Consider the following 57671-nt stretch of genomic DNA (forward strand, 5'->3'; position numbering starts at 1 on the left):
CAGTAGTGAGAACCCGGCGTGCGGCCTGGTGCGACGATACAGCGCAAGCCGGTGCCCGTAAAAACCCCAGGCCTGCTGCGCATGCGCATGAAACGCGTCGGGCGAGGCGATGTCCTGGAAGGCGATGCCGCTCTTCGCGAGCGCCGGGTAGGCTTTCCAGAATCCTTCGGTGCCACGGAAGTCGGGCAGGCCGGAGTCGACGCCGAAGCCGGCGCCAGCAGCAATGACGAGGGCGTCGGCGTCGTTGATCAGTGCGGCAGCCCGCGCGATGCTGTTTTCAGTGGATGGGGATGACATCGAATCCTCCTGGTTTCAGAGCTGCGGCGTAACGCCATGGATGCGGGCGCTGCGTGCGCCAGCGCCGTCGACGAAGAGGCTCCATTCGCCATGCTGTTCGAGGCACTGCGCCAGCGCACAGGCACGCCCGTAGCCGAGCCGGAATTCGCGCTGCAAGCGCGAGACCGGACCGGCCAGCACATGGATCTGCTGCTGCCTGAGCCGGGCGATCCATGCGCTCGCCTGCTCCAGATCGGAGGCGAGCGTGGGACTCTCGCCTTGAACTTCCGGATCGTTCGTTTCGCCTGTGACGCGCAGCGACAGCGCCGAGCCGTACACCAGAACGACAACGCCGCCGAGGGTGGCAAGAAATTGCCTTCGTGTTTGCATCTCGAGATCCATCTGCTTCATCCTTCCCTGTCAAATATCGCCTGTGAGCGCGGCCCGGCCGGACGGGAGAAAGCCACGCCGGCGGCACATTAGCTTACTCAAGACTGGCGACAGCGCTTGTCGCCAGTGGTGTGCCGTGCCCATACCAGCGCGGGAAATGACGGGAATGCTTCAGGCGGCGGAAGGAATGGCAGAGCTGTACTGTGCCGCCATGGCCAGGGCAGTAGCGCGCATCCTGTCGCGCAGCGCGGGCGGGGACAGTACCGTGACCTGGTCGCCGAAGCCGAGCAGCCACCAATGCAGTTCCTTCGTGTCGAGCACCGTGGCGCAGACACGCACCGCGTCGCCATCCGCGGGGACAATTCGCTGGTCATTGGACAATGGGCATTCGCTCAGGTGCGCGGCAGCGCTGCGCGTGAACAGGGCTTCGAGGGCAATCCTTTCTCCGCTTTCCGGGTACCCGAATGCCCCGGCGGCAATATAGGCGTCCAGGCTGAAACCTTCAGGGCGGCAGCTCCTTTCCTCCAGAATCGTCGCCGACTGCATCCGGTGCAGCGCAAGCTGGCGCACGTCGCTGAAGTGCCACATCGTGCATACCAGGTAAATCACGCTGTCCCGGACTACGACGCCGAGCGGATGAACAAGATATTCCTTCGGCTCCGTCGCCTGGCGCTGCAGGTAGCGGACCATGACCTGCCGCTCGTCAAGCAACGCATCGTACAGGGCAGCATGGACCTCCGGATCGACGCGCGGCGATTGCAGACGCAGTCCGCGCGGCAGCACGCGTACCTTGTCCGGCCATTGCGTCATGCCGCCATCGTTCTCCGCGAGCACGGCGTTGGCGGTGCGGAACCAGGGATCGAGGTAATTCAGCGTCGATTCCGGCAGCAGCGCATGCAGATAGCGCTGCACCAGGTGGAAAGTCAGCGCGGCTTGCGGCTCGAGAAAGGGCAGATGGAACTGTTCCGCCTCGGCCTGCCATGACCAGCCTTGCGGTTTCGCGCTGTCGGAAACCAGGGGCAGGATCGCCGATAGTTCATTCAGGTCGCGCTGGATCGAGCGCAAGGAAATCCGGTAGCCTGCGCCCTCCAGGCGCTGCAGCAGACTCGCGGTGTCGATCTTGCGCGGATGGCGCGGGATATGGCGCAGCATCGCCATCATGCGGGGCAGTGTGTTCGACATCGAATTCGGCAGTGGTCACGGATGTATGCGACGGGGCTTGTCGTATTGCTGTGATAAGCCCAATCCACAAAAAAGTTTTCGTAAAACGGATGATGGTCGCATCCCGCTTCGCCACGGGATGCTGAATACAGGGAGAATGGGAAGCACGCCGGCTTATGCGCGCGACGCCGCCTCACTCCTGTTCAACGACCTCGTTGAAGGCTTCTTCGATTGGAAAGCCGCGCATGAGCAGCTTGATCATGGCCTCTTTGCCTTCGAGGTCGACTTTGCCGTCATAGCTGGCGCGGTCTGCCTTGTAGGCTTCCCAATACAGGTCGCGTGCCTCTGACTCGGGGAGCTTCCGGCGTCTTTCTGTTCGGGCGCGTTTTCTGGCAGCCGCTGTCTCCAGTTCGAATGCATGGTGAACATCCGCACTGGCCGCATCCCAGTCAAAGGCCAGTATCGCAGCCTTATCCGCTTCCCAATCGCCCGTGTATCCCTCCCCCGGACGACCCTGGCCATTCACAGCAAGGCAGGCGAGGTTGGGCAGGCTCAGCCGTTGGCAAATCATTTCCACCACCAGCAGACGCTTGCCGATATTGACCGGGATGGCAGCCTCGATATACGGCGCATCCGGATATTTTTCCTTGGTCCTTCTGACGAGCTCGCCATACCTGATCGTGATGTCGCGATCTGCCTCCGCCTTGCCAAGCTCAGTCCGCACATGCTCGAGGAGCACTGCGAAATAGAGCTTTGCAAGGCATACGCTGATTTCCGTAATTTTTGTGACCGCCATCTTGCCCCCTTGATGCTTGAGATTCCGCGGGCCGGATGCCCCGACCCCCGGCTTCCACGCTGAATACGCATGCAGACACTTCGTCCGATAACCTGCAGCAGCGGGAAATCATACTCGAATTTGTTTCTACCAGGAAATTATACCGGGCAATGCAAACGATCCGGACCCGCATGCTGATCATTCGCCAACCCCGGACCTAAACCTCTTCCGCCCATCTTTCCCAGAATCCTGGCGCGTCATGGTGTGCGTTTTTCATCGCTTCATCGAACGGGTAATAGCAGAACCTGGCGCCGTCGATGGCCATGGTGCCGTCAGGGTGTTCCAGGTAGTCGCGCACGCGCCGGTAGTCCGGATGGGTTTCATCGAAGGGCACGTCGATGTAGATCTGGCCGCGATAGCTGCACATGAATGACGCGCTTGCGACATGGCCGCAAGGCGTCCAGCCGATCGCCTGCGCGTCGAGCCATGCGATGATCCGCCGGCGCGCCGGCCAGGCTTCCCAATCGAAGGCGCGGGACAGGCTGGTATGGAAGATCACGTGCAGCACGTCGCGCCCTTTTCTGCGCGCAATGGCGTCGATATGTTCAATGACTGCGGGCATGGTGTCTCTCCGTTTGATTACTGGTAGCTGGCTGGCGTCATCGCCGCATTCTTCAAACGAAACCAATCGCCCTGCCTTGCGCATCATCGGGTTTCGCTTCCCATTCCTGCCGCAGTTCAATCAGCCAGGCGTCGAGCTCTGCCTGCAGCCCGAGCAGCGCAAAGCGCTTTTTGACATTGGCAAAGTCGCCGGGCGTGAGACCTTCGAGCGACTCCAACTCCCGCATCGCTGAGCGCGGCAGCTCCTGCTGAACGGGCCAGTCGATCAGTTCTCTGAGCATTTGCTCCCGCTGCGCGCAGGACAATGGCTTGAATTCGAGCCGGAACACGAAGCGGCGCATCAGCGCGCTGTCGATCGACCTGCCATGGTTCGTCGCGCACAAAAACACCCCGTCGAAAGATTCGAGCTGGCGCAGAAATTCCGCAGTGACCGCTTCCGATGCGCGGTGCATCGCGCTGGCGCGGTCGCTCAGCAGGGTTTCCGCCTCGTCCAGAAAAACCATCTGCCGCTCCGGATCGCACGAGGTAAACATTTCCGCAACCTGCTGTTCCGATTCACCGAACCATTTGCTGTTCACGTCCGATGCCGAGTAATAGAGCAGTTCACGTTCCAGGCGCTCGGCGATCCTGCTCGCCAGCTGGGTCTTGCCGGTGCCCGGCGGGCCGCTCATCAACGCTGTCCCCCGGCCATGGCGCGCGATGGCGTCAATAATCTGCTCCGGGGTAAACCGTCCGCCAATCTGCAGATAGGCAGTATCGAAGCGCGTGACGATGTGCGGCGTCCTGCGCATTGCCCGGGCACGCATCATCTCGCCCTGGCTATCGAGGTAGCACAGCGCGACTTCCTCATGCGTCCCGGCCTTTCCGGCGGCCAGATGCGCCACTTTGGCGCTGGACGCGATCAGCGCCGGCGACAGGCCGCTTCGCCGCGCAATACGGTCGATCGTGGCCTCGCTGACCCCGAGCGGTTGCAGATGTCGTTGCGCGATCTGGCGTCGCACGGCCAGCTCCGGCACATCAAAGCGGATGCAGAACGTGAAGCGGCGGCGATATGCCTGGTCAATCTCGGCAATGCTGTTCGTGATCCAGATCACCGGATGCGGGTTCGTTTCCAGGAGCCGGTTCATCCACGCCTTGCTGCCGATCCGCGGCGCCGCTGCGCCGGATTGGCCCTGGTCCAGGAACACATCTTCCGCCTCGTCCAGAACCAGCAGCGCGGATTGTGCATTGCCCAGCAGGGACTGCGCCGTACGCAGACTGCACAGCCTTTGTCCACGCGACGCTTCAGCGCCGTCGCGGCACGCGACTTCATAGGCGCGGCAGCCGATGGAAAGCGCCAGCTGCTTGGCGAACTCGGTTTTCCCCGTGCCAGGGGGGCCATACAGCAGGATATTGACGCCAGCCTCCGCATGCGCCAGAGCGGTCTCAAGAACAGCTTGCACCGTACGCTGCTGTGCAGCCAGCGCCGGCCATTGCAGCGCTTGCGCATCAGCCGGGGCCGGCAACGGCTCCAGCAGCGCATCGAACAAGTCGGCGCGCCTGGCATGCGGCAGCGTGAAGACGCGCTGGCCAAACCGAGACAGCTCGAGCAGATCGCGCAGTGCAGTCGTGCCATCCGCCAGGTTCTCGAACAGTCCGCTCTGCATCAGCGCGCCACTTTCCTTCAATGCGGCAATGACCGGCTCCAACGGCATATCGATAGCTGCCGCGATGGCACGGTGGACCTTGCTCACCGGGCGCTCAAGACGAAGGTAGCGGAAGGCGAACACGGAGTGGTCGAGACAGGCTGCAAGGAGCAGGATGCGCGTCTCCGCCTCGGTCAGCGCAAAGCTTTCCTGAAGGTGGCGCACGTTGGACTGCATCGGAAACGGGTCTCGCGCTTCGAAGAACAGGAGCTCGGCATACATCCTTTCGTACAGCGGCGCCGTCTGCGGCTCAGGCCATGACAGGTTTCTGCCCAGCCACTCGTAATAGGCAGTTCCACCGACGGCGCTGGCTGCATCGAGTCGAACCGCCCACTCGGGCCTGGCTGCTTCGTCTCCCTCCAGACGCTGCCGCACCAGCACGGCGAGCGGATGAATCACGAAGCCGATGTCGTCGAGATGATGCTCATAGAGGCTGCCCGGCTGGTCGCGGCACAACCGGTAAATGGCGAGCAGTGTGCGGATGGTCGCCGGGTCGCACAAGGCAGGGGAAAGCGCAAGAGAGTTGGTAGTCATGGGGTCAGCATCGTTGAACATGCCGCCATCTTGCATCCGCCTGGCGACAGAACTTGTCGTTGCCTGATTTGCCGTCCGGGCCGGCCGCAGCCTATGCGACAGGATCTGTCGCGCGACAGCCTATAGTTGACGAGGCGGCGACATCGGCGCCGCGATCCGGCAAGCGCGATGGCTTGCACAACAAACTCGGGGAGACAGCTTTGCACAGGCAGACATTGAAGGATGAGCATTTCAGGGTGATCGGCTATATCGATACCGCCAGCGATGGAAAGCAGACCGGCAAGGATGCCCGCTTCCATACGGTCGGCTACTACGATCCCAGGACGAATGTCACAAAGGATGCGCATTTCCATAGGGTAGGGTATGGCAATCAGCTGGCATCGCTGATCGCCTGCCGCTGATGGCATGCGATCAGCGAAAGCCTCGAATGACTTGCCTCGGGAGACATGCATGGCAGCACCACTGATTCACTTTGTGCACGGCAAGGAAAGCGGTCCCTGGGGCGGCAAGATCAAGGCGCTGGCCGAGGTGGGCCGCCGCCTCGGCTGTCAGGTCGAGAGCCTGGATTATTCCTTCACGCAGGATCCCGAAGAGCGCCTGGCACGGCTCCTCGGTGCCTGCGTCTCCCGGACAGGCGAGCTGTTGCTGGTCGGCTCGAGCATGGGGGGCTGGGTGGCAGCCGAGGCGTGCACGCGCCTCGACGCCAAGGGACTCTTCCTTCTGGCGCCAGCACTGCACATGCCGGGCTATCCGACTCAGGATCCGGCCGTAAGCGGCAGGCATGTCGAGATCGTCCATGGCTGGAACGACGCAGTCATCCCGTATGAGAATTCGATCCGGTTCGCGCGCGAGCACCAATGCACGCTGCATCTGGTAGAGAGCGACCACCGGCTGAACGACTGCATACCGTTGCTCTGCGGCTGGTTCGAATCATTCCTGCAGCGCCTGCTGCAGGCGCATTGACGCGCTCGCCGGCGGCAGCTCAGGCGTTTGCGGCCGCGGCGTTCTTCACGCCGTAGGGAACATGCGCGGCCTGTACATAGCCGGCTGCCGCGTCGCAGTTACGCTGCTGGTCATCGAAAAAGATATCGGCGCCAAAGCTTTTCAGGAACGGTCCCTTGTCCATGCCGCCCAGGAACAGGGCTTCGTCAATGCGGATGTCCCAGAAGCGCAGCGTGCGCACCACGCGCTCATGCGCCGGCGCGCAACGTGCTGTCACCAGAGCGGTGCGGATCGGGCAGGCGTGGGCACTGTATTGCGCCTGGATCCGGTGCAGGCGCGCGAGGAAAGGCTGAAACGGTCCGCCGGGCAGCGGAATATGCCGCGCGGCGATTTCGCTGCGGGTGAACGCGTCCAGCCCCGACTCGGCAAACACCCGCTCGGCTTCATCGGAGAACAGCACGGCATCGCCATCGAAAGCGATGCGCACGATCTCGTCTGCGGACAGGCCAAGCAGGGGGCCGAGCACCGTCGCGGCCGCAATGCCTGCGTGGAGCGCCATCCGGACATCACCGGGATCGGTCGATAGAAACAGATGGGCGCCGAAGGCTGCCGCATAGCGGTAAGGAGGCGCGCCCCGCGTGAAGGCGGCGCGGCTAATCCCGAGCGCATGGTGCCTGAGCGAATGGAAAATCCGCAGGCTCGTGTCGGCGCTGTTGCGCGACAGCAGAATGACTTCGACTTGAGCGGGGCGTGCATCATTCAATGCCAGCAACTTGCGCACCAGATGGAAAGCCGGCCCGGGCGCGAAGGCTTCCGCTTCGTGCGCGCGCTGGTGGCGCGCATAGGCATCTTCTCCTTCTGTCTCAAATACCCGGTGGCTTTCGCGCAGATCGAACAGCGCGCTGGACGCGACCGCGATCACCAGTTTTTCGCAGGATTCCATCTCTTTCATACCGCCTTCCCTGTTGTGAAGGACTGAGCCGCGCGACGACGACGGGGGCTCATCCGTGGCTGTGCATTGTCCGGAAGCTGGCGACAGCTTTTGTCGTGTTGCTCGAGAAGCGGCTCGCGCTTGCCATGCGACACGGCGCGTCGCCTGCTCGCCCCAGGATGATGGTCCCAGCTTCCGGCGCATCGGACCGGATGGGGAAGCAGGAGAAAACGGATGGATAAGGACACCGCTGCATTCGGGCGCTTTCTGAAAAAAGTCATCGCACCTCGGCATCGTTCCGGCCAGGCGGCTACCGACAAGGACGACCCGCGCCTTGAAGAACTGGCGCAACGCGTTCGTGCAAAAAAACGCAGTCTGCGGAAAACGGCGAAAGCAGCGAAAGGCTCGACGACGGAAAGTATTTCATCAGAGCAATTTATATTGCATAATGGAAAACGATATGATTCCTAGAATGTTTCCCGCGCTTGCCAACCGTGCGCCGTGAGGCGGTGCTACGTGCATCCTGCCCTGTGCGTTACCAAAGTCTCAAGCCTGCCCGCCATGCTGACCATTCATCTCTCCAACCGTTTCGAGTGCTGCTTGAGCAACTGATCGAACATACAGTCAAAGAGCCAGGTCGGAAAATTCTGCTTCGGTTTCTCATCCCCTCCATCGTCAAGGGATGGTGCTGCTTCGGCATCCGGAGTCGCTTGGCTGAACGCTCATGTGGGAAGAAAGGCTTGCGCCCTTTCGTCAACGCGAAAATGTCATAACTTTTAGAACAAAATAGTTGCGATCCTGCAATAAAACATTTACGCTTTGCCATATTGCTTTTCTGCATCGAGATATCTCGATATCAATGGAATTCCGTGAAAATTCTCCCGTTCTTATTCGGTTGGCTGCTTTGCATGACAGCCCATGCAGCGAGCTTTGATTGTGCGAAGGCATCGACCTCGGTGGAACAGATCATCTGTAGCGATCTGGAGCTCTCGAGTCTGGATGAACAGCTACACGCTACTTATCAGCAGGCGCTCGCGGATTCTGCGGACCCGGCTGCGCTTCGATCCGCACAGCGCCGGTGGAACGCAGATGTAAAAGGAGGATGCCAGGACAAGGAATGCCTCTTGGCCGTATATACGCGGCGCATAGCGCAGATTTCAGGGAGCGCCTCAAGTGCTGGAAGGGCACCAGGTAACGCAGATGCGATGGCTGAACGCTCAGACCGGCCTGACGCTTCGATCGAGAACCTGGCTGCTGTGCCTATGGATATGTCAGCTTCCGCTGCAGGAGAAGCTGAGAATCAGCCGTCAGGAAAGGACCAGCAATCTCCCTTGTCTGCTGCACCAACCCAATCCGGCTCCTTGGATGAACAAGCTGGCTCAGAAACGTCGAATCAGGTGCAAAGCTCCCCGGCGGCGGCTGATGATGGTGCCCCAGGCGATGACGCGGCGCTGTCTTCGCCGAACGGATTATCTACGCTGACCCTGAAGGTGGCAGGCGCAGGTTTGCTTCTGATCGCTGCGCTGTCGATGTACCTGCACGCGCAGGGAAAATTGACGATCTATTCGGATTACACGGACGCCTCCGTGACAGCGCTAACCCCTCTCATTGCATTCGCGGTCTACGGCGGAGCGAAATTCTTCGAGATGCAGGACAAATCCGCCCTCGTGGCGGCAATGGCTGTTCTGGTATTCGCGGCAGGGTTGATCTTTGTCCATACCTTCCGCCACAACGGCGTATCGATCTACTTCCCTATGGCGCTGATTACCAAGCTTACGATTATCAGCCTCTACTACGTACTGATGGCGATCCTCCTTTTTCCCTCCGGTACGACCAGAAGGAAGGGTGAGAGAGTCGCGAGTTTTGAAGCCAGGGAAAGACGTGAGGCGCGCGAACGTGCCGCACTGGTAGCCGCAGCCACGGGATCCTTTATTGCTCTTTCAGGGTGGATGTGCCGACGTGGCGAGTTCACCTCCTTCAAACGCTATCTCACCTTCAGGTAAGCAATCGTAAGACTTACTGGAGAAAAGGTCCTGGCGTTCCATGCATAGCTCGCTTCATCCGCATTCGGACCAGTGTTCGCCGCATCGGTCGATTTACTCATTTCAAAAGGATATTCATGGCACGCACACTACTCGGCACGCCGACGCAGCAATCAGTGGTGCCGGCTTTGTCAGCACGATCGAATGCGCGAACAGCAACGCTGTCGACGCAAGAGATTGATGCACGATTGCGGCAGAGACGGTCCGCTTCCTACATCGATGCCATCACAAAACTGGATGCCGGTGGACATGTGCATGACAGACAGGCGCTTGAAGCGCTGCTCGCGGCCATACAGCAGGAGTTGCCTGAGATTGCGATCGAGCACCAGCCGCTGGGCATCGTGGCCCGATGCTATCTTGGCGCGCCGTATGAGGTCCATACCCTCGATTGCAGCGGACAGATTGTGCGTCATTACAAAGGCACGGAAAGTCTTCCGCCACTGCTGGAGCGGGCTCGGGCGCTTGCCCTGCATCCCGGATATGCCTTTATCGAAGTCTATTCAACCAAACTCATTGCCGTTGGGGTGGCTGGCGATACCTCTCTGGTACAAGGATAAAAATGAGCACTGAACGCATCATTCACCTGGCTGATCTCACATTCATCCATAACAGCCTGCGCGGGTTGCATAGCGATATTTCGACTGTTTCCGACCAGGTCGAAGGGGTGGGCCAGCAGGTATCTACGACCAGGTCGGAATTGCAGCAGCTTGAGCAGCTTGTCAGGGACTTCATTGCCGCTGACATGAAAGCGAAAGAGCTGCAGCTTGCCGAAACAAGACAAGTAAAGATCCGCCAGGAGCTCGAAACGAAGTTCGGCTATTACGCGGAGGTGCGGCGCCAAGCGACCGGTATCCTGCAGGCGGCTGACGTCAGCATCGTCAGGAAGGAGACGATCACATCGGCAACTGAAGAGCTGATGCTGTCCACGCCGCGATACTGGCTCGCTCCTGCGCTCGTCGCTCTCGCGGCCTGGCTCAACGACAATCAAGGCCTCGCCACCAAGGCGCTTTCCGAGGCCCTCCGGCGTGACGATGAAAAGACCTCCCTGTTCTTTTCCCTGGTCACCCGCCGTGCAGCGCGCGGTTCGGCATGCGCAACATGGCTGGACCGATATTTCGGAATGCAGGATCCCACGCAGCTTGACAGGCAGACAGTCGTGCTCGTGGATGCGCTTGCAAGCGGCGTATTCGGCCCTGAAGTACGAAGCCGGTGCGCAGAGCGGATCGAAGCCTGGATCGAGGAGCTATCGCAGCGCGCTGGCTTCGTCGATGAACAACGTACGCAGTGGAATACCGCACTACGCTCGAAAATACCGAGCGCTGACAATGACCGGTATGGATATCTGAGCAAATACAGTCCAACCTGGCCAATGCTCAACGACGTCCTGAACGGCGCCGCAATGCATGCGATTGTGCACAGCTACTTCTCTCAGGTATTCAAGGGCGCGATTCCCCCTTCGCCGAACATTCAGGCCGCCGTCGACGACTTGCTCGACAAACTGGTAAAGAATTTTGACGACGAAGAACTGCCTCTGCGTCGCGATGAAAGACTGTGTCAGCTGATCATTGATGAAGGTGGAAATCGTACTGCCGCAGCGAACCGTTACGCTCTTGAAAGCAAGGCCCTGGATGAACAGGTGAGCTTCACACAGTTGCTGACGAACGCGGCCATGCATCCGGAGGCGTCCAAAGCATCAAAAGCGACGCAGCGTTTTGCGATCGCTCTGTCGAAGAACTGGATTCGTGATGCGCACTTGGACCTCACCGCCAGCATACGCGCTGCAGTCCCAGTCGACGTGGACCTGGAGATTGAAGGGTGGAAGGGCCAGACTCGAGATGGCGACAACGAAAGTGCGCTGATACCCGACCTGGAGAACCACATCGAGCAGAAGAAGGAAGAGACCATTGCCAGTATGAAGTTGGACATCAAACACTGGGCCGGACTGACTATCGGCGCCTTGTTGATAGTCCTGGGCCTGCCCTCAATGAACTGGCTGATGATCCTGTTAGGCGCAGGCGCAGTGATATGGTTTTTTTCCGCCAAGTCGGGAATCGCAAAGGCTCGCCAGAAAGTGGCCGAGGATTTTGCCAAGCTCAAGGAGCAGTCAGTACAAATACTGCGAGCCGCATTGGCGGAAGTCGTCGAACTGCGCCGTGATTTCCTCAAGCGCGACGCACTGTCCCACGAAGTCACCAAACTGCTGGATGGCATCACGCCGCAGCAATACGTCTTGTCGTCGCATGACAATGTGCGCCAGGTGATGGCACAGCCTACTGCATGACATCGAAAGGAAAGCACTATGACTCGCGAGATATTAAGTGGCAACGCATCAGAACTTCATCAGCCAGGCCTGCCTGAACAGGCGCGTCTGGAAGTTCCCATCAAGCCTTCTGCGACCAAAGACGTCGCCCACCCTGCGGATGCACTTGCCGCAGCTTTTCCGGAATGGGATCTGCTGCCAGGAACCCAATTCATTCGGCGTGTGAAATGACTGGCATTGGACTCCCGCCGGAAACCTACGCGCAATGGAGCAAATGCCTTGATCTTCTTGAAGAGGGGCTGGACGACGCAGGCGTGGTGAGTGCAATGGAACACGGAAGGCTGGGATGGACCAGTGGTGTTGCGAATCTGTTTTCGGATCGGATCAGCGCTGTCTTCAACGTTCGCTTGCAGCGCTGCAATGATCAGATGACCAGAGAACTTCGTGCTGGAGGCGGCGAGACAACACTTGTTCGCGCACTTCTCAACAGCAGGAGAACGCTGGCGCTGTTACACCGGGTGGCGACGCTTCCCGCATTCCCCGCATTGTTACGAGACCATCTGTGCCAGGAATTAAAAAGCTATGCCACGCGGTCTCAGCAGGCATTGGAAGACAGCGCCGCGCTTGACCGTAGCGGCCGTACGGCAAGCCTGATCCGGAACAACAGCATTTTGCGATATGACGCCTCGGATGCCGTGACCGGGCAAGCTGCATCCACTTCCACCTCTACGACAACCCCGCATCCCGGATCGAACGGAGTTCCGGGACGCCGCCGCAATATTCTTATCTGACATGAGCGACACCATTGAGTTTAAAAACACGCTGATCCGATATCTCAAGGCAAGGATCCCGTTCATCTCTGTTCGTAGCGCCGAGCGGTCGCGTGTACTGGATATCTTTCGCGATGTGGCGAACAGCCTGAATGCTCCGGTGTATGTGCATACGCTGTCGCAGGGTATGAAGGAACTGGTCTCGAGCCGCCCGATCAACGATGACCGCTCCGTAGTCGGCGCCGTGGATTTCGCAAGCCAGCAGATCGGTCAGCGACAGAATCTGACTTTCGTGTTGACCGAAGTCGCCGATATCGAAGACGACACACCCTTTGCGCGTCAGCTGCAGGACGCCGTGATGCTGGCAGCCGAGCACGGCGGCGTGCTGGTGGTCGTTACCACGAAACCGGTCTGGGGACAGCTGCAGCGCCTGGGCATGTCGCTTGTGTTGTCGTCGCCGAACGAGGATGAGATGCTCGCGATCATCAGGGAACAAGTGGGCGCTTACCGCGGCCAGTTTCCCATTGAATGGGACGATGCCGACGAACGACGAGCAGCGGCTGTTCTCGCTGGCATCTCACGACTGGAAGCGGAAAACATCATCGCGACTCTTCTTGCGAAAGGGGGTATCCACAAGGACGACATCAGTGAGCTGATGCATGCCAAGGATCGCATCTTTGCCGATATCTCAGGAATCGAAAGGGTAGTGGTGCGTGGGTCCGAGTTGAATGTAGGCGGTCTGGGGGGATTGAAGGCGTGGCTGGAAAGGGAAAAGCCGCTGCTGACTGCGGATTTGCGCGAGCGAGGTATCCGGCCGCCGCGAGGCGTGTTGCTGGTCGGCGTGCCGGGCTGCGGCAAGTCCCTGTCCGCGAAGGCTATTGCACAGAATTGGAATCTGCCGCTTTATCGCCTGGACCTGTCCACGATCCATGGGCAGTATCTCGGGCAGAGCGAAGGACGGCTCAAGGATGCGCTTTCGACCGCTGATCACGTTGCGCCTTGCGTGCTGTGGATCGATGAAATTGAAAAGGGTCTGGCCGGCGCCACGCAGGGAGGCAATGATGGCGGTACATCGACCCGCCTGGTCGGACAGTTCCTGTACTGGCTCCAGGAAGCGCGCTCCCGCGTCTTCGTTGTCGCCACTGCCAATGATGTTTCCAAGCTGCCGCCTGAACTGCTGCGACGTGGCCGGTTCGATGAATTGTTCTTCGTCGACTTGCCGACACCCGCAGAGCGACGGGAGATTATCGAGATTTATGTGCAGCGTGGACTGAAGAGCTCGATTTCCACGGCGCTCATGGACAATCTGATCGAGATATCGGATGGTTTCGCCGGTTCCGATCTCGAATCGGCCGTGCGCGAGGTTGTGAAGGAGGCTTACCTGTTTGGTGATGACAAAGTTTCCGATGCGTTGTTTGTTCGGAGCTTCCAGAACGTCGTGCCGCTCTCAAAGACAAGTCCTGAACAGATCGATGGCATACGGGCGTGGGGACGGGAACGTGCCGTGCCCGCGTCGGGACAACCCATCGGAGGCGGCGCGCAGCCATCGCGGGCGCGCCGTTCTGTTCTCGTTTGATCCAGCCATTCTCCAGGCATCCATACCCGTCGTTCGGCTCCAAAAGGCCGAGCCCAAGGCGAAGCAGCATGGTCCGGGTGCATAAAGGGCAGGGGCTGTTCTGCCGCAGGGGAGTTTTCCGACACGGCAGATGATGCCCCGATCCCTTTGCCACAACAGCCAGGATAGAAACTTGTGCCTGGCTGATACCCCCCTCAATAAAACTCATGAATGAAATTACGTACTAGAACTTGTAGCGAGTTGCAGTTTCGTCTAGTATCCTTTTGGAAATTTTCGGTGCGCGATAAGGCGACCCAAGAGTTGGGCTAAGTGCGGTGAAGGATATGGTCGTGGAGTATCACGGGGCGGTTCAAATACGATGCTGTGCGGGGTCTGCAGCATTTCGGTCAATCTCATTGCCGCAATGACGCCGTGCCTGAGCGCTCCTATACCCTCACCTGTCGACAGTGTCATGCCCTATACGCGCTGCCTCTGGCTGTCTGCCAGGGCTGCGGCCCGACCAGCACAACTTGGGATGGGGTACCGTCCCAATACCAGCGTTGGGTAGCGTGCTGCAAATGTCACGCGCGTGTCCACCTTAAGAACGCGGCGCACCTTCCCGAGCCCGAGAAATGCACGATTTGCGGCGCACCAGATTTGGGTTGGCGCGGCAGTGACGGTGAGTGGTGGGATGCTGCGCGAAATGGCAGACCCACTGGTCCAAGCGTCTGGATTCATGGCCTGTTCGACGGGAATTATGACGGCGCGCTCATGAGCGGGCATGCTGACGTTGCATTCGGCTTGCGTAATTACACATTCAAGGTGGTAGAGGCCGCGCTTAACTGCGCCGGTCGCGTCGACCAGCCTCCTGTGCCGGTTGATCCCGCCGGTCTTGCACCACTACGGCTGCCGATCGTGCGAAAGGTGCGTATTTTTTATCGTACGGCCGAGGGCGAGACCCACTGTCAAATTGCAGACTTGCATGACTTTCGACTGCACCAGTGGGGCACGGCCAGCAATGAGCAGGTCAGCAATGGAGCACCTGCCATCGTGGGCCGGTTTTGGGGTACAGCCTATGCCCGCCTGATGCTGCCCAGGGAAGCGGATCTTCCAGGAGACGAACTGGATCCCACTTCTGCAGCCTCGCCAAACAGGCCTCCGTCTCCGGATATCCCTGCAGCATCCGCTGCCGATGAAGCGCCGGGGAATGCGACTGAAAACGACAGTGGCATTCCCGACAAGAATCCTGAACCGTCCGGTAAGGACAGTGCTGTGGATGGTATGGCAGCGACGGATCAGCATTCCGCGCGAAGTAACCGAAGTGAAAGCGCCGGATCTTCATCGCAAGATGAGACCGTGAACGCAGCAGCTACGCCTTCTCAGGACGAGGCGGAGGGATCGACGGCTGAGAGACGCGCGCCATCTTCGCCGCGACCAGCCGATACGACCGCCGTTGACGATGCCGCGCAAGCGATCGATACCTCTTCCGCGCACGATGCTCGTACTGGCGTTGATGCCGGTATTCGGCGTTTCAGAAGGGTGGGCTTAGGGCTGGAGCCCGGCGTGCCATTCCTGCGACCGCGCTGGTGGACGTTTCTGTGGTGCGCAGCGCTGCTCTTGTGGCTAGTGTGCGGCTGGCCGGTCATGCTGTTGGGCGTCGGCGCACTCTTATTGCACCGCGTGCTGCGACTCGTATGTTGCAAACGCTGGGGTTGGCCGCGTCCGGCTTGGGAAGCATGGGTACATCCTTTCCCCATGCTTGTTCTGGCCGCATTCGCGTATTTGTTCATCACGGAGAGTTCAAGGCCTCCTTTATGCGCGCAGCCGTCCATGGAATGGGTTGGTGTGCTAGCCGGAATGCTGCTCCTCTCTGCGCTTGCCAGACTGCGTGCTGTAGCGTTAATCATCGCGCTGCTTTGGATCGCAGCGTTGCTGGGATCCTTCCGCCATCATGGCGCAGAGTGTGGCCAGAGCATGGCCCAAGCAGCCCAATCCGCAGTAAAGACCGCTACGGAGAAGATCCAGCAACGTGCCGACGATCTGATGTCGTATGACAGTGATGCTGAAGTCATCAACTCGGGTTCGGCCGAGAGTCAGAAAGCGCATCGCATATCGCTGGCACGGGCACTTCAGGATCCCTCGCAATATTTCACTTGCCCACGGTATGCAGGCGACGCCAGGGCGACGCCAGCCGAAATCTATTTGGGAGAGTCCGCGCTGTTCAAGTTCAAGAGTGACCGACTTGATGCAGATGCCGATGCGCATCTGCGCAAGCTAGCCGAGCTCATTCGTCACAATCCCAATGCTTCCATTGTCTTGACCGGCTATACAGACAAACTTGGCGTGCCGCTTTTAAACCTTAAATTAAGCGAACAGCGGGCGAGAAGCGTGGCTGACTGGCTCGTCGAACATAATGTGCTTCCTTACGATCGCATTGAAGTACGTGGCGCCGGTGACCGTGATCCGGTAGTGGATGATCCAGCTCTATACCGGATGAATCGGCGTGTTGAAATGCGCATCGATTGCGACAATGTTGTAGAGGAAAACGGCGATGCAGCAGCTCCCGCCGTCGGGGAGCTGGCGCAGAAAGCTGTGCCGACTGCCGGGAACGAGACGGGATCGGCCCCATGACCCTTCTCGTGTCGATGATGTCAATGTTTAGCCGGCTACGCGTCCATCTCTTCGCACAACCGGCGATCCTTGCCGCCGCTGCTTCCCGCATTGTTTTACCGGGCGGCCGCACTCCGCTCTCGCTTACGCTGCGCGGCTGGGGATGGCTTGCTGCAATCCCCGCGGGAACCGCGCCGCGCAGACAGGCATGGCGCTTCTTTAAGACCGGCCGGCTGCAAGTGCTTGTTCCCGTGGGGGAGCCGGTAAGCATTTTGACGAGGAACTGTTTCGGCCGAAGCGGGAGTACCTGGTATCCGGTCGCCAGTACTGTGCAGGAAAGCCCTGTCGCTCCCAAGCCGAAGCAGCGCGTCGTCGATATGAATTGCGTGCGTCCGCCGCAAGGCAATGTGTTGCGTCTGCCATTGCCAGACACGATCGCATTTTCACTTCCCGCACCAAAGCCAGTTGCAGTCGTGCTTCCCAAAGCCCGCGGTCTCAGCATGCCCCGAATGCACCCCGCGCATTTTGCGATCCCTGCGCTCCCTTTTGAGGTACGCCGCGATCTTGCCGATGCAGGGACCCATGCAAAGCAGGCTGCCGCTGCAGTTGAAGAGTCGGTCGCGGTATTGGCCCACTACGACAAACAATGAACAACATTACCGACAACGAGGCAATCATCATGTCATCCTTCCCCGAGGCCACAGGCGACAACCAGGCGCCCCGTTATTTCCAGGACTATGTATACGGCTCGCCGAGCGCCAACAGCCATACGTTCTGGGGGCGTTGCAAAGCAGCGATCAGTGACTTCCTGTGCTTTTGCGCCGGTGCTGATCCGCAGATCCTGCGATATTGTCCGCATTCAGAGCGTGTCAAGGAGCAAGGTATCGGTGGTGTGGTGCTGGCGACCGCAACACTCGCCTTTTTCTCCGGGTCGTATGGTTTCTACACCGTCTTTTCATCGAAGAACGGCTTTGCACTATCAGCAGAGCAGCAGGCGTTTGATTGGGCGGCACTGGCGCTCGCCATCCTGTTCGGTCTCGTCTGGTCGCTCATGATCTTCAATCTTGACCGCTTCATCGTTTCCACCGGCGGCCATGGCGATGGCACCGAGAAGATCACATTGGGCGAGATCTGGCGCGCTGTTCCCCGCATCATCATGGCGATCGTCATCGGTCTGGTCCTGTCCAAACCGCTGGAAACCCGCATCATGAAGACTGAGATTGAAGCCAGGCTGACTGAGATGCAAAAGGACGAGGCAGCAAAGCTGCAGCGCCAGGACGACGCGGAATACGAGAAGGGAAGAAAGGAGCTCGACGCCAAAAAGGCGGAGCGCGTCAAGCAGCGCGATCAGAAAGCGACCGAATTGCGTGGCATGCTGGACCGTATCACCGAACAGCGAGACAGAGTCGACAAGGAAGCCGATGGTACCGCTTCAGGTCGAGCTGGCGAAGGCAAGGCGTTCAACGCCAAGAAGACCAATCTCGAAGAGATGAAGGCGCAGTACGAGCGCACGAAACGGGACTACGACCCGGAAATCAGAAATCTTGATACGGAAACCGCCGCCATCCAGGCACAGATCGATGAGGGTTTGAAGAAGCGCGAGAGCACCTTCCGGGAAAATGAAAAGAAGGCTGCCAGTCTTGATGGGCTGATCAAGCGTATTGAAATTGCCGGCGAAATCTCACCAGGCGGAAGCCTGATGCTTACCTTACTGCTGATCGTGCTCGAGATCGCTCCGATCTTCTTCAAGATGATGGTCGCGATCGGCCCCTACGACTATCTATCGGAAAACGTCAAACGACTGGCGATCGCAGCACGCGGCATCGAAATCCGCGAGCAGATCAACGGCAAGGGCAGCGTGGAAGTGAGCGACGCGATTTACTACCAGGCAGAGACTTTGTATGAACATGAGGCCGGCAAACTTGAAGTCGAGCGTCGACTTGCCGAAGTCGCCTACGGGGTTTATCAGGAGCAGTTGGCAGACGATATTCGTGCGAACCCGGAAAAATACCAGCGCTCGGCACGTGCACCAGGCTCGATGGCGGCCTGAGAACCGATCTGCAATATGGCATTGATGACAGTTATCGCGCGGTGCCTGCTCGCGGTGATGGGATATGACCGGGCAGTGGTGTCGTACCTGTCCCGCAAGGATTTCTGGCGTCTTGCGTTGTCGTCGTTGCTATGCCTGTGCTCCGCCTTTCTTTATGCCGTCTCTGCTGCCTACCTCGCCTATGTCGCTGTCTACGCTGACTTTGCGCGCTGGCTGACCGCGACAGGAATCGGGATAGGCGTGTTTCTCTTCGCTGTCACCATGCAGCGCCTATTCGTGAGCACGGGAGGCTATGCGCACCACTGGGACCAACAGCGCCTTGCGCAGTGGCGTCCCGATCGGCTGCGTCTGGTATGCGTAGTCATCATCGCGCTGCTGCTGTCGCTGCCCTACCTGCTCATGTCACATCGCGACAGGCTCGATCAACAAATCGAGGAAATCCGCCAGACCAAGGCGGCTTTCTATCGGGATCAGTTGCGTCGCGCACGCGATGATCGCCGTGAAGATCTTTCGCGCGCGCGCGCCCTGGTTGCTGAGGATGAGCAGCGTGTTACCGCGCGGATTGCCGGCGCTGTTGCGCCAGTCAAGCACACTGCCGTGGCACAGTCCGGCCGGCGCAGAGCGCTCCTCATCGGTGTGCATCGCTACCAGCACTTCGACGCGCTGCCCGGAGTCGGGACTGATGTACAGACGCTCGAGCGTTCGCTGGCCGATGCCGGATTCATTACGACGGTATCCATTGATGAGACCCGTGATCAGTTGGTGCTGAAAATTGACAGCTACCTGAAGTCGCTGCAGAAGGGTGACATCAGTATCGTGTACTACGAAGGACATGCCTTGCAGCGCGCGGGCCGCAATCACCTTGTGCCGGCAGACTACCAGCCCGGCGCAAGAGCGGGCGCCTATCCGATCTCCCAGTTGATCGACGATGTCGCCAATACCTCGCCGCAATGGAGCATCGTAGTGCTTGACGTCAAGCACCGGTTTCCGGAAAGCGCTCACTTAGGACTGGCGCCTGTGCATTCGCAACCGAATACGGTAGTCGTGACAGCCATACCACCCGGAACCGTACAGCCGGCCAACGTAGCCAGCGACAGCATGCTTGCTGCCACCTTTGCCCATCAGATCGGCGTGGCGGACAACCCGCAACAAATGCTGCAGCGTGTCGTTACGGAGACAGCGGAACGCTCCTTGCGATTGACGGGTTGGAAGCAGCAGGTGGTTGCCACCTTCGGCAAACATACGGACTTGTTTCGATCCGCCGACATTGCCGCAGCGTCGGAAAAGGAAGGTCCGCCCGGAACGGTCGGTACGGACAGCGTCGGATGCCGGGAAGACAGCGTGCAGACCCTGCAACGCTGCTTACGCGCACGTTTGAATGTACTCGACGCCAGCCTTAATGCAATTCAGCGGCACAGGCATGCTGAGGACGAGCACAATGTGGATCTCTATCTCGCCAGCCTGCATCAATCCAGCATGCTCAGTGAACGCTGGAAGCTGTTGTGGGACGAACGCGGCGGCAACATCGTCTTGGCATTGCTGATCGCCCTTGCGATGGTGCTCGGTGATCTGTTGCGTGACCTTGGCGTTGACGCGCTTCGCAGCTATGAGCAGTGGCGAGCCGCTGGTGCACGCATTGCGATTGAAGCTGGCTATGAAAAGGCGCGGCAGTCCGTGGGCGATGCGCTTACGCCTTATGCGGCTGGCCCGCTGCCAGGGCTGCGCTGGCATGAGCTCAACCAGTATTTCGAAAATCCTTCCGCCGCCCGGCTGTCGCTTGGCGGTGTCGTTGCCGCTGCGAACGGGTCGGACGCTGAGCTGAGGCAGGCCCTGATTCTGCCGGCCACCACGCCGCTGCTACCGGCGCCGCAAAAAGATGCCAACCCTGATTCAACCGGACCAGTCACATGATGCACATTCCTACCCCGCCTGTTCCACGCGCGCCATATAGGCCGGGACGGTTGCGCCGTGCGGTATGGTTTGTCACTGGCGCCGATGCGCAGGTTTTGTGCGACCCCGATTGTCCAGAGTCCGAACGCACGAAATTCGACTCCATCGGGTTAGCGATGTGCCTGACTACCGGGCTGGCATTTTTGTCCGGCGTGAGTGCCTTCTATCAGATTTTTTTCCCTGGGCTGCACCGCTATGAATTTCTCGGCACGCCGTGGCGTGCAGTGATCAGCCTACTATTCGCAGGTATCTGGACACTTGTGATTTTCAACATGCAGCGTTTTATTATGCTTGGCAGTCGCCGGGTATCCGACCATGGCGTGTTGCATCTGGGTGATTGGCTGCATGCGCTGCCTGGAATGGTACTGTCGCTCGCTGTGTCGCTGACCTTGGCGACGCCATTGCAAGTGCTCTTGTTGGCGCCTGAGATTGATGTCCACCTGATCAAGGAGCAACAAATCCGTAAGCGTGCGGTCCATGCAAGCATCGACGCGCACTATGCGGCTGAAAATCAAGACCTCACAGAGCGGGCTATGCAGCTACGGGAACGGACTGGACATGACCTGCCGGGAAGTGGTGTTGCCACTCCATCGTGCTTGCAAGCGTCTTCGTTCTCACATGATCCGTACGGCTTGCCGCAGCTTCAGGAATGTCTCCGCCAGGTAGAGCAATGGAATGCGGTGCTCACCCAGCGTCAGGCAGCGTTGAAGGAGCTGCATGGCCATTCCGATGGCAGTCCGCAAGGCCGGGAGGCGGAAGCTGAATGGCTCGCACTTCAGGAGGATGGGCGCCAAGCTCGCATGGCGCGTGAGCGACTGTATGCCGACATCACGCTGGACCAGCAAGCCGGGTTGCTGAGGCGCGCGACTGTTGCTTACGAGGTCAATCCACTGTCGAGCTGGGCGATATTCCTTGTGGTCTGCTTCATCCAGGGAGTGCCAGTATTGATTCGGACACTATCCGTGAAAGGCCCGTATGAAGATTTGCTCGACATGGTCAGTCGGCGACATCTTGCTGCGGCCGGCATCGAGCCCGCCTCGCTCCTTCTGTTCGACCGTCACGGCAAATCCTTCCCGGTGGATTCCTATCTGATGGTGAAGAACACGGAGCAACGGATGCTTTCCGTGTTGCGGACGCACCGTCAGGCACTACGCGAAGAGCGGCTGGCACGCTTCGAAGAGCGCTATGCAGCAATCATGCGAAGTCAGGTGCATCCATTTGCAGATAGCCCGTCAGGAGCAGAACGATCAAGATCGGGCGTTTCTATTGATAAAGGCTTTTAGTACCGCAGGAGAGGAGGGTCTATGGGCTGCCTCGCGGGACATGAGCCGTTGTGTGATATTGCTTGCGTCCGGAGAGGCTTGGAGCGCGGCGATTGATAAAAGACAGGTTTACCCGCCTGCGTTTTATGATGCAGTCCAGCTTGGCATCTCAGCGTCAACGCTCTGTCGCGCTGTTGATCTCATTTGACGCCGGCAATCAGCAGTCAGCAAGTGCCATCGTCCAGAACGCGCTGCTCGGGGCAACAGTATCGGCGCTGGGCATAGATCGTTTGACCGCGAACCTATGCAGGAGCGCGTGCTGCGTTGTCGGGAAGCGTGAGGCCGTCTGCAGAAGTGCGCTTGAAAACAGAGCGAGCAGCGCCGCAGACCATGCAGCAATTAGGGGGCAGCAAGGAAGTGAATCGCAGCGGAATACTTTTTCATGTCGCCGGCCTGTGGACGCTGTCCACGCTCGATGCATCGGCAAAGTGGCTGGTGCTGGCCGGTGTGCCGGTATTGATGGTCACCTGGGTGCGCTACCTGGGCCACATTGCCGTGATGACCGCCGTTGTGCTGCCGGCGCAGCGCGGCGCGCTCCTGCGCACGCGCTCGCTCAGTCGCCAGCTGGTTCGCGGCGTATTGATGGTCTTGTCCACCTTGCTGTTCTTCTCGGTCCTCAGGCGCCTGCCCCTGGCCGAGGCGACCTCCCTCAATTTCATGGCGCCCCTGTTCCTGATGGCCATGGCGCCCGTGCTGCTGAATGAGGCGCACCGCCTGCACCGCTGGGTCGGCGTGCTGATGGGGTTTGCAGGCGTGCTGATCGTGGTGCGCCCGGGATCGCAGCTCGATCCCATCGGGGTAGCGCTCGGTCTGTTGACCGCGCTGACTTTCGCCTTCTTCCAGATTGCCACACGCCGCGTCGCGCACGACCCGCCATTGACGACCAATTACTACGGCGGGCTGGTCGGCACGGTCGGGCTGACGCTGGCGCTGCCTTGGTTCTGGCAAATGCCGGACCTGTCGGCCGCGCAGTGGCTGCTGCTGCTGTCCACCGGCCTTACCGGGTTTGTCGGTCACCTGCTGCAGATCGTCGCTTACAGCAGAACTCAGGCGACGCTGCTTGCCCCCTTCAGCTACCTGCAGATCCTGGCGGCGACCGCGCTTGGCTGGCTGGCCTTCGGGCAGTTGCCGGATATGACGACGGCCATAGGCATTTCGCTGATTTGCCTGGCGGGACTTGCCGTCGTGCTATGGGAAACGCGCCATGCAATCGCGGCTGCGGTCTCGCGAAAATGAACACCGGATTTTCTTCGGGGAGCGCTTATCTGTCTCGCTGAAAGGCGAGCGGCATGTGCTGCTCCTGGCCTTCGGTGCTGCATGGCTTCGTAGCATCCGATGTTGCTCATGCCGCAACGGTGTTGCTTTTACGGCGCGCTCCCATCCTCACTTCCTTCGAACTGATTTTTCGCAATCGTCCCCATATTGATGAAGCGGAAGCTCGAATCACATGAGTCCGCTCATGTAACCAAGGAGGTCGCCATGTACCCGTGTCAAAGGCCGCGCAAGGAGCAGGTCCGTGAATGGTTGCAGAATGAAGTCGCACAGCACCGTCCGCCGCCCGCACTGATTGAGATTCGTCGTCAGCTCGGATGGGGATGGATCGAGATGGAGCGTGAAGAGCGACAGCGCGAAGGGCAATAGGTGTTGGCGCCAATAACGCCATCAACCCACCGTACAACAGGAACACTGGAAATTGGCCGGCCGAAATGCCGGCCTTTTCATGTCGACGACCGGCGTCTGCGCGCCTGAGGCAGTTGCATGAAGTGCCTGCCGGCGTCCATAGTGGCAAGCTTTTGATGACATTCAACAGAAAGGCAGGATGCGGATGGACCGGGAGATGATGCGAAACATGGCTAGGCCGATGCGGTGCTGTGGGCATGCAGGCCGAGTGTTCACGGACGTACGTATGGCCCGTCTGGTGCGCAGCGCTTTTGCCGGCGCGATGCTGCTCATGGCCGCGCAGCAGGCCAGCGCGCAGATGAGCGGCGACGCCGGCTGTGAGCAGCAGGCGCGCCATGCCGGGAAGCTGGCTGAAGCACGGGATCGTGGTTTGTCGGAACAGCAGGCGGTGAATGAGGTACTAGCCGGAGAGCCGGCTGCGAACAGGCAGGAGGTTGCCGAGTCCGCTGAGTTGCTTTTCCATCGCTTTCGCCGCATGCCGCCGGATCAGGCCGCATTCGAGTTCATGGCTTCCTGTCTGGATGAAGCGAATTGACCAGGTTCAGCCCGCTGCTGAGGGGGCTGCAATGCGCGCCATGGCCGGCGCGGGTACCTGCGCGTCCAGCTGATGCGTGAAGAGGGTTGCGCCGGCAGGTACGCACAGCGGCCGCCAATCCGGCTGCCTCTCTTGCCGGCTTCAGCCGCCGTGATATGGGCTGTTCGCGTCGAACACGCGTAGGCTATACGGTTTGTCCGACTGGTTGCTTGTGCCTGGAGCGCTATTGAGCGTGGAGCAAGCAGCCATGGACAGCGTGGCGAGCAGCAGCAGAGCAATCTTCATTGTTTTTCCTTGAATCGCTTGAGGTCCGCGGGAAGCGGGCCTTGTGTGGTGGAGTGATGCCTTCATGGCAGCGCTGCCAATTTAACGCCGCGGAGTGCGACGATAAACGCGATGCCGAACAAGAGGTCATTGCAGTATCTGCAATAAAGTAACGGTGGTATCGGGGCAGGCGGATTGATGGTTCAGGGAAGCTTGCTTGGAGCGATGCGCATGATAGGTCTGTCGCGGGGAAAGCATGAGGATGGGAAAGTCGGGAAGAGCATTCACGCTCGTCTTGTTGAGCATTACTGGAAATGCGCTGGCGACGCCTGCGCTGATGAGCGCCGGTCTTGGCGCATGCCTCGGCATTGGAGAGGATGCCGCCCGACTTGCCTGCTATGACCGGCTGGCACGCCAAAGCGTGAGCGCCGAAGGCGAGTCGCAGCGCGCCACTGCAGTGCCAGCGCACGAGGCCGGGCCGGAAAACGCCGCAGTTCAGGAGCCGCGACAACAAGGCGTCGATACCTCGTATCTGGCCAGTCATTGGGAACTCGATGCGGCGCACAAGCGTGGCACCTTCAGCTTTCGTCCGCATCATGAAAACTATCTGGTCGCGACTTATAACTCCTCACCCAACAATGCGCCTTATCGTCCGTTCCAGGCATTGACGCCCGGCGCGAACGGCCTGGCTCACAGTGAATTGGCGTTTCAGCTCGGCTTCAAGATGAAGCTCGCGGAGAACCCATTCAATCAGCCAGTGGACTTGTGGTTCGGCTATACCCAGCGCAGCTTCTGGCAAGCCACGAACCATCAGGCTTCCAGCCCTTTCCGGGAAACCGACTATCAGCCGGAACTGATGGCGGTGGTGCCGACCGATCTCAACATCCTTGGACTGAGGATGCGCTTCATCAATCTCGGCTTATTGCATCAATCGAATGGACAGGGCTCGACCCTGTCGCGCAGCTGGAACCGCGCCTATGCGCAGTTCGGATTCGAGCGCGGCGACTTCACGCTCACGGCGCGGGCCTGGAAACGCTTCAACGAGAGTGCGGAAAGCGATGACAACCCGGACATCAGCAATTACATGGGACATGGCGATGTGGTAGGAAGCTATCGCCACAACGGCCACGAATTTTCCCTGCTGTTGCGCCGCAACTTCAATACGGACAAAGGCGCGGCGCAGGCGAGCTGGGCCTTTCCTCTGACCTCGAACCTGAAGGGCTATGCGCAGTTTTTCTCCGGGTATGGCTACAGCCTGATCGATTACAACGTTTACCAGCGCGTCCTTGGGCTCGGCTTGCTCGTCAAGTTCCGATAGCAAACAAAAAGATGCCGCGCCTGTTTCCAGGACGCGGCATCCTTGATCGTCAGAACCCGGGGAGGGCTCTGCGCTTATGCCTGTTCAGGCATCAAGCCGCCTCAGGCCTGCTTGCGACGACGCGCCAAGCCCAGGCCCATCAGACCCAGGCCGATGAGCGCCACGCTGGCCGGCTCAGGCACGGCATTGCCGAAGATGACATCCATCGAGCCGTTGATGGTTTGCGTGCCGGACACGTTGAAGTTGTTCAGCTGGCCCGACTGGAAGGACACGTTGTAGAACGGATTCGGCGAAGTGAAGAACTGGCTGCCGGCCGAAGTCAGGCTGAAGCTCGACGCGGTGCCGAAATTGCCGCAGTTGATGCCGCTGCCGTCGCTGCCGGTGCAGGTCGGCAGCGTCGGGTCCAGGGTGCCCTGGCCGGAGGCCGGCATGCCGGTGCCGATCAGGTAGTCGTCGCCATTGGCGCCGAGCGTCCAGGGCGTGTTGCCGTTGGCCGGGGCGGTGAAGCTGGTATTCGTGCTCGGGTCGATAAATACCGACAGATTGCCGCCCTTGGTGAAGTTGAACGCGGTTTTGCCATCGGCGCCGGTGCTGTAAGTGCCGCTGCCGGTGTACAGCGCGTAGAGACCGTACTGGCTGGCAACGACCGAGCCGGACTGGCCAAGCTGGGAATTGACCGGGGTGGCGCCATTGTTGGTGACGAACTGGCCCGCGTTCCAGAGCAGGGATGCATTGAAGGTATTGTTCGCGCCGAAGGAAATCACTTCGGTGTAGTTGCCGGTGACCTTGTCAGCGGAAAAGGTATTGGCGGTAGCGCCGGTGACCGAGCCTTCGTTGACGGTGAAGTTCGGGAAGGTTTGCGCGAGCGCAGCTGAGCTGGCCAGGGCAAAGCCGCCCGCGAGAAGGGTAGCCAGTACGGTTTTCTGTAGCGATTTCTTCATGCTGATTCCATGGTTCGGTTGCTTGAATTTCCACGCTCCGTCGTTGACGGAGCACGCGTTTGCACGCATTGCATAAGAGCAATCAGGACGCACCATGGAAACAATGCAAAATCTTTGCCACAACAAAGTTAACATTGTGAATCAGTGCGTTATGGAATCTGGACGAAAGGCATCTTGCGTGAATGTAAAGCATGTCGACATGATGTTTTTACAATCATGCTGCATTGCAACGACATTTGGTGTACGGCGGCGTGTGCTCTATCAGTAGACGAGTCATCACCAGCGCGGCGGCTCTTTAATGCTGCAGTGCAATATGAAATGCGGCTGTATTCCGCAATCGACCAAGCCGAGCTTGGGCTGCATGACGGTTACGGAATCAACTCGGAGCAACACGAAGTCGGCAAGCTTGTCCTTGCTTGCAAGCAAGCTTTGTTCAGAATGTGAATTGGCCGATAAGCGACCGGGTTACACTTTGTTCGGAACAGTACCGGGCTCCCATTGCGCATGCTTCCGACACCGCAGCCGTTTCCTCTTCAGCAGAAGCTTCACATTCTGCGCGAGCACATTCCTGCGCTCGCGCCCTGGCCGGCGGCATGCGGCGCGCTGATCGTCGGCATATGGGTCTGGGCCGCGTCGACGGTCCATCATGAGAAGCATGAGCTGCTCGAGCGCGCGCGCATCACGACGGCTGCGCAGGCGCGCACTTACGCGGAACAGATAGAGCGAACCATTGGCCAGCTCGACTACATCATGCTCAGCCTGCATTACCAGTGGCGGCAGAACGGCGGATGGTTGAATCTCGAGGACCAGGTCAAGGCCGGCCTGGTTCCCGAAGACGCGAAGCTTTCCATCACCGTGTTCGACCGCCATGGCATGCCGGTCACCAGCACCAGTCCGGAGATAAAGGGAAAGCTGAACATTGCTTCACGCGAGTACTTTCGCCGTCACGCATCCAACCCCAGCGGCGAGCTGTTCATTTCCAAGCCGATGCGCAGCATACTGACCGGGCGCGACGTTCTGATCTTCTCGCGCCGGCTCAACACCGAGGACGGCACGTTTGCGGGAATCATGGCGCTGGCCATCGAACCGCGTTTTCTCGCCTCGTTTGTCGATGAATCCAAGATCGGCAAGGACGGCTTCGCATCGATCCGGACTTCGGACGGCGTATTCATTGCCGCCAAAACCAGCCGTGGTTTCCGCACCCAGGGTCCGAACCACCCGGGCGCGCCGGAATTCAGCCAGCCCAGCGGCGTGCGCCGCACTCCGGCCGATCGCTACCTGGACCGCAAGGACCGCATCGTTGCATGGAGCACGGCCCGTCACTATCCGATCGTTGCCGTCGTCGGCGAATCGGAAGGCGCACTGCTCGAGGAATACGCGTCCAGGGGCATGGAGATACGCATGGCTGCCGGCATGGCCAGCATGCTGCTGTTCCTGCTGGGCGCCGCAGGCATGCGTCGCGCGGCAACGCGCATCTGGCAGGAGGAATATGCGCGCGAAGTGCGGGATGTGTACCGCACCGCCACCGAGAACGCGCGCGATGGTTTCTTCATGCTGCGTCCGCTGTACGGGTCCAATCGGGAGATCGTCGATTTTCTGATCGAGGATTGCAATGAACGCGGCGCGCTGTACCGCGGGCTGCCGAGGGAAACCATGATCGGCAAGACCCTGTCGGCCACCATGCCGCACCGGTTCCGCACGCACATGCTGCCCGCGTGCCGGCAGGCGATGGAGATCGGGCTGGTCGAGGATGAACTGGACATTCCACAGCCCGGCTCGCGCACCGTGCGCTGGATGGAGCGGCGGCTGGTGCGTTCCGGCGCCGGTCTTGCGGTGACACTGCGCGACATCACCGAAACCCGGCTGCATCAGGAAGCGCTGGAACGCCTGGCCAATGCCGACGCGCTGACATCGCTGCCGAACCGCCATTGGCTGACGCATTACCTGCCCGCCGCGATCGAAAGAGCCCGGGAGCAGGGCAAGCTGTTTGCGCTGATGTTCGTCGATCTGGATGACTTCAAGAACATCAACGACACCATGGGCCATGAAGCCGGCGACGAATTGCTGCGCATGACAGCCCGGCGTCTGCAGGCGGTGATCCGGCCGGAAGACAAGGTTGCGCGCCTGGGCGGCGACGAGTTCACTATCCTGGTCGAACAGGCGCAATCCCGCGAGGAAGTGGCGACCATGGCCGAGCGCATCATCGAAACGCTGCGCAGTGCGTTCGCGCTCGGGGAAACGCAGCGCCAGCATGTGGTGCATGCATCGGTGGGCATCAGCCTGTTCCCTATCGATGGCGCCGACGGCGCCACGCTGCTCAAGCATGCCGATATCGCGATGTATGCGGCCAAGGCGCAGCAAAAGGGCACCTACCGCTTCTTCGAACCCAGCCTGGAGCGGCGACTCGTCGCGCGCCTGACCCGCGAAGCGGAGCTGAAGATCGCCATCGCCCGCGGCGAACTGGTGCTGCATTATCAGCCGCGGGTAAGCGGCGACGCCGTCGAGATCACCAGCATGGAAGCGCTGGTGCGCTGGATGCATCCGGTGCAGGGACTGATGCAGCCGAATGAATTCATTCCGCTGGCCGAACGCACTGGCCTGATCGTCGCGCTCGGCGAACAGGTGATCCGAATGGCTTGTGAGCAGCTGGCCCTATGGAAGCAGCAGGGCTTACCGGTAGTGCCGATATCGGTGAATGTGTCGGCGCAGCAGCTCGATACCGGAACCTTGAGCGCCGCGCTTACCGATGCGCTGCGCGAGCATGCCTTGGACACCGGCTTGGTCGAGGTCGAAGTCACCGAATCGGCGACGGTCACCGAAAGCGGCGCGGCGCGTGGCGAGCTTGCCGCGATCCAGGCCGCCGGCATCAAGCTGTATGTCGACGACTTCGGCACCGGTTATTCGTCTCTGGCGCAATTGAAGCGTCTGGACATGGATGGCTTGAAGATCGATCGCGCCTTCACTTCGCAAATGCTCAACGGACCGGATGACGCCGCGCTGTTCGCGGCGATTCTCGCGATGGCGCATGCGCTGCGGATGAAGGTCGTTGCCGAAGGCGTGGAGACCGCGGAACAATTGGCGGCGCTGCGCTCGATGGCTTGCGAAGAGGTACAGGGCTACTACATTTCCCGGCCGGTGCCGGCGCACGAGGCGGCAGCACTGTTGAAGCGCCGCTTCCTGCTGCCCGCGCAGGAGAACAGGCACTGAAGGAAGCCGCGCTTTCACTGCGCCAATATGCCGCGCATATCCCGCATATGACGCATCTGGCGTGCCGCCTGGTCCGTCGCCTTGTTCGATGCCTTCAACAGAAGCGCGGCGCTGAATTCCGAGCTCGCGCCACTGGCGATATCGGTTGCCGTCGCGGTGAAGAATGCCTGCCTTCTGCCGTCGCCAAAGGGATCCACGACGCCAGTGAAGCGCGCATGGATGAACGCCTTGCCGGCAGCGTCGGTACGGACCTCAACGCTGCCGAGATAAACCTCGCCCTCGCCGTAACCCGCATATCCGGCCGCGCGACTGGCATAGATCTCCACCACATAGGCGCGATCGGGCCGGGTCTCGAGCAGGCCATGGATAGTGACCGTTCCATCGGACCAGCTCGATGCGGCATCCAGCACGGGAAAGTTCTGCAGGCCGTTCACGCCGTCGTCGCAATCGGGCAGCCCATCTGCGCAATTGGCCGCGCCATCGTTGTGCGTGGGCCCGTCCGCGCCGAGATCGATTCCCAGCTTCGGATAATCGGTCCGGCATGTCGTCGATCCGGGCAGCGTGCCGGCGCCGCCGGCATGGCAGCGCAGGATGTCGCGGCCGTTGTCGTAGATGGCATTGCGGCTAATCGTAACCACGTTCATCGCGCCCGACGGCGCCACGCCGAGCCGGTTTGCGGTGATCAGGTTGCCCGCGATCGTGGTCCCGGTGCCGCTGGTCGTGATGCCGTTGGTATTGTCGGTAAGGATGTTGTCCAGCAGGCGATGACGATTGCCGCCGGCCTGGATGCCGTCCGAATAGCCGCTGAAGCGGTTGTTGCGCAGTTCGATGTCATCGCTGCCGAAGATCTCTGCACCCTGCGAAGGCATCTCGGTGCGCGCCGTTGCGACAACGGTGTTGTCGCGCGCGATGCCATGGTCGGCGCCGCGCACGAATTCGAAGCCGTCGCCATTGTCGATGAAGCTGTTGTGCAGCAGCCGGTTATGCGTTGCCAGGCCCGTGGTCGCGCCGCCGTGGCCATCGTCGCCGCTGACCAGAACGCCGGAAGCGCCGACCTGATGCACAAAGCGGTTGTCGCGGATCTCATTGTCGCTGCTACGCAGAATCAGGATGCCGATGCAGAAGTTGCGGATTTCCAGGCCGGCGATTTCCACGCCGTGCGTGTCCACGATCGCCAGGCCCGCCTTCTGCAGGCTACGCACATTCGGGCCGTTGCCGGCTTCCTCGCCGGGGCAGGAAGCGGCGCTCACCGTCTTCAGCAGGCGGCTGCCGTCGATGATCACGCCGGGATGCGGCGCATCGAGTCCACGAACGTCCCGCAGCAGCGCATCCTCTTCGGGCGCAAGCGCAGCGCTTGTTGATCCGCCCTCGATGACGACCGGCCCGCGAATCGCGGGCAGCGGGGTGACCGGCCGGATGACATGGGGCCCGGGCCCTTGTGGCGCAATGCGGATGCGGTATTGCCCCGGATGTTGGTTGTTCTGCAGTATTGCGGCGCGCAGCGTGCCTGCCGATCCATCGTCCGCCAGGCTGGTCACGAGCAGCAGGCGCGGATGCGCTGCCGCGCCGGCAGGGTCTACCATTTCCGTCAGGCCGCCGGACGGAGTGTGCGGCGCACAGGCTGGAACACCGCAGGCCAGCAAGGCGCCAAGACTAACAATGCGTATTACCGGCATGAAGCGATCCATGCGTCCGTCCTGGTGAATCCGCTCTACGATCCGCCGTGCCCGGCCATGCCGAACAGGCGTTCATCCCACACCACCGCGCGCGGTTCGGCAACGACGATGCGCGCCGCATCGGGATGCGCCGGATTCACCAGTGCATTGCATTCCTCGCGCGCTACCACCGATGGCACGATCAGCACCGCGCTGCGCATCTCGGCCAGCCAGGCATCGCCGAAGGCGCGCGCCGGCTGCAGGGACATCGCATCCCAGCCGCTCGGCAGGCTGTCGGCGTCGTGGCGTTCGATGCTGACATCCTCCGGCACCGTCGCCTCGACCCAGGCATGCGTTCTGGGCACCTTGCCGATGCGCGCATGGACCAGCACTTCGAGCATGGCGCCGGCAAAGCTCAGCGCGGCATAGATGACTGGCGTGCCGGGGCTGTTGAAGCGGCCGCCGACCAGCATCGCGCCGGTGCCGCTCCAGATCGCATGCCGGCTGTCCGCGATGCGGTACAGCTTCACGCCGGCAATCCATAAAACAGCTTCCAGAGCAATTCCTCGACCCGCCGCGCGCCCAGCTCGGTGAGCGCGACTTCCAGCGGCGCTCGACCTTCCAGTTCCGGATGCGGCGTGGCAAGGAATTCGCGCGCATCGTCCGCATCGGCCCAGACGTAGGAAGCGGTCGCGACGATGCGCGCCAGGCGTTCGGTCTTCTCGGACTCATCCTGCGTGAGCCGATCGCGGCGGCGCTTGTAGGTCGCCTCGGGAATGATGCGCGCGAGCAGCGCGCGCCGGGCATCCGCGCCCTGCGTGGCCTGCGCCACACCCGCGCGCAAGGCGGATTTCGGCAAGCCGTCGCGTACGCGCGCCTCGAGCTCGGCCAGCGTATGCGGCAGCGGCCGCAATTCCATCACGCCGGCAACATCTTCGGGGGAAACGAGCATCATGAAGTGGTCCAGTTGGGTATCAAATGATGCTTGATTATATGCCAGATGATACTTGTGGCAAGGCGCTTCTCCTCGGAGCGCAGTTTTCCCGAAGCGTAAGGATCAACGACCATGCCATTTCGTGTGTCGAAACGCCATGCGGGAAAAAAGTCGGCAGCCTATCAATGAAAGGGAAAACGTCTGCCTGCTCCCACCATCGATTTACGAGCCCTTGAAAGGCGGCGCGCTTGGCCCGAAAGGTGCCGCAAGAGCACGGGATTCAGCGCTGCTGCGGCAACAGCGGCCGCAAAGCCAGCGCCAGTGGCACGATGGTCAGCGCGGTCAGGGCCGTGGCGACCACGGCGCCATGCACGCCGATCCGGTCGCCCAGAAAGCCGTAGACCACTGGCGCAAGCGCGCCCGAACCGATCGTGCCGGTATAAAACGTCGCGAATGCCCGCTCGGTGTGTCCTGCGCGCGCCAGTTCCGGCACGGTGCCGTACAGCGCCGACGAGGTGCCGTTGAGCATCACGCCCAGAAGCGGCAACAGCGCCATGGCCGGCGTCAGCGGGCAGAGCAGCACGGCGAGGATGCACACCGCCGTGCCGGTCTCGGTCGCCAGCGTGGTGCCAATGACGCCGATGCGCGCGCCCAGCCAGCCGCAGGCAAACTTGCCGGCCGCGCCGCCGATGAATACCAGCGACAGCGCGGTTCCGACCATCGTCAGCGAAGCGCCCTTTTCCTTCAGCAGAAAGGGCAGCAGGGTCAGGAGGCCCATGCGTACCGCGGAATCGAGCACGCCTGTGGTCAGCAGCAGCGCAAACCCTTTGCCGGAGCCTTGGCCGGCCGCGTCGTGAGTTCGGGCTTCGACGGCCTCACCGCGTGGTATCGAGGGCATGAGCAGCGCCAGCGCCGCGGCCACGCCGCATCCGGCAAGCGACACGACCCACAGCGCATGACGCCATGGCATCAGCGTGACCAACAAAGCGATGGCGGCCGGCAGCGCCGCCTTGCCGATGTCGCCGGAAAAGTTATAGACGGAGAGCGGGCCCCTGGCATCACGCCCGAAACTCTTCGATACCGCGCTGGAAGCAAGCGGATGCTGCGTGCTCGATCCAGCACCCGCTATGGCCAACGCCGCGCCGAGGCCGACGAGGCCGCCCGACATCCCGGCCAGCGCATAACCTGCCGCAGCCAGCAGCGTGCCCAGCGCCAGCGTCATCCTGTTGCCCAGCGTTCGCGCCAGGCGTCCCGCCAGCATCTGCAAGCTCGCCATCGTGCCCACATACACACCGCGCAGCAGCGCCAGCGCCGCGTAATCAAGACCGAAGTCGGCCTGCCACACCGGCAGCAGCACATAGATCAGATCGGTGTAGCCATCGTGCAGCGCATGCGCCACGCAGGCCAGCCACAGCACGCGCGAGCGCGATGCGCCAGCGGCAGCGCTCGTGCCGGACTGTCGCGCGGCAAACGCGGGAAATCGGATGAAGCGCATCTCTGTCCTTTGTCTCTTTCTTGCTCGGGGCGGCGGTAATGCGATGCCCATTGCCGGGCTTGCTCACGTGCGCCGGCATCATGGACAGCGATTCTATGGCCCGGTCGGGCCTGCCTCCAATTGCATTAAGATCGCGTCGACCGGGAAAAAAAGTCACCTCATGGATAAAGATAACGATCCGCGCAGGGAAAGCGAACGCCTGCCGCCGCTCAATGCGCTGCGCAATTTCGAAGCAGTGGCCCGGCATGGCAGCTTCGCCGCCGCCGCTGCCGATCTGCATGTGACGCACTGGGCCGTAGGCAAGCAGATCCGGCTGCTGGAAGACTGGTTTGGCGTGCCGCTCTTCGAGCGCCGCCCGCGCGGCGTGGTGTTGACCGATGCGGGCGCCGCGCTGCTCAACGACGTGCACCAAGCCTTCGCGCGACTCGGCGCCGCGGCGGCCGGGTTGCGCCAGGAGCGCCCCGCGTACCGCGTCTCGGGCATCGTGCGCATCAATGTGCTCTCCAGTTTTGCCTTGTGCTGGCTGCTGCCGCGCCTGGGCGACTTTTACGCGCGCTATCCCGACATCGATGTGCGCGTATCCACCAGCTCGCGCAAATTGCGCTACGTCGGCGATGCCTTCGACATCGGCGTGCGTTCCGGGCAGGAAGCGGGCGCTGGCGTCGTCTCGCGTCCGCTGATGCCCGACATGCGCCTGCCCGCCTGCAGCCCGGCGCTGCTGCGCCGGCATCCGATACGCAGCGCGGCGGATCTGCGCGCGCACACCCTGCTGCATTCGGCCAGCACGCGCAGCGCCTGGCCGCAATGGCTGCGCGAAGCCGGCATGCCGCATCTGCGAGCGGCGCGCCATGTCGAGTTCGACCATACCTATCTTCAGCTCGCCGCCGCGGTCGAAGGCCTGGGCGTGGCGCTGGCATCGCTACCCCTGATCCGGCGCGACATCGCCGCCGGACGGCTGATGTGCCCGATCGCGGCGCCGGCCTGGCGCGCCGCAGACTATGCGCTCGTCATCAACGCCGACCGCGCTGGCGATGCCGCTGTGCTGGCTTTCGAGCGCTGGATCACCGCCATGGCTGACCGGGAAGGCGAGTCGAACGCGACCGGTGAGCACATTGCGCAGAAGGCATCCATCCAGCCCAATCCTGATTGAAGGGTTCAGACGCGGCAGCGTCGCTGTTGCCGGCGCATGTGCCCGTTGGCAAATGGAGGACGCTGACACTCGCCCGCGATCCGCTGTGTGTCGGACGCACATTGAACGCCATGCCCGCCTCAATAGAATCGAATCGTTGCCACTTTGCCGAGCCTGCGCGGCGATCAGCCTTCCGCGCGGACCAGCGGCACAGCAACGCTTCCATACCAACAAGAGGAGACAGCATGAGAGAGTGGAGACAGGCATTCCCGCTGGGATGCGCGAGCCTGCTGGCATTGACGCTGGCAGCATGCGGCGGCGGATCGGACAACGGTTCGGGCAGCACCGCGGCTGCTACCGCGACAACACCGGCAAACTCCGGAAACGCAAACGCCGCGAGCATCAAGCCGGTCGAATGCGCGCAATTGGCCGGCACCACCGTTCCCGCGTCGGCGATTGCCCTGCCGAGCTCGGGCGCGACGGTCGTCACGGCCACCGTAGTCGCCGCCAGCGGAACCGGCGCCAGCGCGGTGCCGGAGCATTGCCTGGTCACGGGCACGGTGGCGCCGGTGGACAAGACCGCGCCGAACATCGGCTTCAAGCTGGCGCTGCCTACCGCATGGAATGCCAAGGCGCTGATGCTGGGCGGCGGCGGCTTTGACGGCAGCGTGCCCAACGTCACCGGCAATGTGCCGATGGGCCCGACCGACCAGCCCACGCCGCTCGGACGCGGCTATGCCACCTTCGGCAGCGATTCAGGCCATCAGGCCAATACCTTCGGCTCCCAGGACGGCAGCTTTGCCCTGAACGAGGAAGCGGTGCGCAACTTCGGCGGCGATGCCATCAAGAAGACCCGCGACGCCGCCAGCTATCTGATCAAGCTGCGCTATGGCGTCGACAAGATCCAGAAGGCGTATTTCGCCGGCGGCTCGACCGGCGGACGCGAAGCGCTGGCGGCCATCACGCGCTGGCCCGCCGATTGGGATGGCGCCATCGCGTGGTACCCGGCCTGGAACGACGCGGCCGCGCTGCTTGGCGGCCATCGCGTGAACCGCGCGCTGGCGCAGCCCAACGCCTATCCGAACACGGCCAAGCGCGCGCTGCTGTACAACGCTGCGATGGCAGCCTGCGACAACCTCGATGGCGTCGCCGACGGCCTGATCAGCAACCAGCAGCTCTGCAACGCCACCTTCGACCCGGCCACGGCAATCTACAACGGCAATCCGCTGCGCTGCGCCGGCGGCGCCGACACCGGCGACACCTGCCTGTCCGATGCGCAGATCGCTGCGCTGAAGACCATGAATACCGATGCGCGCTTCAACTTCGCGCTGGCCAGCGGCGAGGATCACTATCCCGGCTACAACGTCTGGGGCGCCGATCTCGGCATCACCACCAATCCGTCGCCGCTCGAGCCGACCGTCACCTTCCTCGCCCTGGGCACGACGCAGCCGACGCTGCCGATGCCGCGCACGGCGCCGTATATCAGCGTGCTGCTCGACCAGTGGATCAAGTATTCCGTGACGCGCGATGTGAATTACAACTCGCTGTCGCTGGACCCCGAAAACCCGGGACCCTGGGCCGGTAGGATCAGCGAGCTGAGCACGCAGCTCGACACCAGGGTCGACCTGGCGCCATTCGCTGCCAAGGGCGGCAAGCTGCTGATGGCGCATGGCACGGTCGACGTGCTGGTCAGCACCCGGGCGACGGAGGAATACTTCCAGCGTCTGCAGAGCCAGATGGGCCCGACGGAGGTCGACAAGTTCGCGCATTACTACGAAGTGCCGGGCTTGGGACATGCGGCCAGTTCCAGCTTCAACGCCGCATGGGACTCGCTGACCGCGCTGGAAGGCTGGGTGGAAAAGGGCGCCAATCCGACCAACCTGACTGTCGCCGATACGGCCGGAGTGCCGGGCCGCACACGGCCGATGTGTGATTATCCGAAGTGGCCGAAGTACAGCGGCACCGGGAACGTGAACCTCGCTGCTTCTTTCGTCTGCTCGAACTGACGGCACATGGCGGGGCTTGCGCAGGCGAGCTCCGCCATCCGTCTCATTCCTGCTGCGCCGGACTCGTGCCGTCGCGCATGTTCAGGCTCCACAGCCGCAGCGCGACATGGATTTCCAACGCCCGGTTCGGGCTGCCCCAGTAACCCAGCAATTCCTCGATGTTCGCCAGGCGCTGGCGCACGGTGTTGACGTGGATGCCCAGCTGCGCGGCGGTGCTGGTCGCATTCTGGTTGCTGTCGAAATAGCTCAGCATCGTGCGGGTCAGGTCCGAGCCGCGCTTTTCATCGTGCGCGATGAGCTTGCCGATGCTCGCATGGATGAAGGTATTGAGGCTGGCGCCGTCATGCGTTTCGAACAGCACCGAATACAGCGCCATCTCGTTCTGGTGCAGGATCTTGCCGCGCACGCCGATGCGGCCCAGCACGACCAGCGCGCGCCGCAGCGTCGCATACAGGCCCGGGATTTCCGCCGGCGACTGCACCGGCCGGGACACCACGCCGCGGTAGCCTTCGCAGAATTCGCGCTGGCTCGCGACAGCGAAATCCCTGACGATGTCCTGGGCCTCGGTCGCCCTGCAGACGATCGCCACCACGCCATCGACTTCGTCGAGCACCAGGTCCGAGAAGCGCTTCTGCGCGCGCAGCCGGCGCGCAACGAAGCCGGGCTTGAGGATTTCGGTTTCGATCAACACCAGGCATAGCGGCTGCGACAAATCGAGAGCGAAGCGTTCGGCGCGTTCCAGGGCCAGCGCCGGCTCGTCCTGCCGCGGCGAAATCAGGCTGCGCAGCAGCGCCGAAACATCGCGCACCTTTTCCGCCTCGAGTCGCTCCTGGGACAGCAGCACGATGGCGATGATGCTCGCGCTGCGCTCGAAGGTGCGTATCGACACTTCGCTCAAGTCCTCGCGCCGGAACAGCAGCACCGCGCCCAGCACGTCATTGCCGCCGATGACCGCATGGACCCGGCACAGCTCGCCGTCGGCTTCCCAGGCAAGCACCGATCTGCCGGCCAGGCGGCTCTCCCGCGTGGCGCTGGCAATCGCGTTGCTGTGCGCATCATGCGGCGCATAGGCTTGCGCCGCGACGCCGCCATGGTCCTGCGCCATGCCGCGTCCAATCACCTGCGATGCTTCATCGATGACGAGCACATCGCCGCCGAGCAGTTGCGCGATGGAGTGGCACAGCGTGCCCAGCGTCGCGCCGCGGGCCAGCAGCGAAGTCAATTGCTCGTGCGCCTCGGCCGCGCCCTGCATCTCGCGCACATGGCGCTCGCGCTCGGCGCGCGCGAGATCGGCTTTTTTCAAGGCCGCATTCGCGCGCTCGAAGGCCTGCGCGTTATGGATGGCGACCGCGGCATGGGTGGCCAGGGTGCAAAGGATGGACACGTTCAGCGCGGTGTGGGTGCGATGGTAACGGTCGGCCACGAACAGCAGGCCGATGACTTCATCGTCGAAGACCAGCGGCACGCCGACCAGCGCTTCGATGCCTTCATTGCGGAAGGTCTCGTCCAGGACCGGATCGTGCACGAAACGCGTGTCATGCAGGTAGTCCGACGTCGCGAAGGGCAGGCGGGTCGACATCACCACGCCAGCCACGCCGAGGTTTCTCGCGGCGGTCATCTGCGTCGTGCTGCCCGAGATCGCGCCATCGCTGACGCGCACCCGGAATTCATCGCTGTCGGCGTCATACACCGTCAACCAGGTCAGCTGCGATCCGAGCAGATTGCGCGCGCGCGTGACGATCGCATGCAGCAGGCCGGTCAGATCAAGCCGGCTCGACAAGTCCTTCGCCGAATCGATTACCGCGAGCATGCCCTGTTCGCTCTGCTGCTGCAGCTCGAGCCGGTTCCTCACCGCCATGGCCATGCGCACCAGTTCGATGGCGCCCGATTTGCCCGGCGTGTCGTCAGGCAGCGCTTCGGCCTGCACCAGGCGCTGGGCCATCTCCTCGGCAGATGCGTTCCGGTGCAGCAGGCGTATGAGGTCGGCGATCAGATGTTCAGCGGTACGGTCCATGTGCTTCGGTCGCGTTGATGTTCGGGTTATGCGGATGAGTCGATGCGCGATGCAGGAAGACATGCCGTTACCGGATGCCTCTCCTGCATGGCACTGAATAACGCGGCAAGCGCGCATCGCAAAGAAGAATTTTAGTAGGCAGGGATGCTCGATGTGCTGATCACACTCCAAGCGCGTGCGATATGTGCGCTTCCTACATAGCCTTGCCGATGTCCATCCGGGAAACTGCTTGCCAAGCAGCGGGGCAACGCTACTTTCGGCAGCACGGGAGAAGCGGGCCAGGCACCAGACCAGCCACCAGAGCAGCCTTACCAGGAAGACCATCATGAGCATTACTGCATCACTACAGCCAAAGCCGGGGCTGCGCGTTCTCGTGACTGCGGGCGCATCCGGCATAGGCGCGGCCGTTGCGCGCGCCTTTCTCGAGACCGGCGCTCGCGTGCATGTCTGCGACATCGACCGCTCGGCACTGGACCGGCTCATCACCGAAACGCCCGAGATCAGCGCGAGCATGGCCGATGCCGCCGTGCCCAGGGATGTGGAGGCGGTGTTCGAGGATGTTCGCGCCAATCTCGGCGGTCTCGATGTGCTGGTCAACAACGTTGGCATCGCCGGGCCTACCGGCGCGGTAGAGGACATAGATCGCGCGGAATGGGAACGGACCATCGCGGTCAACCTGAACAGCCAGTTCTATTTCGCGCATCGCGCCGTGCCGATGCTCAGGCAATCGTCCGCGCATCCCTGCGTGATCGCGATGAGTTCGGTCGCGGGCCGGCTGGGCTATGCCTTCCGCACGCCATACGCCGCCACCAAGTGGGCCATCGTCGGCTTCATGAAGTCGCTGGCGATCGAACTCGGTCCGCATGGCGTGCGCGTGAATGCGATTCTTCCCGGCGTCGTCGAAGGCGAGCGCATGAACGGCGTCATCGCTGCCCGCGCCGCGGCCACCGGGGTGACGGTGGATGCCATGCGCGACGAGTACCTGCAAAAGATATCGCTGCGGCGCATGGTCACGCTCGACGATGTGGCGGCCATGGCCATCTTTCTCAGTTCGCCCGCTGCGCGCAACGTGACCGGCCAGGCGATCAGCGTGGACGGCAACGTCGAGTATCTGTGAACACCAGCGCGCACGCAGATGCGCCAGAGATCGTAACCATCCTTACCTCACAAATCTTGGAGACACTCATGCACCAACCTGCAATCACGCGCAATGCCGCCGTTCTCGCGCTGGGCCTCGGCCTCGGACTTTCCGCAGGAGCCGCTTCTGCCGCGCCGCTCAAGATCGGCCTGGTCGAGACCCTGTCCGGCCCGCAGGCTTCCTCGGGCCAGGCCTACCGCAGCGCTGTTCGCTACGGCGTGGACCAGATCAACGCCGCCGGCGGCTGGAACGGCGAGCCGGTCCAGCTCGTCGAGTATGACAACCAGGGCGGCCCCGCGGGCGCGGCGGACAAGCTCAAGGCCGCAGCCGCCGACGGCGTGCAGCTCATCGTCCAGGGCGCATCGTCGGCGGTCGGCGGGCAGATCACCGAAGACATCCGCAAGCACAACCTGCGCAATCCCGGCAAGGAAATGGTCTACATCAATGTTGGCGCGGAGGCGCTCGACCTGACCGGCGAGAAATGCAACTTCCATCACTTCCGCTTCAGCGGCAATGCCGAGGTGCGCACCAAGGCGCTGGTGACCGCGATGAAGGGGGCGAATGCGCTCGGCACCCGCGTTTACTCCATCAACCAGAACTATTCCTGGGGCCAGGACATGGAGAAGGCCATCGTCGAAAACGCCAAGGCCGGCGGTTACCAGGTCGTCGAGAAGACGCTGCACGATGTCAACAAGGTGCAGGACTTCGCGCCCTATGTCGCGCGCATCAGCGCAGCCAAGGCCGATACTGTCCTCACCGGCAACTGGTCCAACGACCTGCTGCTGCTGATGAAGGCCACCAAGTCGGCAGGGCTCAAGGTGCGCTTCGGCACGGTGTTCCTCGATCAGCCGGGCAACCTGGCCAACGCGGGCGATACGGCGATCGGCCACTTCGTGGCGCATACCTTCAATGCCGAAGCCGGCGGCGCGGAGGGCGAACGCTTTGTCAACGACTACAAGGCAAAGACGGGCCATGCGCCAGTCTTCATCGAGCCGCAGACCGTCTATGGCATGGCCATGGTCGCCGATGCCTTGAAGCGCACCAAGCCGGCAAATGGCGCCTTCAACGCGAACGGGTTTGCGCAGGCGATGGAGACATCCCGCATCGATACGCCGATGGGTGAAATGCGCATGCGCGCATCCGACCACCAGGTGCTGCTGCCGATGGTTGTGTCCACGGTGAGCCGCGACGCGAAGATGAAGGTCGACGGCACCGACATGGGATTCAAGCCGGTCAAGCGCTTCACCGCGGAGGAGGCCGCCACGCCGGCGCAGGCCAGCTGCACGATGAAGCGTCCCGGCTAAAGGCCCCTGCAGGGCCCACGCCCGTCCAATCGCGGACGGGAAGGGATGTTTTCAACATCGCCGCGCTGGGCCCGCTTCATTCGCTGCGAGGAGATTTATGGACCAATTCATCGTATCCCTGCTCAACGGCATCATCTACGGCTTGCTGCTGTTCATGGTGTCCGCAGGGCTGACGCTCATTTTCGGGATGATGGGCGTGCTCAATTTTGCGCACGCCTCCTTCTACATGCTCGGCGCCTACTTCGCTTACGCGTTGCAGGGCGTGCTCGGCTTCTGGACGGCGCTGGTGCTGTCGCCGATCCTGGTCGGATTCATCGGCGTGGCCATCGAGCGCTATTTCCTGCGGCGCGTGCACCATCACGGCCATGCGCATGAACTGCTCGTCACCTTCGGCCTGTCCTTCATCATCGCCGAACTGATCAAGCTGATCTTCGGCAATTACCCGGTGGACTATCGCGTGCCGGCGGCGCTGGATTTCTCGGCTTTCAGCATAGGCGGGGCGCAATACCCGGCATACCGTCTGCTGATGGGCGGCGTGGCGCTCGTGATGTTTGTCGCCATTTACCTGCTGCTCACCCGTACCCGGGTCGGCATCGTGGTGCGCTCCGCCATCTACCGGCCGCGCATGGCCGAGGCGCTGGGGCATAACGTGCCCATGGTCTTCATGGGCGTCTTCGGCGTCGGCGCGGCGCTGGCCGGGCTTGCGGGCGCGGTTGCGGGCGCGTTCTACACCACGAACCCCAACATGGCGCTGGAGCTGGGCGTGATGGTGTTCGTCGTCGTCGTGGTCGGCGGCCTGGGTTCCCTGGGCGGCGCGATGCTGGCTTCGCTGCTCATCGGCGTCATCACTTCCCTTGCGGTCGGCGTGGACCTGAGCCTTGCCGATCTGCTCGGCGTGGTCGGCGCCGGCGAATGGGCGCAGCGCACGGGCGGACTGCTGACGCTGAAGATCTCCAGCCTTTCCGCGACGATTCCGTTCGCGCTGATGCTGTTGATTTTGCTGGTGAAGCCAAGCGGGTTGATGGGTGAAAAGGCGTGACGACATGAAATCCCGATACGTCTTCCTCTTCCTCGGCGTGGCCGTGCTGCTCGCCCTGCCGCTGCTGCTGTCCCAGGGCCTGCTCAATGCCGCGATACAGATGCTCATCGCCGCGCTGTTTGCCTGCGCCTACAACCTGCTGTGCGGCCAGGCCGGCATGCTGTCCTTCGGCCACGCGGCCTACTTCGGCGTCGGCGCCTTCGCCACCGTGCATGCGATGAATGCGTTCGCCGGCGCAGGCCTGCTGCCGACGCCTCTGCTGCCGCTGGCTGGCGCAATCGGCGGCCTGGCATTCGGCGTCGTCGCCGGCTGGTTTGCCACCAAGCGCAGCGGCACCTACTTCGCGATGATCACGCTGGCCATTGCCGAACTGGTGCATGCGCTGGCGCCGCATCTGAAAGGACTCTTTGGCGGCGAAGCCGGCGTTTCCACGATGCGCATGCCGGCCTGGGGACTGGACTTCGGATCGACGACCCAGGTCTATTTCCTCACGCTGGCATGGGTGCTGGTATCGCTGGCGCTGCTGTATGCCTATACCCTGACGCCGCTGGGAAGGCTCACCTTCGCGCTGCGCGAGAACAGCCACCGCCTGCGTTTCCTGGGCTATGACGTGCACGGCCTCGGCACCACGGTGTTCGCGATTTCCGCGATGTTCTCCGGCGTCGCCGGCGCGCTGCAGGTCATCGGCAATGAAGCGGCCAACTACGTGGTATTCGACCCCAGCCTGTCCGCGGCGGTGGTGCTCAATACCTATATCGGCGGCGTCAGGCTGTTCCTCGGTCCGGCGCTTGGCGCGGCGCTGATGAGCTTCTTCGGCTATGCCGTGTCGGACCTGACCCAGTCTTGGCTGCTGTATCAAGGCATCCTTTTCGTGGCCGTAATGATGTACCTGCCGGCCGGCCTCACGGGCCTGTTCGCCATTGCCGGCCGGCTCCGACAGCGTCTTGGCATGGCGCGCATGCTGCCGATCGCGGCGCTGTCGCTTGCGGCCGCGCTCCTATTTTCCGCGGGCGGCGCCTTGACGATCGAATTGCTGCAACGGCTCTTCTCGCAGGACTACCGCGCATTGGCCAAGCTTCATGCGGACGCGCCATTGCCGCCGGTGACGCTGCTCCAGCATGCCTGGTCGCCCGCGGCGCCGATGACCTGGGCAACGCCGCTGTTGCTGCTGCTTGCGGGCGCCTTTCTGGCGCGTGTCGTGCGTGCGCGCCTGCATGCGCTGGAGCGGGAGCCGGAGCCGGGCTTCGCCATCGAGGCGCCGGTCAAACGCAATGGAGGTGTCGCATGAACGATCCCCTTCTGGCCATTCACGGCCTGAAGAAATCCTTCGGACCGGTGGAGATCATGCGCGGCGTCGACCTCGCGCTGCGCCACAACGAGCGTCATGCCCTGATCGGGCCGAACGGCGCCGGCAAGTCCACGCTGTTTCACCTGGTCTCGGGCAACCTCACGCCGAGCGCCGGGCAGATCGTCTTCGACGGCCGGCAGATCGGCGGCAAGTCGCCGCAGGCGATCAATCGGCTCGGCCTGGCGCGCTCCTTCCAGATCACCAATATCTTCCCGAAGCTCACCGTGTTCGAGAACATCCGGCTTGCCGTGATGCGCAGCCGCGTGGCGCAGTATGCATTCTGGAAGTTCATTGCCAGCGATGGGGGTATCCGCCTGGAGACCGAGCGCTTGCTGGAACTGGTCCGGCTTGCCGGAAGGGCGACGACGATCGCCGGCGAGATGGCGTATTCCGAGCAGCGCTCCCTCGAGATTGCGATGACGCTGGCATCCGATCCGAAACTGATCCTGCTGGACGAACCAATGGCCGGCATGTCGCAGGAAGAAACGCACTACACCGCCGAGTTGATCCGCGACGTCACCAGGGGACGGGCGTTGATGATCGTCGAGCATGACATGGACGTGGTGTTCTCGCTGTCCGACCGCATCAGCGTGCTGGTCTACGGGCAGATGATTGCCACCGGCACGCCCGAGGACATCCGCAACGATCCGAATGTCAGGCAGGCCTATCTCGGCGAGGAGACGAGCGCATGAATGCCAATTCCGAAACGCTGCTGCGCATCGAGGACCTGCATGCGCATTACGGCAAGAGCCACATCCTGCATGGCGTGAACTTCAGCGTGGCGCGCAACGAGGTCGTCAGCCTCTTGGGCCGCAACGGCTCGGGGCGTTCAACCACGATGAAGGCCATCATGGGCCTGGTGCCGCCCACGTCCGGCCGCGTCCTGCTGCGCGAGCGCGAGCTTGCCGGCGCGCGTCCCTATGCCATCTGCCGCGCGGGCATCGCTTACGTGCCCGAAGAGCGCGAGGTCTTCGCCAATCTGACCGTCGAAGAGAACCTGCGCATGGGCGAGCAGCCGGCGCCGCCCGGGGCGCATCGCTGGACGGTCGAGCAGATGTACGACTATTTCCCGCGGCTCAAGGAGCGCCGCGACACCAAAGCAGGCAGCATGTCCGGCGGCGAGCAGCAGATGCTCACCATCTGCCGCTCGCTGCTCGGCAACCCGCTGGTGATCCTGATCGACGAGCCGACCGAGGGACTGGCGCCGAAGATCGTCGCGCAGGTGGCCGAATGCATCCGGGACATGCACAGCAAGGGCGTCTCGGTCGTGCTGGTCGAGCAGAAGCTCGTCATCGCGCTCAAGGTATCGAGCCGCGTCTGCGTGATGGGCCATGGCCGCATCGTTTATGAAGGCGGCCCGCAGGAACTGATGTCCAACGACCGGGTGCTCGCCGAATGGCTGGCGGTGTGATCTTGGCGCGAGCCATCCATTCATTAATCAATCCGTATTCATTTTTTCCACAGAGGGTTTCATGGCCAGGACACAGGACAAAGTCATCATTTCATGCGCGGTCACGGGGTCGGTGCATACGCCGACGATGTCGCCGTATCTTCCGCTGACACCGGATCAGATCGCCGAACAGGCGATTCAAGCGGCCGAAGCGGGCGCGGCCATCCTCCATCTGCATGCGCGCGATGCGCAGGACGGCCGCCCCACCGCCGATCCGAAGGTGTTCGACGCTTTCGTGCCACGCATCGCGGCAGCGACCGACGCGGTGATCAACATCACCACCGGCGGCAGCACGCGCATGACGCTGAAGGAACGGCTGGCCTATCCGCTGCAGGCCAAGCCCGAGATGTGCTCGCTCAACATGGGATCGATGAACTTCTCGATCCACCCGGTGGCACGCAAGATCGAGCACTGGAATCACGAATGGGAAAAGCCTTATGTCGAGGGCATGGAAGACCTCATCTTCCGCAACACCTTCCGCGACATCAAGCACATCCTCAAGGTGTTGGGCGAAGACTGCGGTACGCGCTTCGAGTTCGAATGCTATGACGTCGGGCATTTGTACAACCTCGCGCATTTCGTCGACGAAGGGCTGATCCACGGCCCGCTGTTCATCCAGAGCATCTACGGCATTCTTGGCGGATTGGGCCCGGACCCGGAGAACCTCGTCGTCATGCGCAATACCGCGGACCGGCTGTTTGGCCGCGACGGCTACCGCTTTTCGGTACTCGGCGCCGGTCGGCACCAGATGTCCCTGCTGACCATGGGCGCAGTCATGGGCGGCAATGTCCGTGTCGGCCTGGAGGACAGCCTGTATCTCGGACGAGGCCAGCTTGCACGATCCTGCGCGGAACAGGTGCGCAAGATACGTCGCATCCTGGAAGAGCTGTCACTGGAGATTGCCACGCCCGATGAAGCGCGTACCATGCTGGGGCTCAAGGGACGGGACGCGGTCGGATTCTGAGCTGTCCCTGACAGTAAGCCAATACGAGACACCAATAATCAAACTACGAGTCGGGAGGAAAACAATGAATGGATATCTGGCAGGCAGGGTTGCGATCGTCACGGGCGCGGGCAGCGGACTGGGGCGCGAGCATGCGCTGGCGCTGGCGCGGCAGGGCGCGCGGGTGCTGGTCAATGATGTGAAGGGCGCGCATGAAGGCTCGCCGGGTCGGACTGTCGTCGATCAGATCATCGCCGAAGGCGGCGCCGCGATCGCGGATGGCGGCGACGTCACCGATTACGCGCAGATGGAAGCCATGGTCGCGCGCGCCGTCGATGCCTGGGGACGGGTCGACATCCTGGTCAACAACGCCGGCATCCTGCGCGACAAGAGTTTCTCGAAGATGTCGCTGGAAGACTTCCGCCTGGTGCTGGACACCCATCTGATGGGCGCGGTTCACTGCACCAAGGCGGTATGGGAGCGCATGCGCGAGCAGCGCTACGGCCGCATCGTCATGACGACATCTTCATCCGGCCTCTACGGCAATTTCGGCCAGGCCAACTATGGCGCGGCGAAGATGGCGCTGGTCGGACTGATGCAGACGCTCGCACTGGAAGGCGAGAAATACGGCATCCGCGTCAACTGCCTGGCGCCGTCGGCTGCGACCGCGATGACCGAGGGCATCCTGTCGCCGGAAGCGCTGGCCAAGCTGCATCCTTCGGTAGTGAGCCCGGGTGTGGTCGCGCTGGTTGGCGAGGATGCGCCGACACGGACGATTCTGCTTGCCGGCGCCGGCAGTTTCGAAACCGCGAACATCACGATGACCAGGGGCGTCTTTATCGGCGCAACCGAAGACGCGGCAGAGCAGGTCCGCGAGCGATTCGCGGACATCGCGGACCGGAGCGAGGAAACCGTGCCGGCTTCGGGTTGGGAGCAGTACCGGTTCGAACTGGAGAAGGCCGGCGGCGCTGCCTGACGGCAGGAGTTGTAACTGTTTGCGCTGGCGCGGTCGCATCAGGCGCCGTCCGGCCTGCGGCAACGGCGTGGCAGCAGGGAAGGGAAACCCTTGGCGCAGTCTGCCGATCGGGGTTCCTGATATCCATCCAAGCCACGCCGCTGTGCGCAAGTGCTTGCGCCATTGCGTCGTTCATCCGTACAGCACAATGCGGCGTGACAGCGCGTTGCGCGCATCGTCCACCGCTTCCTGCACCGCTTCAAGCGCGCGCGGATGCAGCAGGATTTCGAAATGATTGCAATCGATGTCGATGGTCCGGATGTCTTCCCGCGCGCGCATTGACTGCAGCGTGACCACGCCATCGTTCGGCAGCGGAATCAGTGGCGTGGCGCCCGCGGTACTGACCAGGTTGGTCCACGGCGTCATCACTGGAAGGCTTTTTGCCGCGCGTATCGGCTTGCTGTGCGGCTGTATATCCTTCAGCACCTGGCTGAAGGGCAGCATGCAGGCCAGCATCTCTGCGGCTTCGCTGCCACCGTAAGGCGTGCTCATCGTGATGCCGCCCAGCACGCGCTTACCCAGCGCGTCAGCCAGGTGCAATGCATGGATGCCGCCGAGCGAATGCGCGATGAAGACCATGTCGCGAGTGCCTTCGAGCTGTTGCAGCATCGCGCGGTGATTGCGGTAGAAGCCTTGATGGCTCTCGTAGTCGAGCACGATCTCGTCCCGGCTGGCGAGATGGCTACGAAGGTAGTTGAAGCTGGTGGAGGTGGCGCGATTGCCATGTATGAATACCAATTGCATCTGATCCCCCCTATTGATGCTTGTGCAGGAACGCATCATTACTGCACGAAAACCTGCAATGCGAGCGCAAAGTCTATGCTGCACCACAGCGTTCATCCAATGCTCCTTGGTGATGTCCGCCATGAGGAGCGCGCATGGCGCTAAAGAAACGCCATGCGTCGTAGTCTCGGTCTGGGCGGGTGCATACCGATGCGCATGGCACGGTGAAATTAGTGCCTGCCGTCGAGGTCCAAGCTCACATGCGCCCCTCCGCACCGATGCCAAGTGTTCTCAAGCAACCCCGAGCCGCGCCAGGCCGCATGCTGCGCATTCCCGGTGATGGCCTCGACTTGCACGTCGAAGTCGCGGGCAACGGTCCGCCGGTGATCCTGCTCCACGGCTTTCCCGAGAACGGCCATTCCTGGCGCTGGCAGATCGCACCGCTGGTGGAAGCGGGCTTCTCCCCATGGGTGCCGAACCTGCGCGGCTATCCACCGTCGTCGGTGTCGCCGCGCCAGGCCGATTACCACCTGCGGCACCTGGTCCATGATGTCGCCGCCATCGTCAAGGCAAGCGGCCATGCGCGCGCGCATGTCGTCGGGCATGACTGGGGCGGCATCATCGCCTGGACCTTCGCCGGTCTGTGTCCGCAATTGCTGGACCGGCTGGTGATCATGAATGCGCCGCACATGGCGCTGTACTCGGCGAAGGTTTGGCATACCTCTCAGTTGCTGCGCAGCTGGTACGCGGCCTTCTTCCAGTTGCCGCTGCTGCCGGAGCGCGTGCTCGCAGCAGGCCGTTTTCGCATCGTGCGTGAGATCTTCCGGCGCGGGCCGGTGCGCAGTAGCGCGTTCGCGCAGGAGGACATCGAGCGCTATGTCGACTGCCTGTCGCAACCTGGCGCGCTGAAGGCAGCGCTCGACTATTACCGTGAAAACATGCGCAGCGACGGCATGGCGCTGGCGGCTTGCGCGCGTACCGAAGCCAGAACGCTGGTGCTGTGGGGCGAGCGCGATCCGACGCTGGGTATATTCCTGCTCAGCGGACTGGCACGTTATGCGTCGCATGTGCGCATACACCGGATCGCCGGCGCCAGCCACTGGGTGCAGAACGAAGCGCCGGAAGAGGTCAATCGCGTGATGACAGCCTTTTTGCGCGAGACATGATGGAGCGATCGACGGCGCCAGACGCCGCGCATGCCCGGCATCCTCTGAATGCAGGGGGAGCAGGCACATGGACGGGATTAAAAGCAACGGCAACTGCAACTGCGAAGGCAAGGGCAAATCGCAACTACGTAAGCCACATCGGGAATTGGGCCAGCCGAGAGCGCGACTCGTGCGTTCCCTGCCCGACCAAAGCAGGGCTTGCTCCTAATGCGAACGAAACAAGGCAACCCTTGCAGGCGACTTGAAAACCATTGCTTATTGCTTATTGCTTATTGCTTATTGCTTTTTGCCCCTTAACTGCTGTCCAGCGGGCACAGCCATACGTCTGCCTCAATACAGGCAAGGTTTGTGCCTCATCTCGGCGAAGGCCTGAGTGAAAGCGCGGTCACGTCAGCAATGACGCGTTCGCGCCATGGCGTTCAAGCTGCGTATCGGCCCGGCAATGTCGCACGGCTTGACACTGCGCGGTTCACTGATCTGTCAGCTTTTCTGTAACGTTCTGATTTTTACAGCAATTTACTTTCTGGTGCGCTGCTTGCTTGGCTGCCTGCGCCTGCCCGGCCGGGCAGTGTGCATCCATGCAAGGAGCATCCTCATGAAGATCCGCAAGCCAAGATGGCTGTTGCTGCCGGCGCTGCTGCTGGCGGCCGGCCACAGCCATGCGCTGCTTTACACCGCGACACTGAGCGGGACCGCCGAAGCGCCAACGAATACATCGCCGGGCACTGGTTTCGTCCAGCTCGACTACGATCCGCTGGCACACACGCTGGGCGTCAATGCCACCTTCAGTGGCCTGACTTCGGGCACGACGGCATCGCATATCCATTGCTGCGTGGCCCCTCCAGGCGCCGTCGGCGTGGCCACGCAATTGCCGAGCTTCACCGGCTTTCCGCTTGGCGTGACGGCCGGCAACTTCAGCAACAGCTTCAGCACGCTGGCGCCGGCAACCTGGAACCCGGCCTTCATCAACGCCAACGGCGGCAGCGCCGCGGGAGCCGAGGCGGCGCTGGCGGCCGCGCTCGCTTCCGGGAACGCCTACTTCAACATCCATACCACGCAATTTCCCAGCGGCGAAATTCGCGGCTTCCTGAGCGCATCGGGCCAGGTGCCGGAGCCGGCAAGCCTGGCGCTGCTGGCCATTGCAGGCTTGGGGCTGGCGGTGCTGCGCTGGCGCAGCCGCTGAACCATCCGCGCAGCGCCCACACGCGACGCCCTGTCCTTCTCGCGGAGGACAACCAGGGCGCCGCACTTTCATTACCTTCTCCGACAAGGTACGCAAAAGCGACCACATAAATGGCTGGGCAAACCGGCCGATAACGAAGGAGACGACTATGCAAGCACGCACCTTTCCGGCGAGCGCCTCGGCCGCTGCCATTCTCCTGTTGCTCGCAGGCTGCGGCGGCGGCGATGACAACAGCGCCCCGGCTGCCCAGAGCAACGCCACCACATCGATTCTGGCCAGCAGCGGTTGCGCGGGCGTGACCAAGGTATCGCTTCCCGGCGTGACCATACAGAGCGCCACCGAAGTGGCTGCCGGCACGGTGCGGCCGAGCGGCGTCACCACCGGCGACTTCCTGCCCGCGCATTGCGTGGTGCGCGGCGTGGCCGACCCTTACATCGGCACCGACAACCTCGACCATGCGATCGGCTTCGAGCTGCGCCTGCCCACCGCGTGGAGCGGGCAGTTCATGTTCCAGGGCGGTGGCGGCAACGACGGCACGCTGGCGCCGGCCATGGGCACCAACACCGGCGCGCTCGCGGCATCCGCGGGCACCGGCGCCTATGCGCTGGCGCGCGGCTTCGCGGTGGTGTCCACCGACGGCGGTCACCAGGGCACCGACGCCGCTTCCTACGGCAAGGATGCGCGCGCCCGCACCGACCATGCCTACAACGCCTACGACCGCACCGCGCAGATCGCCAAGAGCCTGATCGCGCAGTATTACGGGCGCAATGCCGAGCATTCCTATTTCCTCGGCTGCTCCGGTGGCGGTCGCCAGGGCATGATGTTCTCGCAGCGCTTCCCGAGCTATTTCGACGGCATCGTCGCTTCGGCCCCGGCAATGAAGGTGTCCAGCGGCGCATCGATCGCCGCAGCCTGGGATTCACAGCAATACCGGGCGATCGCGCCGCCTGACGCTTCGGGCAATCCGATCCTGGCCAATGCCTTCTCCAATGCCGACTTGGCGCTGGTGTCCAAGGGCGTGCTCGATGCCTGCGATGCGAAGGATGGCGCGGTCGACGGCATGGTGCAGGACCCGGCCTCCTGCGGCTTCGATCCCGCGGTGCTGCAATGTTCGGGCGCGAAGACCGATTCCTGCCTGTCGGCAGTACAGGTGTCGGCGCTGCAGAAAGCCTTCGCCGGTCCGCGCGACTCGGCCGGCAATGCGCTGTATTCGAGCTGGCCCTGGGATGCGGGCATATCCAATGCCGGCTGGCGTAGCTGGAAGCTCGGCAGCTCGCAGACCGCTACGCCGGATTCGCGTTATGTGACGCTGATCCAGAACGCGATGGCCTATGAATTCTTCACGCCATTCGACGCGAACTTCGACATCTTCAAATTCAACTTCGATACCGACCCGGCGCGCCTGGCCGCCTATTCCGCGGTCTACGACACCTATCGGACCACCGACCTGACGCCATACACCAGCCATGGCGGCAAGATGATCTTCTTCCACGGCGGCAGCGACCCGATCTTCTCCGCCAACGACACCATCGACTATTACAAGCGCCTGGCCACGACCGCCGGCGGCATGGCCAATGCGCAATCCTTCGCGCGGCTGTTCGTCGTGCCTGGCATGAACCATTGCTCGGGCGGACCAGCCACCGATGCCTATGACGGCCTGGCCGCAATCGTGAACTGGGTCGAGAAGGGCACGGCGCCGGACAGCGTGCCCGCGCGCAGCACCGCATCCTTCGCGGGACGCAGCCGGCCGCTGTGCGCCTATCCGAAGACGGCGCATTACACCGGCAGCGGCAACATCGAGGACGCGGCGAACTTCGTTTGCCAGTGAGCCTCTGGCAGAATGGCGCGCCGCCAATAACATTCCAGGAGACATGCACCATGCAACACAAGCACACCACTTTGCGCCGTGCGCGGCTCGCCTTACTGATCGGCGCTTTCGGCACGCTCGGCGCCGCCGGCGCGGCCCATGCCGACATCAGCGTCGGCGTGATCCTGTCGCTGACCGGCCCGGCGGCGTCGCTGGGCAAGCCGGCGGAGAACACCGTGCGGCTGTGGCCATCCGAGATCGCCGGCCAGAAGCTGAAACTGATCGTGTTGAACGACAACAGCGATCCGACCGAAGCGGCGAAGGCGGCGTCGAAGCTGATCAATGAAGACAAGGTCGACGTGATCGTCGGGCCGTCGCTGACGCCGCCGTCGATCGCGGCCATGGAAGTGGCCGGGCGCAATGCCACGCCCATCATCGCGCTCGGCGGTGGCAATGCCATCATCGAGCCGCAGGAAGGCCCGCGCAAATGGGCGTTCAAGATGGCGGCGCCGGAAGCGCTGTCGGTGGAAAAGGTGGTCGAGCACATGGCCGCGCACAAGGTGAAGAACGCTGCCGTGATCGCCGTCACCACCAGCTATGGCGAAGGCTTCCTGAAGGCCTTCAGCGCGCAGGCGCCGGGCAAGGGCATCACGCTGTCGGCGGTGGAGCGCATCGGCGCGCAGGATATCTCCGCGACCTCGCAGGTGATCAAGGTGCTGGCAGCCAAGCCGGACGCGGTCTATATCATGAGTTTCGGCACGCCGGGCGCGACGCCGCACATCGAGCTGGTCAAGCGCGGTTACAAGGGGCTGATCTATCAGACCCATGGCATTGCCAATGCCGACTTCCTGCGCGTCGGCGGCAAGGAGGTCGATGGCGCCTATCTGGCGGTGGCGCCCGTTCTAGTGGCGGAACAGCTGCCGGCGCAGAACCCGGTCAAGGCGCCGGCGATGGAATACGTGACGAAATACGAAAGCCAGAATGGGCCCGGCACCCGTTCGCAATTCGGCTCCACCGCTTGGACTGCACTCAACTGGCTGCAGGCCGCAGCGCCGGTGGCGCTGAAGAATGCGCAGCCGGGCACACCGCAATTCCGCCAGGCGTTGCGCGATGCGCTGGAGGGCATGCATGAAGTGGCCAGCCCCGAAGGCGTATTCAACATGAGCCCGGGCAATCACAACGGCCTGGACGGCCGCGGCCAGGTGATGGCGCGCATCGTGTCGGGCAAGTGGACGCTGGACCAGGACGCGAAGTGAGTTGGCAAGCCCGCACGGCGTAGACCAGTTGTGGTGGTGCGTAGTTCGTAGGTTGGGCTGCAAGCCCAACATGCTCGCGGTTCGCAAGCGCCTGATGTTGGGCTTGTCAGCCCAACCTACGAGCCAACTTCGGACGCTTGCGGGTCGCAGCACGTTGGGCTTGCAGCCCAACCTACGCCTTACCCGCCGCGCCCCGAGCGCTGCAGCACCAGCGCAAACAGCTCGTTGTTGTGATGGATGCCGAAGCGGGCATAGGCGCGGTTGCGGTAGGTCTTCACCGTGGTGGCGCTGATGCCGAGGTCGCAGGCAATGCCGTCGTGGCTCATGCCGGCGAGCAGGCGCACGCAGACGTCGAGCTCGCGCTGTGGCAGCGAGGGCGCAAGCTGCAGCAACAGTTCGCGCAGGCGTTCCGGCGGCAGGCCGGCAGGAACACTGGCGACCGGCTCGCACAGCTCGATCTGGCGCGCGACCATGGCCAGGAGACCGGGAGCGAGGCGGCTGAAGAGTTCAAGCTCGCGCTCGGCAAAGCCCGGCTGGTCCGCATGGCGATAGAGATTGACCGACAGGATGCTGTCATCCGGGAAGCTCGATGCCACCGACAGCCGCTCGCGCAAGCCGTGGCGCTCGTAGATCGCATGGCGATGGCGCGCATCCGGCACGTCGGCGGCGGTGAGGTGCAGCGCCTGCAGCGGCTGGCGTGCGTCGGCCAGGGCTTCAAAGGTGCGATCGTGCCGGTACAGCCAGGTGCGGTAGGCATGCAGGCAGGCGGGCGTGGTGTCAGGCCGCGCATGGCTGCCGGACAGGTAGCACACCGGCGGCGCATCGCGGCGAATGCGGTACACGCTCCAGGAGCCGGAGGGCAGGCCGAGATTGATCGCCGCCAGCGCCTGCGAGCGAAACCCGCTTGATCCGAGATGCGGAATCATGCCGAGCAGCGCGGCTTGCGCGGCATCGGCGGCAACGCCGGGTTCGGAAACGGTCCAGACCTGCATGAGAGATTCCCTGGTGGATGCTCGAGTTGACGCCCTAGAACATGGCGCTGCGCAGGGATCATAGCAAAGCGCTCTGAAAAACAGGACAAATGGAGGAAAGGCATGAGCAAGGACGAGAACCGCGGGCCTGATGCGGCGCCCGCGCTGGAATGGCTGTGCCGGATCACGGCCCGGGTTGCGCCGCTGGTGTCGCTGGGTCCGGCGCCCTCTGGCGAGCGGCGCTATGTGCCCATCGTCGGCGGCACGGTGGAAGGCCCGGCGCTCAATGGCGAAGTGCTCGCCGGCGGCGTCGACTGGCAGTTGGCGCGCAGCGACGGCACGCTCGAGATCATGGCGCAGTATGTGCTGAAGGCCACGGACGGCGCATTGATCGAAGTGCAGAGCCGCGGCTATCGCCACGGCCCGCCCGACGTGATGGCGCGCATGGCGCGCGGCGAGCCGGTCGCGCCGCATGAATACTATTTCCACACCGCGATGAGCTTCTGCACCGGCAGCGCGGCCTGGGCGCGCCTGAACTCGCTGGTGGCGGTGGCCACGGCCCGGCGCGAGCCGGGCGCGGCAGTGCTGGACGTGTACCTGGTCGGCGCGTCCTGACGCCGCCAGGCTTGATTCAGAAGCCTTCGAGCACGATCTTGCCGCGCGACCGGCCCGATTCCAGCATGGCATGCGCGCGTTTCAGGTTGTCCGCACTGATCGTGCCGTAGCTCTCATTGACGGTGCTGCTGATGGCGCCCGCATCGACCAGCCGCGACAGCTCGGACAGGATCTCGTGCTGCGCGATCATGTCCGCGGTCTGGAACAGCGCGCGGGTGAACATCAGCTCCCAGTGCAGCGATACGCTCTTGCGCTTCAACAGGCGCACGTCGATCGGCGCCGGATCGTCGATCAGCCCGAAGCGGCCCTGCGGTGCGATCGCTTCAGCGATCTGGGCGAAATGCTGGTCGGTCTGGGTCAGGCTGACGATGTAGTCCGCCTGCGGTATGCCGATGCGCTGCATTTCCTGCGAGATCGGCTGACTGTGGTCGATCACATGATGCGCGCCCTGGCGCTCGACCCAGGCGCGGCTCTCGGGCCGCGATGCGGTGCCGATCACGGTCAGATTGGTACGCTTGCGCGCCAGCTGCACCATGATCGAGCCGACGCCGCCGGCCGCGCCGATGATGAGAATCGATCGGCCGGCGGCTTCAGGACCGGTCGGCACCTGCAGCCGATGAAACAGCATTTCCCACGCCGTCAGGCCTGTGAGCGGCATCGCGGCCGCGGCCGCAAAGTCGAGCGAGTCCGGCATCTTGCCGACGATGCGCTCGTCCACCAGCTGCAGCTCGCTGTTGCTGCCGGCGCGGGCAATCGAGCCGGCATACCAGACGCGGTCGCCCGGCTTGAACAGCGTCACGCTTGGGCCGACGGCGCGCACGATGCCGGCGGCGTCCCAGCCCAGCACCTTCCACGCGCCGTTCTCCGGTTGCGTATTGCGGCGCACCTTGGTGTCGACCGGATTCACCGACACCGCCCGGACTTCAACGAGCAGATCGTGTCCTGAGGCAACCGGATCGGGCAGGGTGACATCGACCAGGGCGTCGGGATGATCGATAGGGTGACTGGCTTGATAAGCGACGGCTCGCATGATGGCTCCTAGTGACGGATGAAAAGCCGCTATTCTGGCCTTTCAGCGCCGGTTGATAAACTGCGCCGCGAGCGAATCACCTTGAAAAACATTCCGAAAGTGCGGAATGTGCAGGACCTTGCATTCTTCGAAGCAATGGCCGAAAGCGGCAGCCTGTCCGAGGCGGCGCGTCTGTTGAGCCTGTCGCCGGCGGTGGCCGGCGCGGTGCTGAAGCGGCTCGAGGTCTCGCTCGATGTGGGGTTCTTGGTACGCACCACGCGCAGCATGCGCCCTGAACCGAGACGCAGCTAAGCACCGCTTCAAGCGACCTGAACGCCACGCGCTTCAATCAATATGCGCAGCGATGCGCTGCCCTACAACATGGACTTTCCCTGCGCGAGGATGGTGTCGCAGACCCGTTTCGTGGCTTCGGCCTTCAGGCCGCCGCCGCTCAGATCGAGCTGCTGTCCATTGCTGCCACTCAGAAGGCCTTTCGCGCCGCTCCTGTAGCCACTGTCGGATGTGGAGGAACCACCTGGAAGTTTGCCCATCAGCTTGTCCTTCACGGATGCCGGACCATCGCCGCCGAGGTAATTGTTCCTGATGCAGAACTCGAGCACACCGGCAACATTCCCCACACTGCTCGACTTGAGCGACTGGCCGGATAATGCGCCGCTCAATCCTCCGGCCGCTTCATGGCTGCCGCCAGGATTGACGGCGCGTTTGCCTTGCTCCATCAAGTCGCCGAGCTGTGCATGCGCGCCACCAGCTGCGAGCAGCGAAGCCAGAAGGACTTCGATCAGTACGACCCGATGGCCATAAAACTTCATGTCATGTTTGTTCATAGCGCTTCACCGCTGCAGTGAGATCAGGTGAGATCAAGCCCGCGTTTCAAGATGCGCGGAGGCTTCCCGCTTTCCCGCGACATCCGGTTCCCGCAGGTCCTGCTGCAGCAGCATGCGATACAGCACTCCTGCAAGCAGGCCGCCGAGCAGCGGAGCGAGCCAGAACAACCACAATTGCGTCAGCGCCCAACCACCGACGAACAGGGCCGGGCCGGTGCTGCGTGCGGGATTGACCGATGTGTTGGTCACTGGAATGCTGATGAGATGGATCAGCGTAAGAGCCAGTCCGATCGCGATGCCGGAAAATCCGACCGGCGCCCTGGTATGCGTTGCGCCAAGAATGATGAGCACGAACATGAAAGTCATGATCAGTTCCGTGATCAATGCAGACTCGATCGAATACCCGCCGGGTGAATGTTCGCCATATCCATTGGCGGCAAACCCCTGCTGCACATCAAAGCCCGGCTGGCCTTTGGCGACAATGTAGAGAACGAGAGCGGCAACGATGGCTCCGCCTACCTGCACTGCGATATAAGGGCCCAGCTGTTTTGCCGGAAAACGGCCGCCAGCCCACAAGCCTACCGATACTGCCGGATTGAAGTGTCCGCCCGAAATCGGGCCGAATGCATACGCCGCGGTAAGCACCGTCAAGCCGAAGGCCAGAGACACGCCTGCAAGGCCGATACCCACTTCCGGAAACTTCGCCGCCAGCACGGCGCTGCCGCAGCCGCCAAGGACCAGCCAGAACGTGCCGAGAAATTCGGCGAGCAATTTGATCGCGAACATGGTGCACCTTCATGAAAAAGC

At 62.3% G+C, this 57671-nt stretch carries 54 protein-coding genes (1 of these 54 cut by a window edge); 35 read left to right on the forward strand and 19 right to left on the reverse strand.

Annotated elements, in window-relative coordinates; all coding sequences use genetic code 11:
• From JJB74_RS11480 to JJB74_RS11505, 6 genes are all read right to left on the reverse strand, one after another.
• On the reverse strand, positions 1–297 hold the 5' portion of the coding sequence (locus JJB74_RS11480) for an SIR2 family NAD-dependent protein deacylase (protein ID WP_200592010.1). It extends 555 nt beyond the left edge of the window; 297 of the gene's 852 nt are visible here — the first part of the coding sequence; its start codon is at positions 295–297; its stop codon lies off the left edge, out of view.
• 15 nt (positions 298–312) lie between these two features.
• Positions 313–666 carry a hypothetical protein gene (locus tag JJB74_RS11485; protein WP_200592011.1) on the reverse strand — a complete coding sequence of 118 codons (354 nt, stop codon included), beginning with the start codon at positions 664–666 and terminating at the stop codon, positions 313–315.
• 171 nt (positions 667–837) lie between these two features.
• The gene (locus JJB74_RS11490; protein ID WP_200592012.1) at positions 838–1848 is read right to left on the reverse strand and encodes a helix-turn-helix transcriptional regulator; all 1011 of its coding nucleotides are present in this window, start codon (positions 1846–1848) and stop codon (positions 838–840) included.
• A 172-nt stretch (positions 1849–2020) separates the two neighbouring features.
• Positions 2021–2623, reverse strand: a complete 603-nt coding sequence (locus JJB74_RS11495; RefSeq protein ID WP_200592013.1) for a hypothetical protein — start codon at positions 2621–2623, stop codon at positions 2021–2023.
• Between the two features lie 196 nt (positions 2624–2819).
• Positions 2820–3224 (reverse strand): hypothetical protein, encoded by a 405-nt coding sequence (locus JJB74_RS11500; protein ID WP_200592014.1) that lies wholly within the window; start codon positions 3222–3224, stop codon positions 2820–2822.
• A 52-nt stretch (positions 3225–3276) separates the two neighbouring features.
• Positions 3277–5442: an AAA family ATPase gene (locus JJB74_RS11505; RefSeq protein WP_200592015.1), complete on the reverse strand. Its 2166-nt coding sequence runs from the start codon at positions 5440–5442 to the stop codon at positions 3277–3279.
• Between the two features lie 200 nt (positions 5443–5642).
• Between JJB74_RS11505 and JJB74_RS11510 the strand changes: the two genes are divergently transcribed.
• A complete protein-coding gene (locus JJB74_RS11510; RefSeq protein ID WP_200592016.1) occupies positions 5643–5843 on the forward strand; it encodes a hypothetical protein in 201 nt (66 codons plus the stop codon).
• Between the two features lie 49 nt (positions 5844–5892).
• Positions 5893–6405: a YqiA/YcfP family alpha/beta fold hydrolase gene (locus tag JJB74_RS11515; RefSeq protein ID WP_200592017.1), complete on the forward strand. Its 513-nt coding sequence runs from the start codon at positions 5893–5895 to the stop codon at positions 6403–6405.
• Between the two features lie 19 nt (positions 6406–6424).
• Here JJB74_RS11515 and JJB74_RS11520 read toward each other — a convergent pair whose 3' ends face one another.
• Positions 6425–7336, reverse strand: a complete 912-nt coding sequence (locus JJB74_RS11520; RefSeq protein ID WP_325170121.1) for a 5'-nucleotidase — start codon at positions 7334–7336, stop codon at positions 6425–6427.
• A 213-nt stretch (positions 7337–7549) separates the two neighbouring features.
• Here JJB74_RS11520 and JJB74_RS11525 point away from each other — a divergent pair, with 213 nt between their 5' ends.
• From JJB74_RS11525 to JJB74_RS11595, 15 genes are all read left to right on the forward strand, one after another.
• Complete coding sequence (locus JJB74_RS11525; protein WP_200592018.1) at positions 7550–7786, forward strand: hypothetical protein; 237 nt, start codon at positions 7550–7552, stop codon at positions 7784–7786.
• A 398-nt stretch (positions 7787–8184) separates the two neighbouring features.
• Entirely contained in the window at positions 8185–9318 is a 1134-nt protein-coding gene (locus JJB74_RS11530; protein WP_200592019.1) for a lysozyme inhibitor LprI family protein, read from the forward strand.
• 116 nt (positions 9319–9434) lie between these two features.
• Entirely contained in the window at positions 9435–9914 is a 480-nt protein-coding gene (locus JJB74_RS11535; RefSeq protein ID WP_200592020.1) for a hypothetical protein, read from the forward strand.
• 2 nt (positions 9915–9916) lie between these two features.
• A complete protein-coding gene (locus JJB74_RS11540; RefSeq protein ID WP_200592021.1) occupies positions 9917–11638 on the forward strand; it encodes a hypothetical protein in 1722 nt (573 codons plus the stop codon).
• A gap of 18 nt (positions 11639–11656) precedes the next feature.
• The gene (locus JJB74_RS11545) at positions 11657–11848 is read left to right on the forward strand and encodes a hypothetical protein (RefSeq protein WP_200592022.1); all 192 of its coding nucleotides are present in this window, start codon (positions 11657–11659) and stop codon (positions 11846–11848) included.
• On the forward strand, positions 11845–12408 hold the full coding sequence (locus JJB74_RS11550) for a hypothetical protein (protein ID WP_200592023.1): 564 nt from the start codon (positions 11845–11847) through the stop codon (positions 12406–12408). The genes JJB74_RS11545 and JJB74_RS11550 overlap by 4 nt, the downstream gene beginning before the upstream one ends.
• Position 12409: 1 nt before the next feature.
• The gene (locus JJB74_RS11555; RefSeq protein ID WP_200592024.1) at positions 12410–13963 is read left to right on the forward strand and encodes an AAA family ATPase; all 1554 of its coding nucleotides are present in this window, start codon (positions 12410–12412) and stop codon (positions 13961–13963) included.
• Between the two features lie 750 nt (positions 13964–14713).
• Positions 14714–16573, forward strand: a complete 1860-nt coding sequence (locus JJB74_RS11560) for an OmpA family protein (protein WP_200592025.1) — start codon at positions 14714–14716, stop codon at positions 16571–16573.
• Positions 16570–17202, forward strand: coding sequence for a hypothetical protein (locus JJB74_RS11565; protein ID WP_200592026.1), 633 nt, complete (start codon positions 16570–16572; stop codon positions 17200–17202). The genes JJB74_RS11560 and JJB74_RS11565 overlap by 4 nt, the downstream gene beginning before the upstream one ends.
• On the forward strand, positions 17199–18602 hold the full coding sequence (locus JJB74_RS11570) for a DUF4407 domain-containing protein (protein WP_200592027.1): 1404 nt from the start codon (positions 17199–17201) through the stop codon (positions 18600–18602). Before JJB74_RS11565 ends, JJB74_RS11570 begins: the two co-directional genes overlap by 4 nt.
• A 15-nt stretch (positions 18603–18617) precedes the next feature.
• Positions 18618–20513: a caspase family protein gene (locus JJB74_RS11575; protein WP_234484117.1), complete on the forward strand. Its 1896-nt coding sequence runs from the start codon at positions 18618–18620 to the stop codon at positions 20511–20513.
• On the forward strand, positions 20510–21835 hold the full coding sequence (locus JJB74_RS11580) for a DUF4407 domain-containing protein (RefSeq protein WP_200592029.1): 1326 nt from the start codon (positions 20510–20512) through the stop codon (positions 21833–21835). Before JJB74_RS11575 ends, JJB74_RS11580 begins: the two co-directional genes overlap by 4 nt.
• A 339-nt stretch (positions 21836–22174) precedes the next feature.
• Entirely contained in the window at positions 22175–23110 is a 936-nt protein-coding gene (locus JJB74_RS11585) for a DMT family transporter (RefSeq protein WP_234484118.1), read from the forward strand.
• Between the two features lie 243 nt (positions 23111–23353).
• A complete protein-coding gene (locus JJB74_RS11590) occupies positions 23354–23515 on the forward strand; it encodes a hypothetical protein (RefSeq protein ID WP_200592030.1) in 162 nt (53 codons plus the stop codon).
• Positions 23516–23780: 265 nt separating this feature from the next.
• Positions 23781–24089: a hypothetical protein gene (locus tag JJB74_RS11595; protein ID WP_200592031.1), complete on the forward strand. Its 309-nt coding sequence runs from the start codon at positions 23781–23783 to the stop codon at positions 24087–24089.
• Positions 24090–24230: 141 nt separating this feature from the next.
• Here JJB74_RS11595 and JJB74_RS11600 read toward each other — a convergent pair whose 3' ends face one another.
• Positions 24231–24374 carry a hypothetical protein gene (locus tag JJB74_RS11600; RefSeq protein WP_200592032.1) on the reverse strand — a complete coding sequence of 48 codons (144 nt, stop codon included), beginning with the start codon at positions 24372–24374 and terminating at the stop codon, positions 24231–24233.
• A gap of 277 nt (positions 24375–24651) precedes the next feature.
• On the opposite strand from JJB74_RS11600, the gene JJB74_RS11605 reads away from it, so the two are divergent.
• Positions 24652–25671, forward strand: a complete 1020-nt coding sequence (locus JJB74_RS11605) for a phospholipase A (protein WP_234484119.1) — start codon at positions 24652–24654, stop codon at positions 25669–25671.
• 101 nt (positions 25672–25772) lie between these two features.
• Here the strand turns inward: JJB74_RS11605 and pepA are convergent, their stop codons facing one another.
• Entirely contained in the window at positions 25773–26612 is an 840-nt protein-coding gene (gene pepA, locus JJB74_RS11610; RefSeq protein ID WP_200592033.1) for a flocculation-associated PEP-CTERM protein PepA, read from the reverse strand.
• 504 nt (positions 26613–27116) lie between these two features.
• On the opposite strand from pepA, the gene JJB74_RS11615 reads away from it, so the two are divergent.
• Positions 27117–29819, forward strand: coding sequence for a bifunctional diguanylate cyclase/phosphodiesterase (locus JJB74_RS11615; protein ID WP_200592034.1), 2703 nt, complete (start codon positions 27117–27119; stop codon positions 29817–29819).
• 14 nt (positions 29820–29833) lie between these two features.
• Here the strand turns inward: JJB74_RS11615 and JJB74_RS11620 are convergent, their stop codons facing one another.
• The 4 genes from JJB74_RS11620 to JJB74_RS11635 all read right to left on the reverse strand — a co-directional run bounded on the left by JJB74_RS11620 (position 29834) and on the right by JJB74_RS11635 (position 33894).
• Entirely contained in the window at positions 29834–31507 is a 1674-nt protein-coding gene (locus JJB74_RS11620) for a NosD domain-containing protein (protein ID WP_200592035.1), read from the reverse strand.
• Between the two features lie 23 nt (positions 31508–31530).
• A complete protein-coding gene (locus JJB74_RS11625; RefSeq protein WP_200592036.1) occupies positions 31531–32004 on the reverse strand; it encodes an RES family NAD+ phosphorylase in 474 nt (157 codons plus the stop codon).
• A complete protein-coding gene (locus JJB74_RS11630) occupies positions 32001–32429 on the reverse strand; it encodes an antitoxin Xre/MbcA/ParS toxin-binding domain-containing protein (protein WP_200592037.1) in 429 nt (142 codons plus the stop codon). The genes JJB74_RS11625 and JJB74_RS11630 overlap by 4 nt, the downstream gene beginning before the upstream one ends.
• Positions 32430–32688: 259 nt before the next feature.
• Entirely contained in the window at positions 32689–33894 is a 1206-nt protein-coding gene (locus tag JJB74_RS11635; RefSeq protein WP_407672340.1) for an MFS transporter, read from the reverse strand.
• A gap of 169 nt (positions 33895–34063) precedes the next feature.
• Here JJB74_RS11635 and gcvA point away from each other — a divergent pair, with 169 nt between their 5' ends.
• The gene (gcvA, locus tag JJB74_RS11640; protein ID WP_200592039.1) at positions 34064–35053 is read left to right on the forward strand and encodes a transcriptional regulator GcvA; all 990 of its coding nucleotides are present in this window, start codon (positions 34064–34066) and stop codon (positions 35051–35053) included.
• 224 nt (positions 35054–35277) lie between these two features.
• Positions 35278–37038 (forward strand): tannase/feruloyl esterase family alpha/beta hydrolase, encoded by a 1761-nt coding sequence (locus JJB74_RS11645; RefSeq protein WP_200592040.1) that lies wholly within the window; start codon positions 35278–35280, stop codon positions 37036–37038.
• A gap of 43 nt (positions 37039–37081) precedes the next feature.
• On the opposite strand, the gene JJB74_RS11650 is transcribed toward JJB74_RS11645, so the two are convergent.
• Positions 37082–39052, reverse strand: coding sequence for a helix-turn-helix domain-containing protein (locus JJB74_RS11650; protein ID WP_200592041.1), 1971 nt, complete (start codon positions 39050–39052; stop codon positions 37082–37084).
• A 325-nt stretch (positions 39053–39377) separates the two neighbouring features.
• On the opposite strand from JJB74_RS11650, the gene JJB74_RS11655 reads away from it, so the two are divergent.
• The 8 genes from JJB74_RS11655 to JJB74_RS11690 all read left to right on the forward strand — a co-directional run bounded on the left by JJB74_RS11655 (position 39378) and on the right by JJB74_RS11690 (position 47250).
• Complete coding sequence (locus tag JJB74_RS11655) at positions 39378–40169, forward strand: SDR family oxidoreductase (protein WP_200592042.1); 792 nt, start codon at positions 39378–39380, stop codon at positions 40167–40169.
• Positions 40170–40237: 68 nt separating this feature from the next.
• Positions 40238–41494 (forward strand): branched-chain amino acid ABC transporter substrate-binding protein, encoded by a 1257-nt coding sequence (locus JJB74_RS11660; RefSeq protein ID WP_200592043.1) that lies wholly within the window; start codon positions 40238–40240, stop codon positions 41492–41494.
• Positions 41495–41591: 97 nt separating this feature from the next.
• A complete protein-coding gene (locus tag JJB74_RS11665) occupies positions 41592–42533 on the forward strand; it encodes a branched-chain amino acid ABC transporter permease (protein WP_200592044.1) in 942 nt (313 codons plus the stop codon).
• 4 nt (positions 42534–42537) lie between these two features.
• A complete protein-coding gene (locus JJB74_RS11670) occupies positions 42538–43821 on the forward strand; it encodes a branched-chain amino acid ABC transporter permease (protein ID WP_200592045.1) in 1284 nt (427 codons plus the stop codon).
• The gene (locus JJB74_RS11675; RefSeq protein WP_200592046.1) at positions 43818–44573 is read left to right on the forward strand and encodes an ABC transporter ATP-binding protein; all 756 of its coding nucleotides are present in this window, start codon (positions 43818–43820) and stop codon (positions 44571–44573) included. The genes JJB74_RS11670 and JJB74_RS11675 overlap by 4 nt, the downstream gene beginning before the upstream one ends.
• Positions 44570–45292 carry an ABC transporter ATP-binding protein gene (locus JJB74_RS11680; RefSeq protein WP_200592047.1) on the forward strand — a complete coding sequence of 241 codons (723 nt, stop codon included), beginning with the start codon at positions 44570–44572 and terminating at the stop codon, positions 45290–45292. Before JJB74_RS11675 ends, JJB74_RS11680 begins: the two co-directional genes overlap by 4 nt.
• A gap of 61 nt (positions 45293–45353) precedes the next feature.
• Entirely contained in the window at positions 45354–46295 is a 942-nt protein-coding gene (locus JJB74_RS11685; protein WP_200592048.1) for a BKACE family enzyme, read from the forward strand.
• Positions 46296–46359: 64 nt separating this feature from the next.
• The gene (locus JJB74_RS11690; RefSeq protein WP_200592049.1) at positions 46360–47250 is read left to right on the forward strand and encodes an SDR family NAD(P)-dependent oxidoreductase; all 891 of its coding nucleotides are present in this window, start codon (positions 46360–46362) and stop codon (positions 47248–47250) included.
• 171 nt (positions 47251–47421) lie between these two features.
• Here JJB74_RS11690 and JJB74_RS11695 read toward each other — a convergent pair whose 3' ends face one another.
• Entirely contained in the window at positions 47422–48033 is a 612-nt protein-coding gene (locus tag JJB74_RS11695) for an alpha/beta fold hydrolase (protein ID WP_200592050.1), read from the reverse strand.
• Between the two features lie 299 nt (positions 48034–48332).
• Here JJB74_RS11695 and JJB74_RS11700 point away from each other — a divergent pair, with 299 nt between their 5' ends.
• From JJB74_RS11700 to JJB74_RS11715, 4 genes are all read left to right on the forward strand, one after another.
• The gene (locus JJB74_RS11700; RefSeq protein WP_200592051.1) at positions 48333–49178 is read left to right on the forward strand and encodes an alpha/beta fold hydrolase; all 846 of its coding nucleotides are present in this window, start codon (positions 48333–48335) and stop codon (positions 49176–49178) included.
• 595 nt (positions 49179–49773) lie between these two features.
• Positions 49774–50361 carry a CHRD domain-containing protein gene (locus JJB74_RS11705; protein WP_200592052.1) on the forward strand — a complete coding sequence of 196 codons (588 nt, stop codon included), beginning with the start codon at positions 49774–49776 and terminating at the stop codon, positions 50359–50361.
• A 148-nt stretch (positions 50362–50509) separates the two neighbouring features.
• A complete protein-coding gene (locus JJB74_RS11710) occupies positions 50510–52189 on the forward strand; it encodes a tannase/feruloyl esterase family alpha/beta hydrolase (protein ID WP_200592053.1) in 1680 nt (559 codons plus the stop codon).
• A 50-nt stretch (positions 52190–52239) separates the two neighbouring features.
• On the forward strand, positions 52240–53424 hold the full coding sequence (locus JJB74_RS11715) for an ABC transporter substrate-binding protein (RefSeq protein WP_200592054.1): 1185 nt from the start codon (positions 52240–52242) through the stop codon (positions 53422–53424).
• A gap of 179 nt (positions 53425–53603) precedes the next feature.
• Here JJB74_RS11715 and JJB74_RS11720 read toward each other — a convergent pair whose 3' ends face one another.
• Positions 53604–54416, reverse strand: a complete 813-nt coding sequence (locus JJB74_RS11720) for a helix-turn-helix transcriptional regulator (RefSeq protein WP_200592055.1) — start codon at positions 54414–54416, stop codon at positions 53604–53606.
• A gap of 102 nt (positions 54417–54518) precedes the next feature.
• Between JJB74_RS11720 and JJB74_RS11725 the strand changes: the two genes are divergently transcribed.
• Complete coding sequence (locus tag JJB74_RS11725; protein ID WP_200592056.1) at positions 54519–55010, forward strand: DUF3237 domain-containing protein; 492 nt, start codon at positions 54519–54521, stop codon at positions 55008–55010.
• 16 nt (positions 55011–55026) lie between these two features.
• Here JJB74_RS11725 and JJB74_RS11730 read toward each other — a convergent pair whose 3' ends face one another.
• A complete protein-coding gene (locus JJB74_RS11730) occupies positions 55027–56040 on the reverse strand; it encodes a zinc-binding alcohol dehydrogenase family protein (RefSeq protein WP_200592057.1) in 1014 nt (337 codons plus the stop codon).
• A gap of 18 nt (positions 56041–56058) precedes the next feature.
• On the opposite strand from JJB74_RS11730, the gene JJB74_RS11735 reads away from it, so the two are divergent.
• Positions 56059–56331, forward strand: coding sequence for a helix-turn-helix domain-containing protein (locus tag JJB74_RS11735; RefSeq protein WP_200592058.1), 273 nt, complete (start codon positions 56059–56061; stop codon positions 56329–56331).
• Positions 56332–56393: 62 nt separating this feature from the next.
• On the opposite strand, the gene JJB74_RS11740 is transcribed toward JJB74_RS11735, so the two are convergent.
• The gene (locus JJB74_RS11740; RefSeq protein ID WP_200592318.1) at positions 56394–56849 is read right to left on the reverse strand and encodes a DUF2501 domain-containing protein; all 456 of its coding nucleotides are present in this window, start codon (positions 56847–56849) and stop codon (positions 56394–56396) included.
• 48 nt (positions 56850–56897) lie between these two features.
• Positions 56898–57650, reverse strand: a complete 753-nt coding sequence (aqpZ, locus tag JJB74_RS11745) for an aquaporin Z (RefSeq protein ID WP_200592059.1) — start codon at positions 57648–57650, stop codon at positions 56898–56900.
• Positions 57651–57671 lie beyond the last annotated feature (21 nt).

Source organism: Noviherbaspirillum pedocola (assembly GCF_016632335.1).
Taxonomy (GTDB): Bacteria; Pseudomonadota; Gammaproteobacteria; order Burkholderiales; family Burkholderiaceae_D; genus Noviherbaspirillum_A; species Noviherbaspirillum_A pedocola.

Coding starts and splice junctions, on each gene's coding strand:
- JJB74_RS11565 (WP_200592026.1), top strand. CDS start 16,570: ATGACCCTTCTCGTGTCGATGATGTCAATGTTTAGCCGGCTACGCGTC.
- JJB74_RS11630 (WP_200592037.1), bottom strand. CDS start 32,429: ATGATGCTCGTTTCCCCCGAAGATGTTGCCGGCGTGATGGAATTGCGG.
- JJB74_RS11555 (WP_200592024.1), top strand. CDS start 12,410: ATGAGCGACACCATTGAGTTTAAAAACACGCTGATCCGATATCTCAAG.
- JJB74_RS11575 (WP_234484117.1), top strand. CDS start 18,618: ATGGCATTGATGACAGTTATCGCGCGGTGCCTGCTCGCGGTGATGGGA.
- JJB74_RS11690 (WP_200592049.1), top strand. CDS start 46,360: ATGAATGGATATCTGGCAGGCAGGGTTGCGATCGTCACGGGCGCGGGC.
- JJB74_RS11710 (WP_200592053.1), top strand. CDS start 50,510: ATGCAAGCACGCACCTTTCCGGCGAGCGCCTCGGCCGCTGCCATTCTC.
- JJB74_RS11655 (WP_200592042.1), top strand. CDS start 39,378: ATGAGCATTACTGCATCACTACAGCCAAAGCCGGGGCTGCGCGTTCTC.
- JJB74_RS11570 (WP_200592027.1), top strand. CDS start 17,199: ATGAACAACATTACCGACAACGAGGCAATCATCATGTCATCCTTCCCC.
- JJB74_RS11670 (WP_200592045.1), top strand. CDS start 42,538: ATGAAATCCCGATACGTCTTCCTCTTCCTCGGCGTGGCCGTGCTGCTC.
- JJB74_RS11660 (WP_200592043.1), top strand. CDS start 40,238: ATGCACCAACCTGCAATCACGCGCAATGCCGCCGTTCTCGCGCTGGGC.
- JJB74_RS11740 (WP_200592318.1), bottom strand. CDS start 56,849: ATGAAGTTTTATGGCCATCGGGTCGTACTGATCGAAGTCCTTCTGGCT.
- JJB74_RS11540 (WP_200592021.1), top strand. CDS start 9,917: ATGAGCACTGAACGCATCATTCACCTGGCTGATCTCACATTCATCCAT.
- JJB74_RS11595 (WP_200592031.1), top strand. CDS start 23,781: ATGGCCCGTCTGGTGCGCAGCGCTTTTGCCGGCGCGATGCTGCTCATG.
- JJB74_RS11675 (WP_200592046.1), top strand. CDS start 43,818: ATGAACGATCCCCTTCTGGCCATTCACGGCCTGAAGAAATCCTTCGGA.
- JJB74_RS11705 (WP_200592052.1), top strand. CDS start 49,774: ATGAAGATCCGCAAGCCAAGATGGCTGTTGCTGCCGGCGCTGCTGCTG.
- JJB74_RS11580 (WP_200592029.1), top strand. CDS start 20,510: ATGATGCACATTCCTACCCCGCCTGTTCCACGCGCGCCATATAGGCCG.
- aqpZ (WP_200592059.1), bottom strand. CDS start 57,650: ATGTTCGCGATCAAATTGCTCGCCGAATTTCTCGGCACGTTCTGGCTG.
- JJB74_RS11515 (WP_200592017.1), top strand. CDS start 5,893: ATGGCAGCACCACTGATTCACTTTGTGCACGGCAAGGAAAGCGGTCCC.
- JJB74_RS11725 (WP_200592056.1), top strand. CDS start 54,519: ATGAGCAAGGACGAGAACCGCGGGCCTGATGCGGCGCCCGCGCTGGAA.
- JJB74_RS11495 (WP_200592013.1), bottom strand. CDS start 2,623: ATGGCGGTCACAAAAATTACGGAAATCAGCGTATGCCTTGCAAAGCTC.
- JJB74_RS11685 (WP_200592048.1), top strand. CDS start 45,354: ATGGCCAGGACACAGGACAAAGTCATCATTTCATGCGCGGTCACGGGG.
- JJB74_RS11665 (WP_200592044.1), top strand. CDS start 41,592: ATGGACCAATTCATCGTATCCCTGCTCAACGGCATCATCTACGGCTTG.
- JJB74_RS11545 (WP_200592022.1), top strand. CDS start 11,657: ATGACTCGCGAGATATTAAGTGGCAACGCATCAGAACTTCATCAGCCA.
- JJB74_RS11600 (WP_200592032.1), bottom strand. CDS start 24,374: ATGAAGATTGCTCTGCTGCTGCTCGCCACGCTGTCCATGGCTGCTTGC.
- JJB74_RS11715 (WP_200592054.1), top strand. CDS start 52,240: ATGCAACACAAGCACACCACTTTGCGCCGTGCGCGGCTCGCCTTACTG.
- JJB74_RS11505 (WP_200592015.1), bottom strand. CDS start 5,442: ATGACTACCAACTCTCTTGCGCTTTCCCCTGCCTTGTGCGACCCGGCG.
- gcvA (WP_200592039.1), top strand. CDS start 34,064: ATGGATAAAGATAACGATCCGCGCAGGGAAAGCGAACGCCTGCCGCCG.
- JJB74_RS11680 (WP_200592047.1), top strand. CDS start 44,570: ATGAATGCCAATTCCGAAACGCTGCTGCGCATCGAGGACCTGCATGCG.
- JJB74_RS11550 (WP_200592023.1), top strand. CDS start 11,845: ATGACTGGCATTGGACTCCCGCCGGAAACCTACGCGCAATGGAGCAAA.
- JJB74_RS11615 (WP_200592034.1), top strand. CDS start 27,117: ATGCTTCCGACACCGCAGCCGTTTCCTCTTCAGCAGAAGCTTCACATT.
- JJB74_RS11650 (WP_200592041.1), bottom strand. CDS start 39,052: ATGGACCGTACCGCTGAACATCTGATCGCCGACCTCATACGCCTGCTG.
- JJB74_RS11520 (WP_325170121.1), bottom strand. CDS start 7,336: ATGAAAGAGATGGAATCCTGCGAAAAACTGGTGATCGCGGTCGCGTCC.
- JJB74_RS11485 (WP_200592011.1), bottom strand. CDS start 666: ATGCAAACACGAAGGCAATTTCTTGCCACCCTCGGCGGCGTTGTCGTT.
- JJB74_RS11730 (WP_200592057.1), bottom strand. CDS start 56,040: ATGCGAGCCGTCGCTTATCAAGCCAGTCACCCTATCGATCATCCCGAC.
- JJB74_RS11500 (WP_200592014.1), bottom strand. CDS start 3,224: ATGCCCGCAGTCATTGAACATATCGACGCCATTGCGCGCAGAAAAGGG.
- JJB74_RS11735 (WP_200592058.1), top strand. CDS start 56,059: ATGAAAAGCCGCTATTCTGGCCTTTCAGCGCCGGTTGATAAACTGCGC.
- JJB74_RS11620 (WP_200592035.1), bottom strand. CDS start 31,507: ATGGATCGCTTCATGCCGGTAATACGCATTGTTAGTCTTGGCGCCTTG.
- JJB74_RS11695 (WP_200592050.1), bottom strand. CDS start 48,033: ATGCAATTGGTATTCATACATGGCAATCGCGCCACCTCCACCAGCTTC.
- JJB74_RS11700 (WP_200592051.1), top strand. CDS start 48,333: ATGCTGCGCATTCCCGGTGATGGCCTCGACTTGCACGTCGAAGTCGCG.
- JJB74_RS11645 (WP_200592040.1), top strand. CDS start 35,278: ATGAGAGAGTGGAGACAGGCATTCCCGCTGGGATGCGCGAGCCTGCTG.
- JJB74_RS11720 (WP_200592055.1), bottom strand. CDS start 54,416: ATGCAGGTCTGGACCGTTTCCGAACCCGGCGTTGCCGCCGATGCCGCG.
- JJB74_RS11560 (WP_200592025.1), top strand. CDS start 14,714: ATGAGCGGGCATGCTGACGTTGCATTCGGCTTGCGTAATTACACATTC.
- JJB74_RS11490 (WP_200592012.1), bottom strand. CDS start 1,848: ATGTCGAACACACTGCCCCGCATGATGGCGATGCTGCGCCATATCCCG.
- JJB74_RS11525 (WP_200592018.1), top strand. CDS start 7,550: ATGGATAAGGACACCGCTGCATTCGGGCGCTTTCTGAAAAAAGTCATC.
- JJB74_RS11590 (WP_200592030.1), top strand. CDS start 23,354: ATGTACCCGTGTCAAAGGCCGCGCAAGGAGCAGGTCCGTGAATGGTTG.
- pepA (WP_200592033.1), bottom strand. CDS start 26,612: ATGAAGAAATCGCTACAGAAAACCGTACTGGCTACCCTTCTCGCGGGC.
- JJB74_RS11535 (WP_200592020.1), top strand. CDS start 9,435: ATGGCACGCACACTACTCGGCACGCCGACGCAGCAATCAGTGGTGCCG.